This is a genomic window from Silvibacterium dinghuense, assembly GCF_004123295.1.
In the GTDB taxonomy this organism is placed as follows: domain Bacteria; phylum Acidobacteriota; class Terriglobia; order Terriglobales; family Acidobacteriaceae; genus Silvibacterium; species Silvibacterium dinghuense.
Map to the genome: position 1 here is coordinate 57,672 of NZ_SDMK01000006.1, position 57,671 is coordinate 115,342.

The following is a 57,671-nucleotide window of genomic DNA, read 5'->3' on the forward strand; positions in this document are numbered from 1 at the left end:
TGATGATGCCGCCTGTGGAGTGGCCGAATTCCGCGTTGTAATCGCCGTTTTGCATCTTGAACTCCTGCACGGCATCAGGCGGAGGGGTGATTGTGGCGTCAGTGCCGACGCTGCTGCCGCCGAAGAACTCGATGTTATTGTTCACGCCATCGAGGCGGAAGTCATTCTGATAGAGCTGCACGCCATCGACAGAGTAGAAGGCGTTTTCCGGGGTGCCACCATTCTGTCCGATAGGAGCCGTGGCGACGCCGGCGGCGAGCTGCCCAAGAGAGCCCCAGTTGCGAGACTCGAGTGGGAGGTCATTGATGGTTTTCCCGCCGATGGTCTGACCTACGGCAGCGTCTTCGGTCTGCAGCAGCGGAGCTGCCGCGGTGACGCTGACCTCCTGCTGCACCTTGCCTGGATCGAGGATGAGGTCAATGGCCGTGGTCTGTTGCACGTGAACATCCACCCCATGGGTGACCCGGGTCGCGAAGCCGGCAGATTCCACGGTAAGGGTGTAGGTGCCTGGAGCCACCGCGTTGAAGGCATATTCTCCGGAGGCAGAGGAATGGGAGGTGACGGCAATACCGGTCAGATCACCTTTGAGTGTGAGGGTGGCTGCCGGGATGAGCGCTCCGGTGGGATCCTTTACGGTGCCGGCGACGGTGCCGGCATCAATCTGCGCTGTGGCCTCTGCAACGCCGATCAGTGCGAGTGCTGCCGCACACATCAGCGAAAGTAGGAATTTTTTTAAACGTAGCTGTGCCATGAAGTCCTTTTTCCACGACTGGGCTTGCATATTCGTTGGAAGGCGGCCAGCGTGCGGCGGGAGGGAGCCGCGGAAGGTGGCAACCTTCCTTTGGAGACTCGCAAGCCGCAAAGGAGCTTTCAAGGGTAAGAGGCGGGAATACACACAGGTGAGCAGCGTGGGCACGAAGGCTTCCGCTTGAAAGAAAGCCGTTTCCGCAGAGATAAAAATCCGGTAAATAGCGAGGTGTATACCCCTCGTAAATGCTATGTTGAAACAGGAATGAAGGGCTTTCTGGTCAGGCGACGCTGACGAACTCCTGGCGCTCGCTACGCTGATGATGCATGGTGATTGCGGCTGTCCTCTATGGAGCAGGGAATCGCTCCTCAAGGATGTATGCGGAAGCAGAAGTAGAGGCAATTGTGTCCGTCGAAGTGCAACGTGAGACTACACCTCAAGAGGCACTGATCGGGCGCATTCTTGCCAGCCGACATTTCATAAAGGCGCCGCTGCTTTCGGCCTTTCTCTCCTATGTCTGCCAGCGCTCGTTGCGTGAAGGCGCGAGTCGAATCTCAGAGCAGGAGATCGGTACTACGGTCTTCGGTCGGGAACACGGCTACGACTCACGCGAAGATAATATTGTCCGAAATTACGCGCGGCAGCTTCGTCGCCGGCTGGACGATTATTACGCTACCGATGGACACGAAGAACTGCTCCGGATACAGATTCCCAAAGGCGGCTATGTTCCGCTCTTCTTGAGCAATCATGGCGCGGATAAGGAGTCAGCCGATAGCCTCTCTGAAAACGAGCCCTACGAGAACGCCCAGGAGCCTGTTGCGAGGGCTTTCAGCGAACCAGAAGGGTTTCAGGACCGCTACGCAGATGCTCAATCCAAACTGGCGTCCCGATGGCCCTGGATTCTGGCGACTGCCTGTCTTACATGCGCGCTTGGCGCCAGCCTTACCGCACTCCTCTGGGTATGGATGCATGCCCCCAAGGGCCTTTCTGCGGGGAAAGATCCTAATCAGAAGCTATGGGCGCAGCTCTTCACTCCAAATCGGGACACCCTGGTTGTCCCTGCCGACACTGCCCTGGTGACAGTCGAGGACATGAACCAACGTGAGTATTCGCTTACGGAATATCTCAGCTGGTCTTCGGTGGAACATCCCGGGCTTGGCTTCGATACAGGATTGAGGATACGAAAGTACACCGACATCGAAGCCCTTGAAGTGGTTGACGAGCTCGTTCGGTTACCGGAGTGGAAGCCGGATCGTGCTTTTGTTCGGACCGCAAGCAAACTGCATGTGGAGGACCTGAAGGATGACAATCTCATCTTCGTTGGGTCGGTCTATAGCATTCCGTGGATTCAGCTTCTCGACAACGAACTGAATTTCCGGCTTGTTTACGAACCAAAGCTTGGGCGTGCTCACATCGAGAACCGCCATCCCACCAAGGGCGAAGCTGCAACCTATGCCAACCAATGGAACGGCGTAAACGAGACAGACTATGCTGTGCTTGCGCTCATCCCCAATCTCAATCACACCGGGAGCATTCTTTTATTAGAAGGACTGGACAGCGCTGGTGTGTATGCAGCGAGGGATATGCTTTTCGGCAACGAAGGGCTGCAGGATATTTTGAAGCAGTGCACTCGTCCTGATGGAAGCCTGCGCGGCTTTGAGGCTTTGCTTGAATCGCAGAGCGTAGATTCGCATTCTACCGGTATCCGCGTCATCTCCATTCATCGAGCCGACTGAAGCGGTCCGGCTGGCAGCAACGGCAGGTACGGCGCCGCTGCCACCAGCCATCTCGGTGGTTTTAGAAGGTGAATCGGCCGGCTAACTGGACAGTACGTCCGCCGCGATCCGATGTCAGGTCTCCGAAATCGGAGTTGCCCAGCGAAAAGCCGGAAGGGCTGGTTGTTCCTGAGCCAGTCAGGAAGTTTGTTGTGTTGGTCATGTTATAGGCCTCCATCCGGATCTGAAACGACCGTTGTTCCCCGAAAGGGAAGAACTTCGAAAGCGAAGCATCGTAGTTCCTGTACCCCGGTCCCAGCACGGTATTGCGGCGCAGATCCCCGACCGTACCATTCGCGGCCTGGGTAAAGGCGTTCACATTGAACCAGTGAACCGCGCTGTTGTTCGGATCGACCTTATGCGGACCCTGATTTGCGCTCTGGCCAGGAACGACATCCGGCCGCTGACGGCAGTTTCCGCAAATGAAGCCGTTGTGGGCACTGTCGTAGTTCTGGTTGACGGTGTACCACGGTCCGCTTTCGAGGGTAAGGATTCCACCCGTCTGCCAGCCGCCAAAGAACGCGTCCGCGACGCGGTTCAGATTGCTGCCGAATTTTCTGCCGCGGCCGAACGGAATGTCATATTCGAAGCCGCTCACAAACCGGTTCGTAATGTTCCAGTCGGAATTGCCGCGCTGCAGCGTCAATTGCTGATACGGATAACTTGCGCGTCCATTGTTTCCGACACTCAACCCGGAGTTGGTGATGTCGTCGATATCGTGCGCCCAGGTATAAGCCGTGATCATCGTCAATCCGCTGTTCAGGTGGCTCTGGAGTTTCACTCCGAGTGCGTTGTAGGTGCCCATGCCCTGATTCGAAGGACCCTGAATGGCACTGCCGGCAATCAGATTGTCGTTGGAGTCGACGCTCGGAAAGGGTTGCCGATCCGCGTATGGAACCGATCCATCGACAGACGGAGAAGGGAGGTTCCAGTCCTGGTTCGTATACATGGAGGTCGTTTTCGAGCCGAGATAGGAGATATCCAGCACCGTCTGCGCGCCGATCTGCTGTTGCACGGTCACGTTCCACTGCTCGAAATAAGGCGTGCGCATGGGAAGCGCCATGGCAAACAGTGTTGGATCGCCGGGATTCGTCAGCGCATACGAGGGAAAGCCGGTAGACATGGTGACGGTGTTTATCGTCGTTGGATTCGAGTTGGCGACCTGGAAGCTGTCCTGGAGCAGGAACGGTGTCGAGAAGCCAGGGCTTGGCTCGCCATAAGGGCCGAGTTGCTCCGGGCCGTAGTACAAGCCATATCCCGCGCGGAAGACCGTAGTTGGCGTGACCAGGTAGCTCAAGCCAATGCGCGGCCCGAAATCATGATGATCCGGCTGTACGCCGAAGTAGCGATTCGAGTGCTCGTCGAGGATCAGGATACCTTTATCGATCTGCGCCTGCGTCGCGGTGGGAAAGGAGCCGCTGTAACCAGGGATGTGCAGGATGTGCGTCGAGGGATCGAGCACCGCGCCATGATTGTGTGCTTCGAAAACCGGCGTCACAAAGTCCCACCGCACTCCTACGTTGAGGGTGAGTCTTCTCGAGACATTCCATGCATCCTGAGCGAACAGTGAAAACGCGCGCCGCTGATAGTCGTTGGTGTGAATCGCAGAGATTTCTGCCAGTTCCGGCAGGTCCAGCAGAAAGTCTGCAAAGGGGCTGCCGGTTCCTGCATCGGCCACGCCATTTGTGTAATGCGCCGTGTAGTGGCCGTCGAAATCGAACTGCCCGTTCGGCGCAAGCGAACTGGCCGAGCTCAGGAACCAGACCCAGCGATACATTCCGCCAAGCTTGAGGGTGTGCTGTCCTTTCGTCCAAGTGAGCGTGTCGGCTCCCTGATACGTACCGTTCAGGTCCTGCTCGGAATAGGCACCGCCAAAGCCGCTGAGGGCGCTGTTGATGAAGCTGATGGTCGCCAGGCCGCCGGCGAGACCACCTTGTACGGGCACACCGGCAATTCCGACCTCCTGGTTCACGTTCTCATTTCCGTTCACCGGAGCCGTGATCCAGTTCAAGCGCGTCCAGCCGAAGCGCGCATCGTTGATCATGTGCGGATTAAAGACGTGTGTCCAGCCAGCAACCACTCCCTGGGCATTTGCAGTATTGCTGATGTCCCCGGTCAGGATCGTTCCAGAAAAGAGGGTCACCTGGGGCAGGCTCTGGTATTGATACTGATAGCGTCCGAAGATGGAATCATTCGCATCCAGCTTTTCGTCGATGCGCACGGCGACGCGGTTATCGTCATCATTCACCGGACTGCTGTGAACGTAGTTGTCCGCTCCCGACCCAAGCAGGTTGGGCGCGGGAATGGCGGCTGCGATCTTCTGCGCGACGGCGTTGATCGAAGGAATCGTATTGTTGGGGTACTGCTGGTTGGTCGTAGGGTCGTAAATGGGAGCATCGCCCTGAAAGTTGCCGGATGCTTCCGCGACCGTGGGAATCAGTCCGCGGTTCGGCGTTCCGGGCGAGCGATAGGGCTGGCGCTCGAAATCCGCAAAGAAGAAGCTCTTGTCGTGGCCGTTATATAGCTTGCCCAGCCATACCGGGCCGCCCACCGAGCCACCAAAGATATTCTTGGTGTAATCGGTCTTGGCAACTCCTTGCGCATTGTTAAAGTAGTCATTGGTATTGAAGTCGCTGGTCTGGAAGTACTCGTAACCTGATCCGTGGAAGGCGTTGCTGCCGGACTTGGTAATGACGTTGATGACTGCACCGCCGTCCCGTCCGAACTCTGCGGAATAGGCATTCGTCTCTACCTTGAATTCCGCAATCGCATCAAGCGATGGTTCGATCGCGAAGGTACGCCCCTCGTTGACGTTTTGGTCATAGCTGTTATTGTCGGTGCCATCCAGGATGTAATTGTTCTGATATTGCGAGATGCCGTTGGCGGCAAAGGCTCCGCTGGCAGTGTCGCGCGGGCCTGAAGGTGTGGAGTAGTTTACTCCCGTCGTGAGTACGGCGAGGCGATTGAAATTGCGGTCGCTGACCGGCAGGTTCTCCTTCAGAACACCGCTGATGGTCTGTCCTGCTGACACGTCTTCGGTCTGGAGTAATGGCGCCTGCGCCGTGACCACAACATTCTGCTGCACATCGCCGACCTGGAGGGTCACCGCCACCCGGCTGTTCTGCTGAATTTCCACCACAACGCGGTCTACCACATCCGTCTGGAAGCCAGTTTTGACCACCGCCACGCGATAGTTGCCCGGCGCCAGCGGCGTTGCCGACCACGTCCCAATTTCATTGGTCCTTCCATGCAGCTGGATCTGGGTGCCGACATTGGTCGCCGTCACCGCCGCATCCCGAACCGCTGCTCCCGATGCGTCTGTGACAACGACAAAAATTCCACCTGCGTCCTGCTGCGCGAATGCGCCGCAAACGGACAACAACAGGAGGTACAGGATGGAGATAGAGCGAAGAAATCTTGCTGGTCGAACCGACACGTTGAATCTCCTTCTTTTTCTACGCATGCGAGGTCTCGTTCATTGAGCGGGCATTCACCGTGCATTCACAGAAGCCTCACCTGCTTCCGAATGCAAGAGAACGCGCTCGAAGAGTTCGGGGGAATGCGCCCATCATGGAAGGGGGCTCGCGTAGGCCGGAAGGTGTTTTCACGGTGGAGCACGACGGAGACGAAGGAGCCTAACTCGCCGACCCGCTCGAAGCGGTGCTGAGTCAGCTGGTCTGTGAAAACGGGCAAGTACGCCGCAAGGGGCTTCTTTTAACGGTGTATAAACCGTGGAACCACATAATAGAGGTGTTTAAAGACGACCGTCTGCGCGTACATCGGCCGCTGCGTTGATTCGCAACAGGGCCGAAGGTGATCCATGAGAGTTGCCGTGAATGGCATGGAAGTGCTGTCGCCGGCTGATGCCGGAGACGTGGGATTGTCCCGTGACACGCGCTGGCAACTTGCGCAACGCATCGCAGCCAGCGACATCTTTGCGAAATCCGAGCTCCTGCAGAAGTTCCTCCTGCACATTTGCGAGCTTCACCTGCGCGATCGAGACAGCGAGATCCGAGAGCAGAATATCGGCGTGCGCGTCTTCGGCCGCCCGGCCGGGTACAACCCTGGTGATGACAACATTGTTCGTAACTATGCCGTGCAACTGCGCAAACGGCTGAGTCTCTATTTCGAGGGCGAAGGAGATCACGAGGAGCTTCGCGTCGAAATCCCGCGTGGGGGCTACATCCCGGTATTTCGCCGCAGGTCCGAACCACTGGCGCCTGTTCCGCATCCCGTGGCTGTCCCCGAGGATATTTCCCAAATACAACCGGCACCTTTTTCAGCTCTTGCCGCGATTCCGCCTCGTCGGGACTGGCGCATGTTCATGCTGGGTCTCGTCGTCGGACTGCTGCTGTGCGGTGCGAGCGCATATAAGTGGAAGGCGCAAGCGGTGGCAGCCACTTCGCACTTCGTCCCTAGCCCGCTGTGGGCTGCCATGTTTCCCCGCAATCACGACACGCTGATCGTTCCTGCCGACAGCGGGCTCGGCATTCTCCAGAACCTGACCCGGCAGCCGGTCGATCTCAGCAGTTACACAGATGGGCAATATCTGTCTGGCCTGAATTTGAAAGGGCTCGATCAGGGCAGCATCGATGATCTGCGCACGCAGCGCTATACGAGCATGATCGATCTGGATATTACATCGCGCCTCTCGCACCTGCCCGAAGTCGTTCCGGAGCATTTGGTGATTCGCTATGCGCGCGACCTGCGAATGGACGATCTGAGAGAAAACAATGCCATTCTGCTGGGTGCGATTCATACCGATCCCTGGATCAATCTCCTGCAGACGAATCTAAATTTTCAGTTTGCCTGCGCCAGGCGTGTGGATGATTGCTATATCCTCAACTCTCATCCGGCTCGAGGCGAACCGGCCTCATACCGGAGCGATCTTCGCAGCCCCTATCGCGAGACTTATTCCGTCCTCGCACTGCTGCCAAATCTGGATCACTCAGGATGGATATTGCTGATTGAGGGACTGGATATGGCAGGAACCGAGGCAGCAGCCGATCTGCTGCTGGATGACGCGACCATGCGCCCCGTCATTCAGAAATCCTTTACAAGGACCGGCGATCCTCGCGGATTTGAACTCCTGATCAAGACAGGCAGTCTCGGAGCGCAGGCGCTTCCTGCACAGATCGTCGCCGAGCGGCTTCCGAGCTAGAACAATAGCTGAGCGCCCTGGTTGAATGTCTGAAGGAGCGAATCAGGGGTGCATGCGCTTGAATCGCTGTGTGTATTCACCCGCTGTGATCCCCATCACGCGCTGGAATGTACGGCGCATGGAATCGGCAGATCCGAAACCGCATGCATCCGCGATCTCTTTCAATCCCAGGGAAGAGCTGTCGATCATCTGCTGCGCGGCTTCTACCCGCAGGCGGTCGACAAACTGTCCCGGATTCATCTTCATCTCGCGCAGACACACACGCGAAAAATGCCTTGGACTCATCCCCAGCCTCTCGGCCAGAGTTTCGACAGAAAGGTCTGCCCGCAGGTTTTCCAGCATGTACACCTGCAACTCGCGTAGAGGTTCAAACGTTGTTGCCTGGCGAGAAAGCATGTGACTGTACTGCGCCTGGCCGCCTGGCCGAACAAGGAACATGACCAGTTGTCGCGCCACCGCGAGGGCGGCCTGATGCCCGTGGTCTTCTTCCACTAACGCGAGAGAGAGATCGATTCCAGCCGTAATGCCTGCCGAGGTATAGATCGCTCCATCGCGAAGAAAAATAGGATTAGGCAGAACCTTCACATCAGGAAACTCGCGCGCAAGCCTGTCGCAGAAGTTCCAGTGTGTCACCGCCCGCTTTCCATCAAGGAGGCCCGCGGCTGCAAGAATGAAAGCACCGGTACAGATCGAGGCAATACGCCGGGATCTGCCTGCAGCATCCGCAATCCAGCGAAGATACGCATCATCATATTTGCCGCTCTCTGCGCCAGGTCCACCTGCGACGATCAGTGTGTCGATTGGACCAGAGATACTGGTGCACGGAACTGCGCCCGCCAGATGAATACCTCGATTGGTCTGGAGCTGGTCCGACCCCTCGACGGCAACAAGCGTGATCTGGTAGTCCGGAATGTTCGAAAAGACCTCGAGCGGACCGGTCACGTCGAGAATCTGCACTGGCGGCGGACCACTGATGACAACCCTTCGCATATCCCCATTTTATGAGTACAGCGATATCAGGACATATCTGGAGCGGCATCGAGAAAGACTGGATGATGACCCATGCAAGGAAAACCCCATTCCTGAGAATGGGGTTTGATCGATATTGCCATGCGGAGGAGTTCAGCCAATCCAGCTGGAACCGCGAATGATACTGCAGAAGTTTCCGCGCACAAACTTCGGGTCTTTGTCCGCGAGCACATCTGCTTTGACATTGCCAAAGGTGGTCTCAGGCTTCTTCTGGATGCCGTCGTAGAAGGCTTGAAGGATGTCTTCTTTAAAGTGCGGAGTCCGTGGGTATGCAGCAACAACCGCATTGCGGACCTGGTCAGAATACTCGGAGTACCTGATGCCCAGAACGTCCATTTCCACTCCTGCAGTTACGAGTGCGATAACCGGATGCATGTGTTCAGGAATGCCCGGAGTCGTGTGGAGAGCAATCGCTGCCCAAACGGTATCGAGATCGTGTTGCGGAATGCCGCGCGACTTAAGAAAGGTACGAGCAGCATTGGCTCCATCGACTTCGAAGCGCTCTGCAGGGCTGCTGTAGCCTGGCATCAGGCCGATGTCATGAAACATTGCGCCGGCATAAAGTAATTCGGCGTCAAAGTTGAAACCACGGTTCTTCCCGGCGATCGCCCCAAAGTAATAAACACGACTGGAGTGGTGGAAGAGCAGCTCCGTCTCCGTGTCCCGAATGAACTCTGTGATCTCCCGCGCCAGCTTTGTGTCGGGGATGCTGATACCGGAAACGGACTTCACTGAAGCAAATTCAGAACCTGAAGTAGTCATCTCATCTCTCCTGTGAGCCTGCTCACAGGAGTTACAGTATCTCCGCGTAGAGAGAATCTCCATGACACGGATACAGCATTTTCGGACATGGAGAAGACGCATCGGGCACTGCGTCTTCGCGCATGCAGTCCGGCACTTTAATGGGCTTGCGCAACCATCGCATGCGATGCGGGGTGGATCTGCTGCCCGGCCTGAGAGTAGAAGTGCTTGTTGTGCCAGGGATGAAGGCGCTTCAGACAGGCAACTACTCCCTCTGCATTCATCCTGCCGCCTTCGGGACTGTTATGTGTATGGTCCTTGGGGAAGAGCGGCATAACTTCTTTCTGCCCCAACTGTTCAAAGCGATCGGCCATGAGATCGGTCAGATCAAGGAATGGGATATGCTCCTCTTTCGCTAACTGCCGATCCCATTCGTTGAACTGGCCCATCACGCGCTCAATGTGATTCGCGGTCCAGATATCTCTTACCGTCACGCCGACGAGTACCGGGTGCGCACCCTTGCTCCTGGCATCTGTGATCATGCGGCGCACATACCAGCCGTAGGTATGAACTGTTTCACTGCTGTGATCCGCAAGCTCAACCGTCTGCTCCTCGTCTGAGAGGCCGGGAAGTGATCCGCGGTATTTGGGACTGCCAACCGGGCCGCCATCATTGTGGCCAAAGGCAATGAGCACCCAATCTCCCGCCTGAAGGCTGCTGAACACGGATTGCCAGCGTTGCTCGTGGTAGAAAGTGCGGCTACTGCTCCCGGCCTTGGCGCGGTTTTCTACCTGTACCTGGTCGGGGTTCAGGAGCGCGGCAATGGATTGCCCCCAGCCGCCATTCCATTCGTTGTTTGCCGTGGAGTCGCCAACAATCCATAGTGTTCGCTGGGCATGATGACCGCTTGTAGCGGTTGGATCGGAAGCACTTTGTGTCTGACAGCGTGCTGAATTGGAGGCAGGAAGAAAGAGAAGGTAGAGGGCAAAGAAACAAACGATAAGGGAGCGATTGCGAAACATAGACATCGATGAGGCATCACCTTGAGAGCATCGATTACAGATCACTTTTGATTAAAGTCGATGACGCGCATTTTTACCAAGCGGGTTAGGGGATGAATTGGTACGAAAGAGCATGCCGATGGAGATGGCCTGAGCTACTCGGCATAGCCTGGTTGGCACCAGATGGGCGAGGTATTGAAAATGCAGCATTTGGGCGATGCGTTTTCTGGGTCTCGAGGAGCTCCGGCTTAAGCTCGTATGTGCTGATTTCAGCTCCATGCAGAAGACTGATTTGGGAACATGCTGCCCCTGTCGGCAAGGAAGCAGTCAAATACCAAAGTTTTCTGAGTAAAGCATTTTACTGTTGACATTTTTGCGGTTTGATCTCTACTCTTCGCGTCCAGCGAATGGCTCTTTGCTTTCGATGCGCGCTATATTTCGGTCGCGGATTCGAAGTGACGAGCTGTAATGCAGCATGGCTGCGATCGCCGCTCTGTGTCCATACAAGGGGCGGAAATAGCTGCTTACAGGTTCAAAATCGCAGCCTGTGGCGTAACAAAAGAAAAGGTTTACGCAGCGAGATCTCTGTTGAGCGAGAGAGCCCCGCTGCAATTTGAACGATGTTGAGGGAGGTACTATGCAACGCAGGTTGTTCATGTTGCTTGGCATGATCATGTTTGCGATCCTCGCCTTGCCAGCGCATGCCCAGGACAACGCAACAATGACTGGAACAGTGCTCGATTCCTCCGGGGCTGTGGTCGCCAACGCAAATATCACACTGACAAATCCTTCGACGGGACAAACAAGAAATACAGTTTCGAATTCCGTCGGTATCTATGTGTTCGCAAACGTGGGGGTAGGAAGTTACACGCTCAGCGCCACAGCACCGGGCTTTCAGAAATACAACGCGACGAACATCATCGTGAACGTCGGTCAGACACTTAAAGTCGATGTGGGCCTACAGGTCGGGAGCGCCGGACAGACTGTGACCGTTCAGGCGAATGCGCTGCAGGTGCAATCGGAGACCAGCGAGTTAAGCACGCTGATCAGCGGCGAGCAGGTGGCGCAGCTGGCTACCAATGGACGAAATGTGACCGCGCTGGCTGCACTTGGCATGGGCGTTTCGAATAATCTCCCGTCTTTCAGCGGTGTCAATGCTCTAACGTCGGCGAATGGCATCAGCTTCAACGGTACCCGCACAAGCCATAACATCTACATGCTCGATGGAGGCGAACTGAATGACCGCGGTTGCGGTGGATGCTTCAGCTCTCTGCCTTCGATCGATGCGCTCTCGGAGTTTCAGACCCTGGACAGCAATTACGGTCCTGACTACGGCATCGGCTCCGGCGGTACCATCCTGATGGTGATTAAGTCGGGCACCAGTAAGTTCCATGGAGGGGCGTGGTACTTCAACCGCAACGAAGATTACGACGCGAATAACTACTTCACGAATCTTGCCGGGCAGGGGAGGCCGGAGTTCCGGTTGAATGAGCCGGGCTTTAATATCGGCGGGCCACTCTTCATTCCGCATGTGTACAACGAATCGAAAAACAGGACGTTTTTCTTTGTGAACGAAGAGTGGCGGCGCCTGATTCAGGGAAGTTCGCCCTCGATCGTGAACACCATCATGGCGGATAATTTCCCGGTGTCAGGGCAGTCTCTGGCCTACACCGTTCCTTCCGGTGGCAGCACGCCGATCGTTCCGGCGACTCAGGATCCGGCCAAGCTCGCGCTTTACACGCAGGATGGCCTGACGGCCGGCAGTGCGTTCCCGAACAACGTGATTCCGGCAAACCTGATCGATCAGAATGCAGTTCTGGAGATCAATGCTGGTACCTTTCCTAAGCCCAACCTGGGAACCGATCAGTACATCTCCTCGATTCCACAGCCGACGAATGTGCGCGAGGACGTCGTGCGCATCGATCATGCGATTACCAGCAAGGTGCAGCTGATGGGGCACTTCCTGCACGATGGGGTGTCGACATCGTTCTTCCCGCCGTTATGGCAAGGCGCCACGTATCCGACAGTGGGTACCGCGATGACGAATCCTTCCTACTCTTCGGTCATCAAGGTGACGGAGACGATCTCGTCGAACATGCTCAACGAGACCGGCTTCTACTACAGCGGCAACAAGATCACGCTGACGCCTGTCGATGGACCGGGAGGCTCCTTCGTTCAGCCCAGCGGATGGACTGCCACGACATTCTTTCCCGCGGCGGACAATGATCTGTCGCGTATGCCGCAGATCAACCTGGATGGCACTCCTCTGAACGTGCAGTGGAGTTCCGCATACTTCCCCTGGAAGAACGGGTATGAGGGCTTTGAGCCGCGCGATGATTTCTCGTGGACCAAGGGCGCGCACCAGATGAAGATGGGCTTCAGCTGGCTGCACGATTACAAAAATCAGCAGTTGCAGGCGAATACGCAGGGAACCGCGACCTTCAACTCGAGTAATTTCTCCGGCGACTCTTACATCAACTTCCTCTTGGGTGATGCATCGAGCTTCCAGCAATTGCAGTATCTGGCTGGCAAGCACTGGGTCAATAACAACTACGGCTTCTACTTCAACGACAACTGGCACGTAGTTCCGCGGTTGACGCTGAATCTCGGCCTGCGCTTCGATGGCATGCCGCACGCCTTCGAGCGTTATAACCAGTTCGCAAACTTCGTCCCTGCGGATTACAACACGTCTCTTGGTTATCCGCTGAACTCGGACGGCACACTGAACTCCAGCTACCTGACGACACAGGACGGCGAGTCGTTCTACCTCAACGGCATCCGCGAGGCCGGCGTAAATGGCTTCCCGCGTGGTGCTGTGGAGAACAAGTACTACACCTGGCAGCCACGTGTCGGTTTTGCACTGGATGTCTTCGGCAATGGCAAGACGGTATGGCGCGGCGGATTCGGTGCGTTCTATGAACGCGTTCAGGGCAACGATGTCTACAACGCAGCTCTGAATCCTCCCTTTGCTTATCAGCCGCAGGCGACGAACGTCTATTTCTCTGACCCCAACACCAGCGCGCTTACCGGAGAGACAACGTCGCAGACATTTCCTTCTACGTTGAATAGCATTCAGTATGATTATCGGCCGCCTGGAACGCTGATGTTCAGCATGGGCATCCAGCAGCAGCTGGCTCCTTCCGTGATTGCCGTGCTGCAATATGCGGGATCAATCGGCTGGGATCAGGACGACGATCGCTCCATCAACACGCTGCCTCTCAATGATCTTACGGACAGAGAAGGTGTGGCCAATGGCACGCTGAATGCGAACCTATACCGTATCTATCCCGGGTACAGCACCATCACGCAGGAAGAGAACCAGTCCAACTTCAGTTACCACTCCCTGCAGGCGGGTCTGCGCATGGAGAATAAGCATGGCCTGACCCTGCAGCTCGCCTACACGTACTCGCATGAGATCGACGAGGTGAGCAGCGATCTGAGCGGGCTCTCTAACCCCTTCAACACGGCCTATGATCGTGGCTCCGGTTCGCTCGATCGCAGGCACATCTTTAACGCAAACTACATCTACAGTCTCCCGTTCTTCCCTGCGGGGAGCAACAGGGCCGCTCACGCGGTTCTCGGCGGATGGCAGGTGTCCGGTGTCACGGTGGTCGAATCCGGCTCTCCGCAGCCGTTAACCTATACGGGTTCAGACACCCTGGGCCTCGGAGGTGGCACTACGAACCGTCCTGACCTGGTAGCCGCAGTGAACTACCCGAAGAAGCGCCTGGAGTGGTTCTCAACCAGTTCCTTCGCGAATCCGGTAGCGCCATGGAATGGCGGTGGCAATCAGGGATTCGGCAACGCAGGAAAGGATGCGGTGGTGTTGCCGGGCCTGTTCAACACAAATCTCTCGCTATTCAAGAGCTTTGCACTGGCACCAAACGAAAGAGCTATGCTGGAGCTTCGCTTCGAATCCTTTAATACCTTCAACCATACGGAGTTCAACGCGATCGATGCGAACACCGCCGATTCTAATTTCGGTCAGGTGACGGGCTCCTATGACGCACGTACCTTGCAGATGGGAGCCAAGATCAAATTCTGATTTGACTCCTGGCAAGCCTGATCAGGCGCTCCGGCTGCTTCAGCCTGGGCGCCTGATTTCTACAGACGCAAAGTTTTTCTGTCAGGGAGTGTACGGGAATCACAGCGGAGAAGTGATCTGGATCAGGGCTGTGCAGGGCCAGATGGATTCGCCAGTGCTGCCTTGCCGGATACCTTTTCAATCAGCGACTCATCGTCTTTCGCGTGGAGCGTGCGGGTCTTCGCAAATTCGGCCGCGGCTTTCTGTTGCTCGCCAAGAGCCTTGTATACGCGTGCGAGACGATAGTGCGCGTCTGGCTGGGATGGTTCCATTTGCTCGGCCTGAAGGAATGCGGTTAAAGCCTGTTGGTTCTTCTGCTGGTCTGCATAGACGCAGCCAAGATCGAAGTAGACCAGGCGCTGGTGCGGATCGTAACTCATGGCCTTGTTGAGATAGTCTTCAGCCGTTGCGTCGTCGTTGTTGTGGAGGGCGATATCTCCGAGATAGGTATACGCAAGTGCAGACTGAGGATTGATACGGAGCTCGCTGTTGAGTTCATCCGTTGCCTTGGCGTAATCGTGAGCGGTGTAATACAGGTAGCCGAGCTCGAAGTGGAGCAGAGGCTCGTCCGGCGCCGTGCGCTCCGCGGTCTGCAATTCAGTGATGGCTTCCGGCTTCTTATCCATGGCATCGTAAGCTTCGGCCAGCATCATGTGGGCCTGGACAGCATCTGGATTGATGTGCAGAATCTGCTGGAACTCGGTCAGCGCGCATGCATACTGCTTGCTCCACAGACAGCTTTTGGCAAGTACGCCGTGCAGCTCAAGATTATTGGGATCGGCCGCTGCCGCGCTGCGGAGAAAAGGAATGGCTTCTGGATAACGATGCAATCCGAAATAGGACATGCCCATAAGTACGGGGATGCGGTTGTCGTTCTGATGCTCGCTGCCGATGGATCGAAAGGCGGCAATCGCTTTATCGAAGTTGCCGAGCTTGAATTCTGCGAGACCAAGGTCGAGGTTCACGACGGGTTGATGCGCATGCAGTGCAAGCGAGCGCTGATATTCCACGATGGCCTCAGGAAGCCTGCCTTCGCGGGCCAGCGCAAGGCCAAGGCTCGCGTGTGCCGCGGCATTGCGTGGTTCCTGTGCGGTAAGCTGTCTCCACAGCGCCTCGGCCTCAACAAACCGGCCGGCCTGCATCATCGCCGTGGCATTCTGCGCAAGGTTCGTATCCTCGGCGCGAGTCTGCGGTGTTCCAGCATAGGCCGGCAGGATGGCGCAACTGAGCGCCAGAGCCCAGCCCCATGGGCGAATTGCATACGAGCTGACAGGTGTCGAGAGGTTCTGCTTCGACATGCGGGCCCTGGGCAACAGTTTCATCATCGTGAGTCTACTTGCCGGCGATGCTTCTGTCGCGCAGAAATTCGCAGCGTGAAAATCAAGTGCGCCAGATGTCATTTCCTGGAGCTATACTGCTCGTCGCGGTACGGACGGCTGACACCTCCGACGACTAGATCAACGTAAAACGAATTGCTTTGCCGCCAACCCACTTGTTGGAGAATGGAGAGTTTGCGTGCCTTACAAAATCGATTTAACCTGTATCGCTTCCTGGAAGACGATCTGCCTTCGCAGAGAGCGGAGCGGGAAGAGGATAGGCTTTCGATGCCACCTTGCTCCTGCCTTGCTGATCGTTGCAGGAGCATGTCTTGTTGCGCATGGGCAGAAAGCTGCTTATCTCGATACGAGCCTTCCTGCGGCTGAGCGCGCCGCAGATCTTGTGCATCGCATGACGCTGGGAGAAAAAGCTTCCCAGCTGGTCAATCAGGCGCGTGCCATTCCGCGGCTCAATGTCCCGTCCTACGACTGGTGGAGTGAGGCGTTGCATGGCGTGGCGGTGAAGGACGTCACCGAATTTCCGGAGCCGGTTGGGCTGGCTGCTACCTTCGACACGGATGCGATTCATCGCATGGCCGTCGTCATCAGTACGGAAGGCCGGATTAAATACGAGCAGGCAGTAAAGAAGAACGGCGGTCACAGCGATATCTTCCAGGGGCTGGATTTCTGGGCTCCGAATATCAACATCTTTCGTGATCCACGCTGGGGGCGCGGGCAGGAAACCTACGGGGAAGATCCTTTTCTAACTGCGGGCATGGGTGTGGCCTTCGTCACAGGAATGCAGGGAGACGACCCGCGGTATTACCGTGTTATTTCGACGCCGAAGCATTACGCCGTGCATTCCGGGCCGGAATCGACGCGCCACATCGCAGATGTGACGGTGAGCAAGCACGATGAGATCGATACCTATCTGCCGGCTTTCCGCGCCACGGTCACCGAAGCGAAGGCTGGGTCGGTGATGTGTGCGTATAACAGCATCAACGGCGAACCGGCATGTGCGAATCAGTTTTTGCTTGACGACCAGTTACGCGGAAAGTGGGCTTTTAACGGCTATGTTGTTTCTGACTGCGGCGCGGTTGTCGATATCTATCGCAATCATCACTTCAAGCCGTCGCAGCCCGAGTCTTCGGCGATCAGCCTGAAGCGGGGTATGGACAACGAGTGCGTAGACTTCACCTTCAAGGTGAAGGACGATCACGACTACAAGCCTTATCTCGATGCGGTGAAACAGGGATATCTCAAGGAAAGCGATATCGATACCGCGCTCGTCCGTCTCTTTACTGCTCGCATCAGACTCGGGATGTTCGATCCGCCGTCAATGGTGCCATATACGAAGATCGATGAGAGCGAACTCAACAGCGCTGCGCATCGCGAGCTTGCGCGCAAAATTGCGGATGAGTCGATGGTGCTGCTCAAGAACGATGGAACGCTGCCCCTGAAGACGAGCGGCATCAGGCTTGCGGTGATTGGCCCCATCGCGGAGCAGACGAAAGTCCTGCTGGGCAATTACAACGGCACTCCGACGCATACGGTCTCCATTCTCGAGGGGCTACGCAAGGAGTTTGCCGGCGCCACGATTCAGTATGAGGCGGGAACGCAGTTCTTGAGTCACGATGCGGACCCGGTTCCTGCCTCCGCGCTGACGCATGATGGCAAGCCTGGTGTGGAGGTTAGCTATTCGAAGCTCGACATGAGCGACATCAACAGCCTTGCAGCAACGAAGCCTCTGGCCACGAGCACAGTTCCATCGATCGATGCAGCTTCGGAACCTCTCCCCGCTGCAGTTGCCGACGTGCATCCGCTCTCCATCCGCTGGGACGGCATGATTACCGCACCCGAGACCGGAGATTACAACCTCGGACTGAAGGCTGCCGGGTTCTTCCGCATCCGCGTGGACGGCAAAGATGTGACCTCTTCCTACGAAGGCGATCCGCATGAGGCCAAGCTTGGCCGTGTGCATCTCGAAGCCAATAAACCTTCCGCGCTTCACGTGGAATACACACCGCCGGAAAGCGGGAATGCCGCGGCCCAGCTGGTCTGGGGCAGGGTCGATCTCCGTCCACAGCCGGCAGCGATCGAAGCAGCGAAGCATGCCGATGTTGTAGTCGCTGTGCTGGGCATTAGCAGTGAGCTTGAGGGAGAAGAGATGCAGGTGAGCGAGCCGGGCTTCAAGGGTGGCGACCGTACCAGCATCAATTTGCCAAAGCCGGAGGAGGATCTGCTCGAAGCGCTTGTGGCTACGGGCAAGCCTGTGGTGCTGGTGCTTACAAACGGCAGCGCGCTTGCTGTGAACTGGGCCAATCAGCACGCAAATGCCATCCTCGATGCGTGGTATCCGGGCGAAGAGGGTGGAACCGCAGTGGCTGAAACCTTGTCGGGCAGGAACAACCCTGCGGGACGGCTGCCTGTCACCTTCTACACAGGGATCGATCAACTCCCACCCTTCGAGAACTATGCGATGAAGGGACGTACATATCGCTACTTTGAAGGTAAGCCGCTTTATCCCTTTGGCTATGGTCTGAGTTACACCACGTTTGCTTATCGAGACCTGAAGCTGCCATCGAGTGCGGTAGATGCAGGACAGCCGATGACCGCTGAAGTCACGGTGAGCAATACAGGACAAGTACCGGGGGATGAGGTGGCACAACTCTATCTCTCGTTCCCGGATGTGAAGGGAGCTCCGATTCGCGCGCTACGCGGCTTCGAGCGGGTGCATCTGGATGCGGGGGAATCAAAGATCGTGCAGTTTCATCTTCGGCCCCGTGACCTGAGCATGGTGACCGAAGCCGGGGAGCCCATCATTGCCGAGGGGAAATACACGGTCTCGGTTGGAGGAGGTCAGCCGGACACAACTGCACCGACAGTCAGTGGAGCCTTTGAGGTGAAGGGAAGCGTCACGCTGCCGGAATAGCATCCATGTTGCTTCGTATCACGACCCTGCTTCTCTTCAAAAGGAGCAGGGCCGTAGTTATGATGCGGTCATTCTGTTGGAGCGGAGTGCTACTGGTTGCGCAGTGCAATCATCGGCTCTACTCCGGCTGCTCGGCGTGCCGGTACAACCGAGGCGACGAGCGCAGCCAGCGCGAGCAGAATGGTTGCGCTGACCAGCATCAGGGGATCCCAGGGGCTGACGCCGAACAACTGGTCGGTCATGAGCTTGCCGGCAAGGATCGCCAGGGGGATGCCGAGCCCCAGCCCGATGCCGACCTGCCAGGAAGCACTGCGCAGTACCATGCCGACGACGTCGCGCCGATTCGCTCCCAGCGCCATGCGAAGCCCGATCTCGCTGGTGCGTTGTTCGACGGTATAGGCCATGACGCCGTACAGGCCGACAGCGGCGAGAATCAGGCCAAGCACGCCGAAGAGTGTAGTCAGGGTTGCGATCATATTCTGCTGCTGGAAGTCGGCGCTTACGATCTTGTCGTAAGAGTCAACGTCGTAGAGCACGAGATTCGGATCGACGTCGGCGAGCGCCTTGCGCACCTTTTCGGCAAAGCCAGGAGGATCGCCAGGCGCCCAGAGAACGATGTTATAGAGGAAATGTGACCACCGCTCGCCATCAGTGAAGACTGGATCGTCGTATTGCGCGGTCTGCGTCTCCGCGGGCCAGAACATCGGCCCAACAGCGCTCTTATAGTCCCAGGTCATGTAGCGTATGTCCCGTACTACGCCGACAATCTCGTAGGTGTTGGCGTATTTCAGCCGATCGATGCCGAAATGCTGACCGATAGGATTCTGGTTCTTGAAGAACTTCTTGGCAAAGGCCTGGTTGATCACGGCGACATTGCGCGTAGCGGTGGTGTCCTGCTCGCTGAGGGAACGGCCGAGCAGGATCTTCGCGCCGATGGTTTCAAAGAAGCCGGGCTCCACGCGAGCCCACCCGGCGCTGGTATCCTCCTTGGCATTCGGCTCCGGCCTGCCTTCGATACGGATGCCTTCATTCCAGCTGTCACCGGTCATGGGTGCATAGAGTGCCGGAGCGACCATGCGTACTCCGGGAATCTGTTTCATCCGGTCGTCGATACGGCGGAAGAGCGGTTCCATCTGCTCCGGCGTGTATGTGCTCAGGCTGGGATTGATCGAGGCGATGTAGCGGCCCCGGGTGTCGAAGCCGAAATCCTGGTGTTCAAGATTGCGGAGGCTCTGTGCGAGCAGGGCCGCAGCAGAGAGCAATACCAGGGACATCGCCGCCTGAACAATGACCAACGACTTTTGCACCCAGGTGCGGCCTCCGCCAACCGAGCGGTTCGCTCCACGCAGGGCTTCGACGGGGTCCGCATGTGAGGTCATCCACGCGGGCGCGGTGCCAAAGAGGATGCCGGTAAGGATAGAGATGCCGAGCGCAAAGAGCAGCACGGGCCAGGAAGGCGCTGCGCTGACTGGTACGTAGTTATCCGGACCGCCGACTTCAAAGGCCAGATAGAGGATGAGCCGCGTTCCCCCATAGGCCACAACAATGCCGAAGATTCCGCCGATGAGTGCCAGCAGGACACTCTCGACCAGCGCCTTGCGCACCAGGCGCATGCGAGATGCACCCAGGGCGACCCGCACCGAGATCTGGGCGCGCTCTTTGAGGCCGCGTGCAAGCATCAGATTGGCGAGGTTGCTGCAGGCTACCAGCAGCACGCATGCGGCCGCGATCAGCAGCAGCTTGAGTCCGTCCTGGTATGCATCCCGCATGTCCGCTACCCCAGCTCCGCCCGGCGTCAGGTGCAGGGTCTGCTGCTGCCAGAGCTGTTTCTCGCCGGGCTCCATGTCGGAGACATGGCTGGCGAGCCAATCATGTAACTCGACTTTCAACTTGGCGTCGAGTCGTTGCGTATTCGTCCCGGGGCGCACCCGGCCGAGAAGATCGAGATAGTTGGAGTTCGCCCGTTTCAGGTGCGAGACCGCTCCGTTGAGCGTGTTTTCCGAGGTCAGCGGAAGCCAGAAATCGGGCATGCCGTAGCCGGAGAGCTTACCTCCATAGAAGCCTGGAGGAGTGATCCCGATGACAGTGAAGGGGTGACCGTTGATCTGATAAATGGAGCCGACGACGGCAGGATTGGAGCCATATTTCTGCTGCCAGATGCGATAGCTCATTACCGTGACGAGAGGCGCGCCGTCCTGATCGTCGGCATCGGTCATCAGGCGACCGATCCAGGGCTGAATGCCGAAGGTGCGGAAGAAATTACCGGAGACGTATTCTCCATTGCGCGTATCGGCCTGCGATTTCGAGCCGGCGGGCCTGACTCCGAGCGGCGCGTTGCCAGCCTGCAGCGCGGCCAGATCGGTGAACTCCGGGGTGTGCTGGCGGAAGGTATGGTAGGCCTCCCAGGAAAAGAGCGCGAAGTCGCCATCGCCGCCCTGTGTATAGCCGCCCCAGTTACAGCAGCGGTTCTTGTCCCCGATGCGCCAGAGCTCTTCCGGCTTGGTCACAGGCAGCGATTTGAGCATGACCTGCTGCACCAGGGTGAAGATAGCGGTGGTGGCTCCGATACCCAAAGCCAGGGTGATGACTGCCGTGGCTGTAAAGCCAGGGGCTTTTCGCAATTGCCGCAGCGCGTCGCGCAGATCCGCCAGCATACACACTCTCCCGGAGTGACCTTAGAGCCTGTTATGAACTTTCCCGCGGCGGACGCTGGGAGCCAATTTTTACGAGATCGAGGAGCGAGTTGCGACGGATATCGGGCCATATCCTAGCAGCGAGCGACGAAGAGGTCGGGAAAATTTGCCCCAGCCCCCTGAAAATGGATATTGGGGGTTGCGGGGAAAATCGGCCCATACTTCGTTGTCGTCCTCGCCTAGAAATAGCCTATGTCTTCGTCCTCCGCCTCGTCTCGGCCGATTTTCCCGCGCAACGCCGCTTGCGCGAAAGTTCATAACAGGCTCTAGCGGCCGGTTCCCGAAAGTACGCAGGCTGGAGGTGCTCTGTTCCGTGAAAAAGATGTCCCTTAAAGTTTTCTTGACTGAGAGGAGGCAGAAGTCACGCTGATCGCGTCCAGTTTTACTGAAACGATGCGAGAATATCGTCTATTCCGCACGCAATGATTCTGTAGGGTGAATCGATGCGGCCCGACGCGCAGGGATGAAACTGGCAAGGAGAGTTGCTGCGAAGAGCGCCGATATAACCCAGAACCAGGTGCCGGGGTCCCATGGGCGCACCTCGAAAAGCATGCTCTTAAGGAACATCCCTGCGGCAATGGATCCCAACAGGCCGCCGGTCAGACCCAGGCAGGCAAGCCAGAATGCTTCATGGAGTACAAGCTTGTAAATCGAGGATCGCTGTGCTCCAAGAGCAATCCGCAGGCCGATTTCGCGTGTGCGTCTACCGACGGAATAGGCGACCACGCCATACAGTCCGACCGTCCCAAGCAGAAGCGCCAGCAGGGCGAAGCCGGTAACCAGCGAAGCCGCAGAACGGTGCAGATAGGCGGACTGTGAATTGTCGATCCTGTCCTGCATCGTGTCTTCGCCGTCTGTGATCAGGCCAGGATCAATCTGGTGCACCGCTGTTTCGATGGCATGCAGAGCCGTCCTCGGAGCGTAAGTGGTGCGCACGGTGATGTAAAAGTCATTGATCGGAATCTGCCGGAATGGGCTATACACAGCAGCCACGCGGGTCATGTCCAGGGGCCCGTCCTTGAGATCATCGATCACGCCGACAATCTCATAGGGGTGCTCGGGGTCGTATTGATCGATCAGGCGCTGTCCGATGGGGTTCTGTCCCGGGAACTCGAGCGCCGCCATCGTCTGATTAATGATGACGACACGGGGCCTCGAAGCGTCGTCGGCTTCGATAAAGTAGCGTCCATGCAGCAATCGCGCCTGCAGCGTCTCAAAATATCCGGTGCCCGCTATAAGGCTGAGAGCTTCGTCCCCCAGGCCGTTATAGGCGCGTCCGAAGACACGAAAGTGTCCAAAGGCAGCTTTAAAGGACTCATCGCCTCCCACTGCGAGTAACCCGGAAGAACCAATCGATGTGATGCCGGGCAAGTGCGTGACCTGATCGATCACTTTATGCTCGAGCGAAATCTGTTGGGCGTCGGTTGGATTCCCCGGCCGCGCGATATGCAATACCGCCAGATGATCAGGGCGAAGACCGAGGTCGCTGTGGAGCAGTCGATAGAAACTCTTGGCCAGAAGGCCGGCGCTGGTGAGCATGATGACCGTAATCATGAGCTCGACCACAACAAGACTCGTCCCGACTCTCCGCCAGCTTCTATCCGCAGCTCCGCGGCCTCCCTCTGAGAGCCCTTGACGCATGCTTGTAAATCTCAGTTGTGCGATCGGAGCCAGGGTGAAGAGCAGAGCACCGAGCGCCATCGCCAGCAATGCAACGCCAAACACGTGCCAGCCGAGATTGAGATGTTCCAGATACGGCATCGAGCTGAGCATCGGACGGGGAATCAGGCCTAGCATGAGACGGATCAATACCACGTCCAAGGACAGGCCGAGCAGACCTCCCGCGATTGCCAATACGGATCCTTCGACTGCGAATTGCCGCAGGAGACGGATATGAGACGCGCCAAGCGCGCCGCGTACTGCGATCTCTCTTTTTCGGGCCTCAGCCCGAACAATCAGCAGGCTGAAGATGTTCACGTATCCGATGAGGGCCAGTAGCAGCGCCCCGCTCAGTAGTGCAAGAAAGGTCGGCCGGATGTCGCCAAGAATGAGATGCGTGAGAGGCAGGACCGTAGCACCTCGATCACGATTGGAGGTGGGGAAGGCGAGCGCGATTTGCTTTGCCAGTATGTCGATATCGGCAGCGGCTGTCGGCAGTGAAATGCCAGGCTTCAGACGCGCAATGCCGTAGTACGGATAACAGAACCGGTTATCGGCGCAAAGCCCATGAATGGTCTTCCAGAACTCTGCGGATCCAACCGGGGCGAAGTGAAAGTCGGGAGGAAGCACTCCAATGATCTGATAGGCGGCGCCGTCCATCTCGACAGTGCTACCTATCACGGCCTTATCTGCTCCAAAGCGATGCTGCCATGTTTGATAACTCAGGATTGCAGTCTGTGGCGCGCTTGCCAGGTCTTCTCCCGTCCTGAAGTCGCGGCCGAGGAATGGCGATACACCAAGCGTCTTAAAAAAGCCGTCGCTGACAGATGCGACCGATATCTCTTCCATCCCGGTCTGATTCTTCAACGTAACGCGTTCGGGGCGATACACGTTGAGCGAGCTGAAAACATGATTGTGTGCCTTCCATGCCTGATAGTCGGGGAACGATAAGTGAAATCGATCGCCAACGGAGGGGCGCTCAAAAAGAGCTACCAGCCGAGACGGCTGGTGATAAGGCAGCGGTTTGATGAAGGCTGCATCGACAAAGGCAAAAATGGTCGTGCTTGCCGCGACGCCAAAGGCAAAGACGACGATGGCAGTCATTGTGAAGCTGGGGCTGCGGCGCAGCTGGCGCAAGGCAAAGCGAAGATCGTGGAACAGGTCCTCGAGCAGGCGCGTCCCGCGGGCATCGCGGCACTCCTGGCGTACCTGTTCCATGCCGCCGATTGCAATCTGGGCACGACGTTTCGCTTCTGCGGGGCTCGCGCCACGGGCCATATGCTTCTTGATCTCATGCTCGAGGTGAAATTGCAGCTCTTCATCCAACTCGTTCTCGACGCGCTGGCGGCTGATAAGGGAGCGGAGGCGATAGATCAGGTCAGTCAGCATCGGTATCTCTATGCAAGGGTTAGGATGTGCTCGACAGCGGTCGTCAGTTTGCGCCAGGCAGCAGTTTCATTCGCAAGCTGCTTCCGTCCTGTTGCACTCAATTCGTAATACTTGGCGCGGCGATTGTTTTCGCTGGTTGCCCAGTTCGCTTTGATCCATCCGCGACGTTCCAGGCGGTGCAGTGCAGGGTACAACGAGCCCTGCTGCACCTGTATTACGTCGTGGGACAGCTGCTGTAGCCGCTCTGAAATAGCCCATCCGTGCATCGGTTCGAGAGCGATCGCCTTGAGGATCAAAAAATCGAGGGTGCCTTGCGGAAGCTCGATACGTTTTTCTGTCACCATTTCTTACCCTTTTACTTCGACAGGAATAGGGTATCGAATCTGTTGTCGAAGTGCAAGGGGAGAAGTCGTCCCCGCATGCGCCAAGGCTCTCGTTGATTTCAGCCTGTTAAAAAAAATACGGCCCCGATCTTGGATCGAGGCCGCGTCGCTTTCTGCAAAAGCTGTTTACAGGAACAGTTTTTCCTCTGTGCTGCGTGTGTTACTTCGCCTGGCGCCCCTTTGCGGTGGGTGGAGGCGGAGGTGTGTGCGGACGCGCGCGGCCGGTTGCGATCTCGAGAAAGGCATGCGCGGCGCGGGTCAGTGTCTTATCCTTGCGGAAGACGAGTGCCAGTTCACGGCTGAGACGAACCCCCTCGAGACGGATGATCTGAACAAGGCCGGCTTTTTCGTCTACGGTGACATTGGTGCGGGGGAGAAAGCCCATGCCGAGGCCGGCAATGATCAGGCGCTTGAGCAGCTCGCTGGACTCGACCTCCATGGCCACGCGAGGATTCACATCATAGCTGCGGAAAAGGTCTTCGATGAGCTCGCGCTGGCGTCCCTGCTTGGGCAGCAGAAGCTGGTGCTGGAGAATCTCGGGAAACTTTACGGAATCGCGCGCGGCCAGGGAGTGATTCTTGGGCGCGACGAGAACCAGCTCGTCGCGATGAATCGGATCGACTGTGAGGCGAGGGTCTTTCAGCGGCAGCGAAACGATGCCGAAATCGACTTCGCGGTTGAGAACGGATTCAAGGGTACGCGCACGGTCGGCGCGGACAATACTGAGGCCCACGCGCGAATACTGGCGCTTGAACTGGGCAAAGACGCTGGGCAGCACGTAAAGGCTGGTGGCTTCATTCGCGGAGACGGAGATCTCGCCGCGGGGCGAGCGGTGCAACTCGCCGATGGTCACCATGATGTGGTTGTGAATCTGCAGGCAGTGCTCGGCGAAGGGCTCGAAGACCTTGCCAGCGGCCGTGAAGGTGACCTTGCCGCCGTCGCGATCGAACAGACGCGCTCCTACCTCGTTCTCAAGGGTGCGAATCTGCGCCGAGATGGCCGGCTGAGTGACCATCAGCTTCTCTGCAGCGCGGGAGAAGCTGCGCAGGCGGCAGACTTCCAGAAACGTACGCAGTTGCTCAAAATCCATGCCTGGGTCGCATCCTCTTCCGCGAGGAAATCCGGTCCAGCGACACTTCAGGGACGGACAACAGGTGCGTTGCCAGGGGGAGTCGTGGGCAGATCTCTCGCTTGCAAAAGTTAGTGCAAGCATAAAGAAAAGTTTTACAGATGGAAAGGGACGGGCCATCCAGGCGGTGCGCTTCTTACCCGTGTTTGCTGGATGGTCGCTTCCTATGATCGTGGGTGGAATGTGGGTGCGAAGGGAAAATAACACGCCCCACGCTTGCGCATGGGGCGTATGTGGCTTCCGTTTGCGGCCGATTAAGCCTTGGCCGCTTCCAGGTCGATGGTGGACTGGAAATAATCGAGGCTGAGGCGAAGGCCGGTCTCGAGGTCGATCTTCGGCTCCCAGCCGAAAAGGCGCTGCGCCTTGGAGATATCCGGTTTGCGCTGCATGGGGTCGTCCTGCGGCAGCGGACGATAGACGATCTTGCTCTTCGATCCGGTTACCTTGAGCACGGCATGAGCGCACTCGAGGATGGTCCACTCGTGCGGGTTGCCGATGTTGACCGGGGTGTGCTCATCGGAGCGTGAGAGGCCGAGAATGCCGGCGATCTCATCTGCGACGTAGCAGAAGCTGCGTGTCTGGTCGCCTTCGCCATAGACCGTCAGGTCTTCACCTTTGAGAGCCTGGACGACGAAGTTAGAGATCACGCGGCCATCGTTCTTCTGCAGGCGCGGCCCATAGGTATTGAAGATGCGGACCAGGCGTGTATCGACATTGTAGTAGCGGTGATAAGCCATGGTCAGGGCTTCAGAGAAGCGCTTGGCCTCGTCATAGACCGAGCGTGGACCGATGGGGTTCACATTGCCCCAGTAGTCCTCGGTCTGCGGATGAACCGCCGGATCGCCGTAGCACTCGGAGGTAGAGGCGTGAAGGAACTTTGCGCCGTACTTCTTCGCTACCTCGAGGGCGTTGCGGGTTCCGTCGGAGCCGACCGCAAGCGTCTCCACGCCGAGGCGGGAGTAGTCGACCGGACTGGCCGGCGATGCGAAGTTGAAGACGTATTCGACGGCGCCGGGATCGAAAGCCCGGCAAATATCGAGTTCGCGGAACTCGAAGCGGGACTCATTCTCGAGATGACGAAGATTCGCGAGTGAGCCGGTGCAAAGATTGTCTACGCCGATGATGCTGTTGCCATCGGCAAGCAGGGCATCGGCAAGGTGAGATCCTAGAAAACCGGCGACTCCGGTGATGAGTATGCGCATGGGCTCTTTTGTGAAACCTGATCGAAAATATGGTGTACGTTGGCACGGCGGCGAGGGCGCTCGTGGAAGGGGGAGCGAAAGATCAGGGGTGTTTCTTCTATTGAGTGTAAGAAACGGGCGGAGAAAGAGCAATCACGGAACATCCTGCTGGGCGGCATGACAAGCAGGACTATGGCAGGCTGAAGACATGCGGTTGCGTCAGGAAGATGTTCGAAGGCTGGCCGAAGAGGCTGGTTTTACGCTCGGCGGGGTGGCCGCTGTGCCGGCTGCGGACTCTGCGCAATCCGCGGAGGAGCGGCAGCGATTCGAACAGTGGATTGCAGCCGGATCGGCCGGCGAGATGGAGTATCTGAAACGCCGCAACGAGTCGGGCGACCTGTTGCGTAGCTCCGTACGAGCGGTGTTCCCATGGGCGAAGTCGGTGATCGTGTGTGCGGCGAACTACAACGGTGCGGCCGTGCGTTCTCTCGACCCCACGTCCTCAGACCGGGGCTGGATCGCGCGGTATGCATGGTCTGGCCAGCCAGGCAGCGAAGACGGGCAGTTGCGGCCATCGGATTATCACAAGGTGTTGCTAAAGCGCCTGAACGGGATGGAAGCGCGATTGAGGGAAGAGTGCGGCGCGGAGTTTGAATCGCGCGCCTTTGTCGATACAGGCCCAATCGTCGAACGCGTCTATGCGCGCTATGCAGGGCTGGGCTGGACAGGGAAGAATACCTGTCTCATCAGCCAGGGAAAGGGCTCCTGGCACTTTCTATGCGTGCTGCTGACCTCGCTTGAGGTCGAAGAGGAGCAGCTTGCGGTGATGGCTCCGGATCGTTGCGGCAGCTGCACGCGCTGCATCGACGCCTGCCCGACGGACGCATTGACGCCGTACCGGATGGATGCCTCTCGCTGCATCGCATATCTCACCATTGAGAAGCGTGGAGTCATCGAAGCGGGTGACGGCGCGGTGGATTTGCGCGAGGGAATCGGGCGAAATGTCTTTGGCTGCGATATCTGCCAGGAGGTGTGCCCATGGAATCGCAAAGCACTGCCAGCTGATGACACAGAGCTGACGACGCGGCAGGAGCTGGTGAATCCGGCGCTGGACTGGCTGGCTGCGATGACCGAAGCGGACTTTGGTGCGTGGTTCTATGGTTCGCCGGTGAAGCGTGCAAAGTACGAAGGTTTCCGTCGCAACCTGGCGATCGCAATGGGCAATAGCCGAAGACAGGAATACGCGATGATCCTGCGCGTTTGGGCGCAGGAAGAAGATGCCGGGTTGCGCAGCGCGGCGGAATGGGCCTTGCAGAAACTCCAGGCCGAGATACATACGGCCTCCTGAAAATCAGGAGGCCGCAAAAGGATTAGGACGGGTTTCAAACCCGATAAAAGATAAATTCGGGTGTTGGGGGAAGAAACCTGGACGAAACTGACATTCCCTCCGCTTTCGCGGCCTGGATCAGTTGCCGCGGACGACGTTGGCAGCGTTCAGTCCCTTGGGACCCTGCTGACACTCGAACTCGACGGCTTCGCCCTCGTTCAGGGTCTTATAGCCAGTGTCCTGGATGGCGGAGAAATGAACGAAAACATCCTCCCCCGTGGACCGCTGGATAAACCCATAGCCTTTTGCGCCGTTGAACCACTTCACTACGCCATGTTCCTTCACATCGACTCCTTCGGTTGTGCAGAACAGTCATGCGTGGGCAACAAAGCCCGGGAGACACGGGTGGGATGATCGCCATAGGTTGCTGGCAATGCAGCCGCGTATCTCAGGTGGGCGGTGTTGAACGCCGGAACCAACTCCTGCAGAGAAGACTGGCCTCTCAGGAACCTATAACTCTGAAGAATGAATTATGGGTCCTCCTGTTATGGCAGGAAACGAACGGCGAAGCAAGAAAAATTTACAGGGTTAAGACCGCCTGCGCAGCCGGTTACGGAAGGCCATTGTACGTTCGTACTTATACAGAAAGAAGGCGCAGAGAGCAGTCGTGCGGCGAGCTACCACTGCGACCAGTCATGGCGTAACAGGACCCAGAGTGTGAGCAGCAGGTTGCTGGTCGCGTGAGCGACAACGGCATCGCCGATGCGGCCGCGCCAGCGTGCTGCACCGGCGAAGGCAAGGCCAGCCAGGATGCCGGCCAGCCAGTGGCTGCCATGAAGAATGCCGAAGATCGCTGACGAGAGCAGGATGGCAAGCGGGGTGAGTTTGGAGAAGGAAATCTGTTCGAACTCCCGGCGCATCAGGCGTCGCGCAAGATAACCCCGAAAGGCCAGCTCTTCGGCGATGGGCACGGTAACAATAGCTGCCGCGGCGCGAAATGCGATCCAGGTAGAGCGGGCGCTGGGGGATAACGCGGCCAGATCCGATCCGAGACGGCCGACATCCGGATGAGACCAGAACTCCGGAGCGATCCAGAGGAGGAAGATGCCTGTGCCGGCGAGCGGTGCAAGCCATCCGAAGCTCCAGCGCAGCTTCCGATACTCAGTGCGGAAGAGCCATAGGGCGATGATTGCGGCAAGAAAGCGCAATGGATAGAGCCATTCGAAATAACCCGAGGCCGAGCGGGAGAGAAACGACGCGGCAAGAATTGCGAGAAAGGGAACAAGGTATGCGGCGGTCGCGGCCGATTCTCTGCTCGCATGGATCTCGTTCTGCGTAGAAAGCGAGCCGGACAACATCGAAACAGGCGCGGCCGGAGCAGCCGCAGCCACGGGTGATTTCTGAAACCAGGCAATGCGGCTGGTGGCCATCGAAAAGGCGAGAGAGACGAGGGTAAAGGCAATCCAGCCTGCCTGAGAGTGAAAGCCGACCATGGCAATGGATGGGGCTCCCGCATTGCCGATGAGGATGATCACGGCGATGCGCACGATATTGAGAAGCCAGACGGCAACAAGTGCGAGCGGGATAAGGAGCAGTGCCTGGGGAAAGCGTGTCTCGCGGCGCAGATACCAGAGCCATATGCAGGTAAAGATGAGGACCAGTCCCAGGCCCTCGATGCCCGAGCACTGTTCGGCGATGGTGACGGCGAAGCGAGGAGTGCCGATCACGAAGGTCGCCGGATTGACGATGACGCCGGGCAACAGGGCATGCAGCAGCAGGTGAACGCAGTGGAAGGCCGTGATCTGCAGGATGCGGCCGTGTGCCAGGGCGGAAGTATCCCATAGCTGCTGCGTGGGTCGGCGGATCAGCGCCGCGGCGAGGCCGGCAACGATTGAGACGAACCAGAGCGGGCTGGTCTCTCGAAGGGCTCGTATGGACGCGCGCAGGGGGATACAGGCAAAGAGCAGCAGCACCATGGAGCAGGAGACGACAATCGTCGCGACGACATGCGCAGGCAGCGCATACGGGCGGTACTTCGGACCGCGTGGAGCTATCCAGTACATCAGATAGATGGAAAGGATTCCCGCAAGGTGCCAGAAGAACCAGGCGCGGCGAAAGGGAAGCGGCTCGCGGAGGAGCTTCAGCCGACGGCGTCCGAGTCCTGCGAAAACGGCAAAGGCCACGATGGCGAACGGCGCGATCACCCCGAAGATGGGAGCGCGGCGAGGGACGCTCGCCAGCAGAAGGCAATCCGCAGCGAGCAATGACGCCAACAGATAGAGCCGGCCAAGGAAATATCGTGGCGGAGAGAATCGCGGCCTTGACGGAGAGTGATGAGGAGAGGAAGAGATCTCTGTCAAGGCACGCATCGAGAGCAAAAGCAGAAGAAACCCAGCGGCTTACTTACGCCGCCGGGCGCGAAAAACAGTAAGGGTGCCAGCAAGCAGGGTAATGCCGCTGACAGCAAGGCCAGGATCGATCTCTGGAGCGGTTGGAGTGGGAGGCTGAGGATTCTGCCACCACGGTGGGTCGGCATGAGCGGCCGTGCTGGCGCCGAGCATGAGGCCCAGGGCTAGGAGCGATGGTTTGAGAAATCTTTTCATGCACGCTCGCAAAAGTTATCAGCATGCAACGGGTCCGTGGATATCCAGGTCGCGACGTCTGCGCATGCGGATCTGGTATGAATCTTGCGGTAAGCCACGGCGCAGGAAACAGTCCTGCGGCTCCATGCTGGTTAGGTCAATCCAGAGAGCCGTCTCTGGACATCCGGTAGTGCTCGTGAATGACGCACAGGGGAGGTGTGCAGCAGACAACACGTACCAAGCATGGGAGCGCTGCGCCCATGCCACAACAAGATTATGCCCCAGCTCGCAACAAACGGCGTTCCCCATTAGGAACGGAAGTGAGAGGTTCAATAGTAATGAAAGGTAACAATTTCCAAATTTTGGGACAGCGTGCTCCTACGCCTGTCGAGTGCGAGAGCTGGGTGCCGGAAACTGCTTCATTCCATGCATACTGAAGCTGTAACGAATGATTCTTTAAAGGTATAGACGTGACTTCGCAAGTAACCCCTGAGATCACCCGCGGTGAAAGGCCGGCGCCTTCGACCCTGGGAGGGCAGCTCAAAGCCCTGCTTTTTTATCTGGCCCAGAGCGAGGTGCACACCTATGCCTTCAGCGTGGCGGCGAACACGATCCTGTCTCTCTTCCCATTCATCGTGATGACCTGGACGATCGAGCGCCGGCTCTTCCATTCTCCAGGCATGGATTCGGTCCTGGGAGACCTGTTGCGATACTTCCTGCCCGCGCACCAGGATTTCGTGGTCCGCAACATGGGATTGCTGGCACAGGCACGGGGACAGGTCCAGATCATTTCCATTGTGACGCTGCTGATTTCTTCGACCGGAGTTTTTCTGCCGCTGGAGGTTGCCCTGAACCGGGTATGGGGGGTGACGAAGAACCGTTCCTATCTGGTAAATCAGGCCGTGTCACTGGGGCTGGCCTTTGCCGTGGGTCTGCTTGCGCTTTTCTCTGTCGCTTTTACCGCCGGCCAGACGCATCTGGTCGGCCTGATCTTCCGCAATCACACGGAATGGCTGATCGTGCGGCTGATGGGAGGGGCGGTGCTGCGGGTTTCGGCGGCGATCTTCAGCATTAGCATTTTCTTCCTGATTTACTGGGTGCTTCCCAACCGCAAGCTGCCGGTACGGGCCGTATTGCCCACGGCGATCCTGATGGGATTGCTCTGGGAGGGAGCGAAAACGCTTTATGTGCTGGTGCTTCCGCACATGGACCTGGAGTCGGCGTATGGGCCGTTCTCCGTATCGGTGAGTCTGATGCTGTGGGCCTTTCTGACTGGATTGCTATTGCTCGGAGGGGCACATCTCTCGGCGACCCGGTACACGCTGCGGCTGGCGCACGAGGCAGATGCGGAGCGCGCGCGGGAGCAGGCTATAGAAAAGCAGAAACTCTAATGGTTCGCGGGCTTCTGCAGGGGAGGGCTCTCCGCTACACTCAACACACGGATGGGACACTTACGCAATTTTGAGGTTGCGGTCTTTCGACGCGTGCGGCGCGATCCTCCGCAGGGGAAGGTCCACCGGATCGCCTTCTGGCTGTTCGTGGCCTACCTGGTGCTGGGCTTTGGCCGTGCGTTGCCGGGGCAGGTGCGTGAGGTCTTTGAAGCGCTTAGCTTCCTCACCTTATTGCTGCTGATCTGCTTCTGTATTCCCTTGCTCTGGCGCTGGCTCTTCGGACGGCTCCTCTGGCAGGTGCGCAGCCGCCTGGTGGTGACCTATCTTCTGATGGGATTGGCCCCGGTGGTGCTGTTCGTCACGCTGGCCTCTCTGATGCTGTACGTCTTCTCCGGACAGTTTGCCATTTTTGCCGCAACGACCGAGATCACGGCGGAACTGGGCGACCTGACTGCGGCGAACCATGGTTTCACCATGCGCACGCTGCATGAGATCGCCATGGACCCGAAGCGTACAAGTATTCCGGCTCTCGAACCGGAGGAGGCAACCGGCGAATCGACGTTGAAGGGCACGGTGGTGAGCGTCTTCGAGGATGGCCGGCCATTGCAGATGACACCCGGTGGCCCCGAGACAGAGGCCACCCAGCAGTATCCCGCCTGGGTGAAAAAGCCGTTCAGCGGGGTCGTGCTGGAAAACGGGGCTCTCTTCCTGCGCGCGGTGGATGTCCAGGAGCTGGGAAATCGCCAGATCATCACGGTGACCAGCCGTCCGCTGCACCGGGAAAATGTGGACCAGATCGCCCATGGCCTGGGGACTATGTCGATCATCCCGGGTGTGCGGGTGGATGATGACCAGGATGATGGCTCCGCAGCGAAAAGCCGCACGGTGATCAACTTCGCGCCGAAGAATGCGGCTGCGAAGCAGGATGCCGAAGATATGCAGGTCCTCGAGGCGCGCCGCTCGTCGGTGACAGGAGGAAGCCTGCCGGCGGCACAGCATTTTTACGACATTCCTGTGACCTTCTATGCGCCGCTCGATACCCTGGACTGGGCAACCGGACGGCCGCATTCGACCTTTGCCAAGGTCACCTCGCGGCCATCGCTGCTCTACCAGCGCCTGTTCATTACCTCTCTGAAGATCGCCGCGATCATGCAGGATCTGCTGATTGGCGTCGCCATCGCTTTCGGCGTGATTGAACTGTTTGCTTTCTACATGGCGGTGCGGCTGAACCGGACAATCACTGCATCGGTGGATCATCTGTATGCAGCGACCACGGCAATCGACCGGGGCAATCTCTCGCACCGGATCGAGGTCAAGCGAAACGATCAGCTTGCTGCGCTGAGCCGATCGTTCAACTCCATGGCGGCTTCGCTCGAGCGGCTGCTCGACGAGCAGCGCGAAAAGCAGCGCCTGCAGAACGAGCTGGCCATTGCGCAGGAGGTGCAGGCGAACCTCTTTCCGCAGGGCAATGTGAATGTTCCGTCGTTGGAGCTGCACGGAGCCTGCTATCCGGCACGGACCGTCAGCGGCGATTATTACGATTTCCTCGTTTTCGGGGGCAGGAACGTCGGCCTTGCGATCGGCGACATCAGCGGGAAAGGCATCTCCGCGGCGCTGCTGATGGCAACGCTGCACTCGGCGGTACGCGCATACCGGTTTGCCGGTGAAGAACTGGTGACTTCAGGTACGCCTGTGATGTCGGAGGTGAAGACACGGCATGAAGACGAGGATGAAGTCGAGTGCGGAGAGCTGTTCGAGGACCCGGCGAAGATCCTGGCGCTGCTGAACCGCCATCTTTACCGCAGTACACAGCCGGAAAAGTACGCGACGCTGTGGCTTGGGCACTACGACGGAGCGACGCAGCGGCTGATCTACTCGAACGGCGGGCAGTTGCCGCCGCTGCTGCTGCGCGGCGATGACACGGTGACGCGGCTGGATTGCGGTGGTACGGTCGTGGGTCTGCTGAACAACATGACCTATGAGCAGGCGACCGAGCAGATGCACCCCGGGGACATCCTGATTGCCTACAGCGATGGCGTGACCGAGCCGGAGAATGAGTTCGGCGAGTTCGGAGAAGAGCGGCTGCTGGAGGTCGTGCGGCGGCACCGGCACCTTTCCCTGGCGGCGATCTCCGAGCAGGTGATGGTTGCGCTGCGGACCTGGATTGGCGGGCAGGAGCAGCCGGACGACATTACGCTGGTGCTGGCGCGGCAGCAATAGCGCATGCCCATGCGACTGCAGGCTCTCTGCCGGCGTCTATCCAAAAAAGACGTGGAGAAAAACGGCCGGTGATGAGGATGGTGGCTTGAAGCAAAGCATAGGGTGGATGGCGCGTTGGGCCTGTGGACTGACGTTGGCGGCTGCAGTTGCGACAGGGCATGCGGATACCGTGGATACAAGTCCCCTGAATCGTGCGCCTGAGGTGCGTGCGGCCTTCGACCGCTTCTATCTGATGGATTACGACGGAGCGATTACGCGCTTCGAAGCCATCGCCGCGGCTCATCCTCAAGACCCGATTGCGACCGATTATGTGCTGGATGCGGTGCTCTTCCGCGAGCTCTTCCGGCTGGATCTTCTGGATACGACCTTTTATGCCAATGACGGTTTCCTGACCGGCAAGCACACGGTGATGGAAGACCCGAAGGTGCGCGATCAGGTCAAGACGTTATCGGATAAGGCGATCGAGCAGGCGAATAACGCGCTGAAGACGAATCCGAACGATGTGAATGCGCTTTTTGCGCGCGGGTGGGCGCGGAGTCTGGAGGCAACCTACCTCGCCATGGTGGAGCGCGGCTTCGGTGCAGGCATGAAGCTGGCTTTGGGCGCGAAGAACGATCACGAGCAGGCGCTTAAGCTGGACCCCAACTATGTAGATGCCAAGATGGTCGTGGGTATCTACCAGTATGTAGTCGGAGCGCTGCCCTTCGCCTTCAAGATTCTGGTCGGCTTTGCCGGAATTCACGGATCGAAGACAACGGGTATGACCATGCTGCATGATTCCGGCTCCCGCGGAGTGATTACCAGCGTGGAGTCGCGCACCGCGATGACGCTCTTCCTGCGCCGCGAAGCGAAGTACGGCGAGGCCTATGGGATGGTCAAAGGGCTGGCGGATGAGTATCCGCGGGACTTTCTGTTCTGCCTCGAAGAAGCAAATCTGCTCAAGGATGCGGGAGATGGACAGAAGGCAATCGCCCAGTACCGGGTGGTGATCGCCGACGCGAAGCGGCCCGGATACTTTCCGGAGTCACACCTGGAACTGGCCTACTTCGGACTGGGAGATACGCTGCGCGGGCAGAAGATGTATCCCGATGCAGTGCAGGCCTACCAGGAGGCAGCAGGCATGCCGACGACCAGTCTCGAGCTGAAGCGCCGCTCGCTGCTCGAGGCGGGGATGATCTACGACCTGATGAACCAGCATGACCGCGCAAAGCAGGAGTACCAGGCCGTGATCGATGCCGGCAGCGAGAGCGTGCAGGCCGACCAGGCGCGGAAGTACGAGCGCTCGGCGTATACCGGTCATTAAGCAGTCGGGAACATTGCGGGGTGGGATTGCGTAGTTCTGCATGGAAGGCTTTCCGGCTGTTTCGGTAGAGGAGCCGGGTGTAAGCTTCTGGAACGAGAGGGAACTGCGATGGCGGTCTTTTGTCAGAACTGCGGAACCGGTATGAATGATGGCGCACGCTTCTGTTCGTCCTGCGGCGCTCAGCTGCATGCGGCGGCGCCCTATGCTCCCAGTGCATGGACAGGACAGAGCCGGTTGATCCGTCCACGCGCCGGGCGGATGGTCGCCGGCGTATGCCAGGGGTTGGCAAACAATTACGGATGGGACGTTGTCCTGGTTCGGGTGATTACGGTGCTGCTGGCGGTCTTTGGCGGCGGAATTGGCCTGGTGGCCTACGTGATTTTCTGGATCGTGATGCCGGAAGAACCACTGCTGCTGCCGTCGGGTACTTCCTATGTCCCGCCAAGCCAGGGGTAGGTTCCATTCCGGGAGCCGCCCTGCGCAGCATCGCAGGAACCTCCTGCGTGCTTCGCGCGAAACGCTACACTGCACTTGTGTTCTATACCTCTGACGACGCGAAGCTCTTTTACACGGTAGAAGGCAATGGGCCGGCTCTGGTGCTGCTGCACCCGATGCCGGCCAATCATCGTTTCTGGCTGGAGACAGCCGCGGCCCTGTCGCAGCGCTACCGGGTGATCCTGCCGGACCTGCGCGGGCATGGGCAGTCGGAAGCGGGTGAAGGACCGATTACCATGGCCCGGCTGGGCGCGGACATCGAGCGCCTGCTCGACCAGGCAGCTGTCTCGAAGGCCATGTTTGCCGGCTGCTCGATCGGCGGCTACGCGCTCTATGAAGTCTGGAGAAGGATGCCGGCCCGCGTCGAGGCCTTGGCCTTCTGCTGCGCACGGCCGCAGGCGGACAGCGATGCCGTCCGGGCAAAACGCGAGGAGTGGATCGCGAAGATCGCCGAACGTGGCACGGGGGAATGGATCGAGTCGATGCTTGAGCAGCTCATCGGGTCGACGGCGCGGCGGCGGAATCCGGAGAAGCTGGGCGAAGCCCGGGAAATGATGCAGATGGTGACGCCGGGTGCTGCGATTGCTTTGCAGCAGGGACTGGCGGCGCGGCCGGATTCGACCGAGACGGCGAAATCGATGCGGATACCGACGTTTGTCCTGGCGGCGGGCGAAGATCAGTCCTCAACGACCGCGGACATGAAGCTGCTGGCGGACCTGATTCGCAGCGGCGGCTTTGGGCCGGAGTTCACCGAGATCAAGGACGCGGGGCATTATGCGCCCTGGGAGCAGCCGCAGATGGTAGGCAGGCTGTTGCGCCGCTTTTTCGATTCCGTGCTCTGAAATATTGCTTCGAGCCGGTCTCGCAAGTCATCGAGCTTTCAACAGGGTAGCTGGCCATGGGCATTAGAATGAAAGAAAACGTCGGCGTTGCCGCCGGCTGTCCGAGGTTTTCTGCCGCATGTCCGTCATTCTCGAATCGCTTCCCACTGGCCAGAAGGTTGGCATCGCATTTTCCGGGGGGCTTGATACCAGCGCCGCGCTGCACTGGATGAAGACCAAGGGCGCCGTGCCCTACGCTTACACTGCCAACCTGGGCCAGCCGGATGAGACCGATTACAAGGCGATTCCGCGCAAGGCGCTGGAGTATGGCGCCGAGATCGCGCGCCTCATCGATTGCCGTGTACAGCTGGTGCAGGAAGGCATCGCCGCGCTGCAGTCGGGCGCGTTCCATATCTCGACGGCCGGCGTGACCTACTTCAACACCACACCCATTGGCCGCGCCGTGACCGGCACCATGCTGGTGACGGCGATGAAGGAAGACGATGTCAACATCTGGGGCGACGGCTCGACCTTCAAGGGCAACGACATCGAGCGCTTCTATCGCTACGGCCTGCTGGTGAATCCCGACCTGAAGGTCTACAAGCCCTGGCTCGACGCGACGTTTATCGACGAGCTGGGCGGCCGCGCCGAGATGTCGGAGTTTCTGCAGAAGAGCGGCTTCGACTACAAAATGTCGGCCGAGAAGGCCTATTCGACGGACTCGAACATCCTGGGCGCGACGCATGAAGCCAAGGACCTCGAGCTGCTCAGCTCCTCGATCCGCATTGTGCAACCCATCATGGGTGTGGCTTCCTGGCGCGACGATGTGGCCGTCAAGGCGGAAGAGGTCACGGTCCGTTTCGAAGAGGGCTACCCGGTTGCTCTAAACGGCACCGAATACGCCGATCCGGTCGAACTGATGCTCGAGGCCAACCGCATCGGCGGCCGCCACGGTTTGGGGATGAGTGACCAGATCGAGAACCGCATCATCGAGGCCAAGAGCCGCGGCATTTACGAGGCTCCGGGCCTGGCGCTGCTGTTTGCCGCCTACGAGCGCCTCATCACCGGCATCCATAACGAGGACACCATCGAGCAGTACCGCGAGAACGGCCGCAAGCTGGGTCGCCTGCTCTACCAGGGCCGCTGGTTCGATTCGCAGGCGATCATGCTGCGCGAGTCGGCACAGCGCTGGGTAGCGCGTCCGATCACCGGCTCGGTGACGCTCGAACTGCGCCGCGGCAATGACTATTCGATTCTGAACACGGAATCGGACAACCTGACCTTCAAGCCCGAGCGCCTCACGATGGAGAAGGGTGAGAGCGTCTTCTCACCGCGCGACCGCATCGGCCAGCTGACCATGCGCAACCTCGACATCACCGACACCCGCGACAAGCTGCTGACCTACGCGAAGTCGGGCCTGCTGACGCTGAGCACCGCGACCGAGATGCCGCGGCTGAGCGGTGCACCGGACGACAACAAGGCATAGACGATAACCAGGCCGGGTGCCCCACGTCTCGCATTTGTGACGTGGGATCCTTCCCACCCAAAACAAGCCCGGGGTTGCCCATGCAAGCCCGGTGTTGTCTGGGTGGACTATTGGTACGCCCCGTCCAAGCTTTGCTTGGGCGGGAGACAAGGCTCCGGCCCGTGTGCATGGATGAAGCAACGCGAAAACCCTCAAGCATCGCTTGAGGGTTTTCGCGTTGCGAGCCGTTCACAACCGATGGTAGGCTGCGGTGTTTCCTTTGAGTCCTATTCCAATCGATCATGCGGGAGAGTTCTGACACATGCAGACGAGCTACAACGGCCTGACCCTGCCGGCAGACGGCGAAGCGATCACATACGCAGATGGCAAGTTCACCATCCCCGATCATCCGATCATTCCATTTATCGAAGGTGACGGCACAGGAAGAGACATCTGGCGGGCATCGCGGAGAGTCTTCGATGCGGCTGTGGAGAAGGCTTACGGTGGGAAGCGTTCCGTGAAATGGTTCGAGATCTACGCCGGAGAAAAGGCTTTTAAGGAATTCAAGACCTGGCTGCCGGATGACACGGTAGCCGCGGCGCGCGACCTGCGCATCTCGATCAAGGGACCGCTGACGACGCCGGTGGGTGGCGGCATCCGTTCGCTGAACGTGGCGCTGCGGCAGATCATGGATCTTTATAGCTGCGTGCGTCCGGTGCGCTATTACGCAGGCGTACCCAGCCCGGTGAAGTATCCCGAGAAGCTGGATGTTGTCATTTTCCGTGAGAACACCGAAGACGTGTATGCGGGTATCGAGTTCCGCGAGGGCACGGCGGAAGTTAAGAAGCTGATCGCGTTTCTCAATGACGAGATGCTGAAGGGCGGCAAGAAGAAGGTTCGCGAGGATTCGGGCGTGGGCATCAAGCCGATCTCGATCACCGGCACCAAGCGGCTCGTCCGGCGCGCCATCGAGCACGCCATCGAAAACAAGCGCAAGAGCGTGACTCTGGTGCACAAAGGCAATATCCAGAAGTTCACCGAGGGCGCATTTCGCGAATGGGGCTACGAGGTTGCGGTCGAAGAGTTTCGCCCGCATGTCGTCACCGAGCGCGAGAGCTGGATTCTCGGCAATGTGGAAGCGAATCCCGGATTGAGTGTCGAGCAGAACGCGGCGCTGATTGAGCCGGGCCTGGAATTCGGTTCGGATGAATTTCGCCGCGAGTTGTATGCCGAGGTCAGCGGCGTGCTGGCGTCGATCGGCAAGACCCACGGCAACGGGGTGTGGAAGCAGAAGGTGCTCATCAACGACCGCATCGCCGACTCGATCTTCCAGCAGGTCATCATCCGGCCGGAGGAATACGCGGTGCTGGCTTGCCCGAACCTCAATGGCGACTACATTTCGGACGCGTGCGCGGCGCAGGTCGGCGGTCTCGGAATCGCTCCGGGTGCGAATATCGGCGACGGATACGCGGTCTTCGAGGCCACGCACGGCACCGCGCCGAAATATGCCGATAAGGATGTCATCAACCCGGGCTCTGTGATGCTTTCCGGCGTCATGCTCTTCGAATTCATCGGCTGGAAAGAGGCCGCGGCGCTGATCGAGTCGTCCATGGAGAAGACGATTCAGCAGAAGTTTGTGACCTATGACTTCGAGCGGCAGATGCAGGGTGCAACCAAGGTGAAGACCAGCGAGTTCGCCACCCACATGATTGCGAATATGGCGTGACAGTAAGAGCCTGTTCACGATCTTCCCGCGGCGGCGCTGGGCGCCAATTTTTCTTAGATCGAGGAGCAAAGCCGTGACGGATATCGGGAATATCCGAGCGGCGAGCGACGAAGAGATTGGGAAAATTGGCCCCAGCCCGGAGGGTTGCGGGGAAAATCGGCCCATACTTCGTTGTTGTCCTCGGCTTGGAATCGCCAAGCCTTCGTCCTCCGCCTCGTCTGAGCCGATTTTCCCTCGCAACGCCGCTCGCGCGAAGATCGTGAACAGGCTCTCAGCGGCGGGACTCGAAACCAGGGCCCGCCGGCTGGTACGATTTAGGAAGAGAAGGAGAAGCATGCGAAAGAAAGTTTCGATTGTCGGCGCTGGCAATGTCGGCGCCACGGCGGCTCATTGGATTGCATCGAAGGAACTGGCGGACGTGGTTCTGCTGGATGTGGTGGAAGGCATTCCCCAGGGCAAGGCGCTGGACCTGCTCGAGGCCATGCCGATTGAAAAGCGTGACTCGCATGTGATCGGCACCAACGACTACGCCGACACGGCGAACTCGGACATCGTGGTGATCACCGCCGGCATTCCCCGCAAGCCCGGCATGAGCCGCGACGATCTGCTGAACACCAACTTCAAGATCATGTCGGACGTGGTGGCCAAGGTCGTTGCCAACTCGCCGGACTCGATCATCATCGTGGTTTCGAACCCGCTGGACGCGATGGCGCAGGCCGCCTTCCGCCAGGCCGGTTTCAACCGCGAGCGCGTCATCGGCATGGCCGGAGTGCTCGACTCGGCCCGCTTCCGCACCTTCATCGCCGAAGAGCTCAAGGTTTCGGTCGAGAACGTGACCGCCTTCGTGCTCGGCGGCCACGGCGACACCATGGTGCCTCTGCCCCGCTTCTCGACGGTGGCCGGCATCCCCATCACCGAGCTGATCGAGCCCTCGCGCCTCGAAGCGATCGTGCAGCGCACCCGCGACGGCGGCGCCGAGATCGTCAAGCACCTCAAGACCGGCTCTGCCTACTACGCGCCTTCGGCCGCGGCAGTGGAAATGGTCGAGGCCATTCTCAAGGACAAGAAGAAGATCCTGCCTTGCGCCGTATATCTCCAGGGCGAGTACGGGATCGAGGGCTACTACGTTGGCGTGCCTTGCAAGCTGGGTGCCCGCGGTCTTGAGCAGATTATCGAGATCAAGCTCACCCCCGAAGAAGATGCCGCTCTCAAGAAGAGCGCGGAAGCCGTCAAGGAGCTCTGCGCCGTCATCGGTGTGTAGCTTCCGTCTTCAAGACAAAGAAAAATGCCCGCTTCTCGCGGGCATTTTTCTTTGTTTATCTCCAACCTAAACCTGTTTGCCGTCGAGGTGATTGAGGATACGGGCTAGCTGTGTGTCGTTGTCGTAGCCGCTGCGGACAGCGCGCTCGCGTGCATGAGCTCCGATGGCCTCACGCAGATCCGGTCGGTCCAGGTAAAAGCGGGCTTTGTCGGCACATTCCTCGACTGAAGAGAAGAAAACCGCCTCCCGGTTTTCTTCAAGTAACGCTTCATGTCCTGGAGTGCGCAGGGCAAGTAGAAAGGCTCCGCAGGCGGCGATTTCGACGGACTTATGGCCGATATCGTCCTCGTTGCTGGTGGTGACAAAGCCGAGATTGATGCGTGAGCGCCAGATCGCTTCCCGATAGTGCGGACCAGGCAGGTGACCGCCCAGGGTGCAGTGGGACAGAGCCGATGTGCCGAGGACCTTCTGCCAGAGGTTGCCGTTGATGGAGAGCGGCAGCTCCCACTCCGTGGCGAGACGGGTTAAAAAAGCCGGCCGATTTTCATAGGGATGGCCGATGTAAGAGAGCAGGCGCACGCGCTCGGCGTCTGTCCAGCCGGGAGGCGCAGGGAAATGCATCTCCGGTGCGAAGCTGAACATGGTTTGGATGTACGGCAGGTGCCGCTCGCGATAGCGGACAACATCGGCTTGGCGCACCAGGCAATGGAGGTCGGCGAGGCGATAGCTCGCGAGAAACTGCTTCCAGATGCCGTCCTGCCGCCCTCCGAAGGGGCTGTCCTGTACATAGAAGACGACGCGCGTGCCATTGCGTTTCAGCGTTTCGAGTGTTTTCGGTGTAAAGAGGATGGGTTTATCCATCCAGACAACATCTGGCTGAAAGCGCTTTGCCGCTTCAAGCAGCGCCCGGTTGATGGAAAAGATAAATGGTCCCGAGGGGTAACGGGATTGCAGGGCGCGCAGATAATAGTTGCCGGGGATTTGCTCCCGGATGTCAAAAACCTCCACCTGCTGTTGGAGCCGGCGCAGGGCATCGCAACGATAGACCGTTGTCGAATACGGATCCATGGATGCGACGTATAAGATGCGGCGCGGCGCAGGCTGTAGAGCGGTCATGCGGGAAATCCAGGTACGCAGTAAGCGATGGCCTGGCGCAGTCCTGCCACGTCTTCTTCGAAGCTGAAGCGTGAGATCGTTTCCAGTGCACGCTGCCCCAGGCGTATGGCAAGGTCCGGATCGTCGAGGATGGAGGCAAGCGCGGCTCGCAGGGCATCGATATTCTGCGCCGGGAAGACGAGGCCATTTTCACCATTGCGGATAAGGTCAGGCTGGCATCCGACCTGGTCGGTGACGATGACCGTGCGGCCGGCGTTCATCACTTCATTCACGATGAGCCCCCAGGGTTCGTGGATCGATGGCAGGATGAACGCATTGCAGAGGTCGAAGTAGCGCGGCAGCTCGCCCTGGTTCTTGAAGCCCAGCATGCGGATGCTGGAAAGGCCGGATGCCTGGATGCGGCCTTCGATGGCGGATCGCTCTTCCCCATCGCCGATGATCAACAGGTAGGCATGTGGATCGACGCCTGGAGCAGGCGCGAGGCGAAGATAGGCTTCGACAAGATCGATACAGCGCTTGCGCTTCTGCAGCTTCGAGGCGAAGAGAAAGATCGGCCGGCCGGGCTCAAGACCAAGCTCCTTGCGCAGCGCTTCGCGTGCTGGAGCGGCTTGTTGCGATCGGCCTTGGAAGAAGTCATTGTCGACGGCATAGGGAACACGGAACATGGGGAACTGCTCACCCAGGTAGTACTGCCAGTAGGCCGCGTTGGCTGTGCCGATGGGCAATACGCAGCGGACAGCGGAGCGTAATCCAGCGAAGAAGGCGCGCTTGGCGGCGAGAGTCTTTCCGGTTCGCGGCCGGTCGTAGAGCATGGATTCCGCGCGCAGCATCACGGGCAGATCGTGGGCTTTGGCTAGAGCCAGTACCTGCAGACTGTTCAGGGTGTGATAGCCATGCAGCCACACAGCGTCAAAGGATCCAGAGTTGAGGGCGGTATGGATGCCGTAATTAACGGGCCGCGTGAAGGCAAAACTATTTCCTTTGCGGATACCGGGCAGGAAACTGGATTTGTAACCGTCAAGGAGCGGGACATCCCACTTGACCTGCACATTGCCAAAGCCCTTGTCGGCATAGCCGCGGACAGAGATGTCGCTGAAGAAGAACGCGTGCAGATCGATATCCGGCTCGCGGGCAATCCGCCGCAGCAAGGGAGCCTGATATTGGATCGGATGCGAGACGAAATAAGCAATACGGACGCGTCTGCCGGAGGCCATGGGATTTTGTGGTGGCATGGGGGCAGAAGATGCGCGCATAGCAGGCAGGGAAATGTGCACCCTGAAACGGCCCGGCAGGGTGCGTCACTCTCTTGTATCGGATCGTACCATTCGCGCCTGGATTTTTCGGTTTATCGGAGGGAAGAAGGGCGATCGGAGGGCAGGTAACAGACACGAGTTCACAAGGATGAAAGAGAGCCTCTGGTACAATTGGCCATAAGTTGTCGCCTTTTCTGCATCACAGTGACCAGCTCCATATGGCGGCCGAGAGCAATACCAACTCACCCCTATCAGCAGCTTCCTCCATGGTTCCGCAGAAAGTAACCTATACATGTGTAAGGTTTCGGGACCGTTGCGTGTGGCCAGTCAGACGTTGTTATTCAAGGTTCGATCCTAAGATCTCAGGAGAATTGTGATGAGTCAGCCCGTTTCCATTGCGGTTGTCGGTTCCGGTTATGTGGGCCTGGTAGCAGCAGCATGTTTCGCCGAAATCGGTCACAAGGTTATCTGCGTCGACAATGATGAATCCAAGGTAAAGATGCTGCGTGAAGGCGGCGTGCCGATTCACGAGGAGTATCTCCCCGAACTGCTCGCCCGTCATCGCGGCACCAATATCGAGTTCACCTCGGATCTGCGTTCTGCAACCAAGCGCGCTCAGGCGATCTTCATCGCCGTGGGAACGCCGCAGAGCAAGACCGGCAGCGCCGATCTCTCCTACGTCGATGCGGTGGCCAGCGAGATTGCGCGTTCGATCGATGACTACAAGGTGATCGTCGAGAAAAGCACGGTGCCGGTGTACACCAATGAGTGGATCCGTCGCGTAGTGGAGCGCAATGGTGTAGCCCGTGAGCTCTTCGATGTGGCATCGAACCCCGAGTTCCTGCGTGAAGGCACGGCCGTGGTGGACTTCATCCATGCTGACCGCATTGTCATCGGTGTCGAAAACGACAAGGCCGGCCAGGTGCTGCGTGATATCTACGCTCCGCTGACTTCGGGCGAATACTTCAAGCTCGACCATGCGGTTCCGGGCGATCTCACGGCGGACACCCCTCCGGCGCTTCTACAGACCTCAACCAAGGCCGCGGAGTTGATCAAGCATGCCTCGAATGCCTTCCTGGCAATGAAGATCTCCTTCATCAACGTGGTCTCGAATGTCTGCGAGGCGGTGGGTGCGGACGTGGAGCAGGTCTCGAAGGGCATGGGCATGGACAGCCGTATCGGGCCCAAGTTCCTCAAGGCCGGCATCGGTTATGGCGGCTCCTGCTTCCCCAAGGACGTTGCGGCATTCCGCTATGTTGCTGAGCAGCTTGGCGTAGACTTCGACCTGCTGAAGGAAGTGGAAGAGATCAACGAAGAGCAGAAGAGCCGCTTCTTCCAGAAGGTGCGTTCGGCGTTGTGGACCTTCCGCAGCAAGAAGGTCGGCGTGCTCGGCCTGGCCTTCAAGGGTGGCACGGATGACATCCGCGAGAGCCCGGCGCTCGACATCGTGCATAGCCTGCTCAAGGAAGGTTGCTCGGTCGTAGCGTTTGACCCTGCGGCTATTGACCGGACGAAGGAAGTGATTCCGCCCTCCGAGAAGATGCAGTATGTCAATGACGCTTATGCTGCGGCACAGGATGCGGATGCGCTGCTGATCCTGACCGATTGGCATGAGTTTGCAGAGCTCGACCTCGCGAAGCTGCACTATACGCTGCGCTACCCCATCATCATCGACGGCCGTAATCTCTACGATCCGGCTCAGATGATCGAAGCGGGCTTCACTTATCTGAGCGTGGGCCGCCCGGCGGCGCAGCAGACGCGGGATACCGCGGTCTGGCATCGCCTGCCGTAACTCCTTTCTGCCGGGCGCAGGTTCCCGGATATCTCCGGGATCTGCGCCTAAGGCATGATCCACGCTGAGCGTATATTCGGTGCAGCCTTCTACTGCCCCCTCATCATATGCAGAAGCAGTGCCGATGCCGGGATCTGAGAGCATCCGGTTTTCCTTATGGATATGTCTGGTATTGCCACGCGTAGTGTGAAGCGAGTTCTGATCTACCGACTCGGAAGTCTGGGTGACACCGTAGTGGCTTTGCCTGCTTTGCGCCTGGTGGCGCGCACCTTTGCGCATGCGCAAAAGATGATGCTGACAAATCTTCCGGTACATGCCAAGGCTCCGGCAGCCTCAGCTATCCTTGGCAGCTCGGGGCTCGTGGATGGCTATTTCAGCTATCCGGTCGGCACACGCAGCCCGATCAAGCTCCTTCGACTATGGTGGTCCATCCGCCGCTTCCGTCCTGACATCTTGATCTATCTGGCGAAGCCTCGCGGCGAGCAGGCAGTCCTGCGTGATGAGCGCTTTTTCCGGAGTTGTGGTGTAAAAACGATCGTCGGTCTTCCTCTCGGAGACCGCGCGATCAACCTACAATACTCTTCCGGCCTATGGGAGAGCGAGGCTGGCCGGCTTGCGCGCAGCATAAAAGATCTGGGCGAGATCGATTTGGACGCGCCGGAGAGCTGGGACCTCGGTTTGTCGGAGGCAGAAGAGAGAAAGGCCAGCAACGTTCTCTCTGAAACCGAAGGCCGGCCGCTGATCGCATGTGGGCCGGGCACCAAAATGCAGGCCAAGGATTGGGGGACAGAGAACTGGTGCGCGCTGATGACGGTGCTCTCCGGGAAGCTAGATCGGCATGTCCTGGTCCTGGTAGGCGCAAAGGAAGACAGAGATGTGAGCGCAAAGCTCGCTGTCGCGTGGGGTGGCATGGCGGTGAACCTTTGCGGCGATCTTTCTCCTCGTGAGACGGCAGCGGTACTGCGCAGGACTGAGCTGTTTCTTGGCCCGGATAGCGGCCCTATGCACTTTGCGGCGGGTGCCGGCGTGCCTTGTGTCATCGCATTTGCAGCGCGGACCAGGCCGGGCATCTGGTTTCCTCAGGGCAACGGACATCGGGTACTGTATCGGCAGATGGACTGTGCGGGATGCAATCTCGAAACCTGTACCGAACATGAGAGGAAGTGTCTGACCGCCATTTCCGTCGAGGACATGTTCCACGCGGCGATGGAGGTTCTGGAGCGCCGGCGAAGCGAGTCAGGTGCAGCTTGCGAGTAGAAGACAAGGAAAAGAGAAAATGCACATTGTTACGGGCGGTGCGGGATTTATTGGCAGTAACCTTGTCCACGAACTAAACCGGCAGGGTATTATCGACATTCTTGTTGTCGATAACTTTGCTGACTCACGAAAGCTTTTCAATCTGCATGGCGCGCGCTTTGTCGACTATATGGACAAGAGGGAGTTTCGGCGTGCACTTGAGGAGAAGGCACTTCGGCTGTCCAAGGTAAGCGCGATCTATCACCAGGGAGCGTGCTCCAACACGCTGGTCGATGATGGCGTGTACATGATGGACAATAACTTCACCACGTCCAAGGTGCTTCTGCATTACGCACTGGAGCAGGGGGCGCCGTTTGTCTATGCCTCGACGGCAGCGGTGTATGGTCTGAGCGGGCCAGGGCATTTCACGCCGACTCTCAAAAATGAAAAGCCGTTGAATATCTATGGCTTCTCAAAGTTGGCATTCGATCATTACGTGCGGAGCTTGCTCGGAAAAGAAACGATAAAGAGCACGGTGGTGGGCCTGCGCTACTTCAATGTGTATGGTCCGCGAGAGCAGCACAAGGGACGCATGGCTTCAGTGATCCACCATTTCACCAAGCAGATTCTGGAAACAGGTCGAGTGCGTCTCTTTGAGGGGTCAGGGGGATATGGGAATGGCGAGCAACGCCGGGACTTTGTCTATGTGCGCGATCTCGCCCGCCTCAATCTTTTTTTTGCACAGACATCTGCGCTTGAGCGTGGTACGGCAGGGGAAGAACGGATCTATCAGGGGGTGGTGAATGCAGGCTCCGGACAAGCCCGAACCTTCAATGAAGTAGCGCGGGCGCTGATGTCTGTCCATGGGCCGGCTCAGATCGAATACATCCCGTTCCCGGCTGATTTGGATACCCGCTATCAGCACTTCACGGAGGCCGATCTGACCGGACTGCGTGCTCTCGGGTATGACCAGCCGATGACGCAGCTCAAGGACGGCATCCAGGAAACATTCGCGGCCATGGCGGAGATGGCCGTTTAGGGCGATTCTTCACCGAGAATCCGGGCAACTCCTTCTGCCAGGCTGTGGATCACGCATACGGCGAGCTCCGCTGCTTTCTGTACGCCGGGCTTGCGCGTCGCTGGATCGCCAAGAAGGAAGAAACTCGGAGCTCCGAAGTTCCGCGCCGCTTCGATATCCGAGAGGGAGTCGCCGATGACGAGGCTGTTTGCTGTGGAGAGCTCCGGAAAATCTCTGCGTGCCTGCGTGAAGAGGCCGGTCTTCGGTTTGCGGCAGTCACACGCATTCCGGTCGTGCGGACAGAGGTAAAAGCCATCGATGTGCGCGTTGCTGGCCGCAAGCTGCATCTGTAACTGCTGATGGATGAATTCCACGTCTGCGGCGCTGTAGAGCCCGAGTGCGATACCCCGCTGATTTGTGATTACAATAACGGTACGTCCGGAGCTGTTGAGGGCGGCAATGGCGGGAGCGACTCCTGGAAGCAGGTGAAATTGATCACAGTGGCCAATGTATGTTCCTTCTTCCGGCTTGTGGTTGATGACGCCGTCGCGGTCAAGCAGAATATAGCGAATATGATCAAAGCCGGTTGCGTGATGAATGACCATGGAAAGTTCTCGATCTTGAGGTGATAGCCTCATTTTTCAATAAAGCTTAAGCTCATGGCAATCCGATCGGTTTGGAGTATCGATGCCAGTTATTGCAAAGCAGTCGACGCTATTCACGCAGGCAATCGCAGATCATCAGAAAGTCATCGAGGCATTAGCATCCCAGCAGCAGGTCCTCGAGCGGATTGCCGATGCGATGACGCAGGCCATCCTTTCAGGGAAGAAAGTTTTATGGTGCGGCAACGGCGGAAGCGCTGCTGATTCGCAACACCTCGCCGCTGAATTCGTGGGGCGCTTCCGGCGCGAGAGACGCGGGCTGCCTTCGATGGCGCTGACTACGGATACCTCGGTGCTGACCTCGGTTGCAAACGACTATGGCTTTGAGGAGATCTTCCGCCGGCAGGTACAGGCGCATTGTATGCCGGGCGATGTGGTGGTTGGAATCACCACATCAGGCAACAGCAGAAATGTATGCGCAGCTCTCCGCGAAGCGCGGGTGATGGGAGCCTTTACGGTCGGGTTTACCGGCACTGGTGGCGGAACATTGGGAACCATCGCCGATGTGATGTTGTGCGTTCCCTCCGATGATACGGCGCGCATCCAGGAAGCGCATATTCTTTGTGGGCATGTCCTGTGCGATTGGGTGGAGGTCGCCGTGTGCGAGCGCGCAGATGCCGAAAGAGAAGGGCTCACGCAATGATGAAGGATCTGCACCGCATCTTGCAGCTGATCGAAGACAACTGGCGGAAGATTCACGTGCTGGTAGTAGGTGATGTCATGCTCGATCGATTTGTCTGGGGCGATGTGGAGCGCATCTCTCCGGAGGCACCGGTGCCGATCGTTCGCGTGGTGCATCGCAGCGAACAGCCGGGTGGCGCAGCCAACGTTGCCATGAATATTGTCGGATTGGGTGCGAAGGCTAGTCTCTTCGGCTTTTGCGGTAAGGATGCAGATGGAGAATCGTTGCATACCTGCTTGGCAAAAGCCGGTGTCGATGCCCATATGCTGCGGGTGGAGAGCCATCCCACGACGACCAAACAGCGTGTGATGAGCGGTAGGCAGCAGATGCTGCGCCTGGATATGGAAAGACCGGACGGCTATTCAGGAGAAGAGTATGAGGAGTTGATTGCCAGCGTGGAAGAGACCATGCCGTCTGCCGATGCGATCGTGCTCTCCGACTATGCCAAAGGAGTTCTTTCCGAAGAGGCGTGCCAGAGGATTATTCAGCGCGCGCGGGAGCATGGCCTTCCCGTGCTGGTCGATCCGAAGCAGAGAAGCTTTACGCGGTACCGCGGCGCTACGACGATCTGTCCGAACCTGAGTGAGCTTTCCGTTGCAACAGGAGTGGCCGCAAAAGAGCTGAGCTCGATTCTCGAGGCCGGCAGAGGAATGATTCCAAAACTTGCGCTCGATTTTCTCACCGTAACGCTTAGCGAGAAGGGAATTGCGGTGTTGCGCGAGGATACACAGAGAACATTCCCTGCTGTTGCGCAGCAGGTATTCGATGTCTCTGGTGCTGGTGACACTGTGATTGCGACACTGGCGCTCTCCCTGGCCAGCGGACTGGAGATCGAGACAGCGGTTCCGTTGGCAAATATTGCTGCTGGGGTGGTGGTAAGCAAGGTGGGAACCGTCCCTATCACGCGCGAGGAACTGGCCACACGGCTTATGCCCGAAATCGAGTTGCAGGCCGAAGAGAAGGTCCTGACGCTGAATCGGCTTCGCACCCGGGTCTCCGCGTGGCGCGCGAATGGGCAGAGCGTGGTCTTCACGAATGGGTGCTTCGATCTTTTACATATCGGCCACATCACGCTGCTGGAAGACGCGCGGCGGCAGGGGGACCGGTTGATTGTAGGTATCAACAGTGACCAATCGGTACGCGAACTGAAGGGGCCGACACGCCCCATGGTCGGCGAGCGCGAACGAGCATACGTCCTTGCTGCATTGGCAGCGGTAGACGCGGTGGTGATCTTCGCGGAGGCGACCCCTCTGGCCCTGATGGAAGCTCTGCGGCCAGACGTAATCGTCAAGGGTGGCGATTACAGTGAAGAGACCGTTGTGGGAGCAAAAGAGGTACGCTCTTGGGGTGGGAGAGTCAAGATCATTCCCACTGTCGAAGGCTTCAGTACCACCCGGCTGATCGCCAAGGCCGCTGCTCCTGTGCTGCCATAAACGGCACGGAGAAAAGCTCCGGAGGCGCATTTGCTTGTCTCTTCAACTTCGCCGATGTCCTCCGGTTTGGTGATCGGCTATGCGCCAGTCTGGGTTACCGGTTGTGCTTGTGCAACCAATTCCACACCATCGCGATGGAACATCTGGCGGATGCCGCGCAGCGCCTGGCGCGTGCGTTCTTCATTCTCGATAAGCGAAAAGCGCACGTAGCCGTCCCCGTATTCGCCGAACCCGATACCGGGGCTCACCGCGACCTTCGCTTCTTTCAGCAGCAGTGTTGAGAACTCAAGCGAGCCAAGGTGGCGATAGTGTTCCGGAATCGGCGCCCAGACAAACATCGTGGCCTTGGGGAGCGACACCTGCCAGCCGAGCTTGTTCAGACCCTGTACCAGGACGTCGCGGCGCGAGCGATAAATGTCGCAAATTTCCGTGACGCACTCCTGCGGGCCTTCCAGTGCGAGGATCGACGCAACCTGGATCGGGGTAAAGGTGCCGTAATCGAAGTAGCTCTTGAGGCGTGCCAGCGCAGCGACCAGCTTGGGATTGCCGACCATGAAGCCGACGCGCCAGCCGGGCATGTTGTAGCTCTTCGAGAGTGTGAAGAACTCGACGGCAATATCCTTGGCGCCGGGGACTTCAAGGATCGAGGGCGCGCGGTAGCCGTCGAAGACGATGTCCGCATAGGCCAGGTCGTGTACGAGGTAAATGCCGTGCTGGCGGCAAAGATCGACGACGCGCTCGAAGAAGCTCAACTCCACGCACTGGGTTGTGGGATTGGCAGGGAAGTTGAGGATCAGCATCTTCGGCTTGGGATACATGAGCGGAATGGTCTGCTCAAGCTCGGCAAGGAAGCTGTCCGTGTCATGGATGGCAATGCTGCGGATGTTCGCTCCGGCGATCACCGGGCCGTAGATGTGAATGGGGTAGCTCGGATTGGGCACCAGCACCACGTCGCCCTGGTCAAGCGTGGCCAGGCAGAGATGCGCAATGCCCTCCTTCGAGCCGATGGTAACGATTGCTTCCGTATCAGGATCGATGGCGACGTTGTAGCGGCGCTCATACCAGTTGGAGATGGCACGGCGCAGGCGGGGAATGCCCTTCGAGAGCGAGTAGCGGTGGGTGTCGGGCTTGCGCGCGGCCTCGATCATCTTGTCGACGATGTGCTGCGGCGTGGCCCCATCGGGATTGCCCATGCCGAAGTCGATGATGTCTTCTCCGCGGCGTCGTGCGGAGGCCTTGAGCTCGCCGGTGATGTTAAAGACGTAGGCGGGCAGGCGCTTGATTCTCGAAAACTCTTCCACTGGATTCCCCGTGCTGAATTGATCTGCTTATTGTCTCAGAACTATGGAGGTTCTAATGGTATCCAGCATGGTGCGGGCGGGTGAAAGCGCTTTAGTAGAGCAGATTGCCGGCTTCAGCCTCCACGGCTGCGAGAAATGCGGTGAGAAGCTCGATGCGAGGCTTGGCCAGAGCTTGAGTCGCGTCGAGTTGAATCTTGCCTGGAAGCGTCTCTAGTGAACGGCGCAGCACGGGGAGAATCTCCGAGAAGCGTGCATAGCGGGTATCGCGGCCGACCTTGGAAACATTGCGCAGGATACCGATGGCGCCAAGCTGTTCGAGGATATCGGCATCGCGCAGAATCGTTGCTTCGAGGGACTGCGGTGTGTCCTGTGGCTGATGGTTGCGGATGGCTTCGAGTACGGCGGGAATCTTTTCCGCTGGGAAATCCGTTGACGCGAGAATCTCCGGCGCGCGGGCGCAGGCATAAGCGACGTGATCCCATGTCTTCAATGCTGTAGCGCCCTCAGGGCGATGGCCGATGAAGACGCCGAGATCGTGCAGCCAGGCTGCGGCAAAGACAACATCGTCGTCATAGGCGAGACCTTTGCCGATTTCCCGGGTTAAGCGATAAAGGCGAGGTTGGTGACCGAACTTGTCGACAGGTAAGGCTTCACGCTCAAGGATTTGCGGGATTGCGAGGCGAAAGGAAGGCCGCATGCCACTATCGTACTGGCAGCGCTGTCCGCTGGTAACCAAATTTCCGTTCAATCCAGGCTATCGGGTATCCAATAAAACGAAATTGTGACGGAATCAGTGACAAATTCTTTTGCGATGGGCAGCATGTGGCACCAGCATCGCTTCCAACTGTAAGAACGATCCGCATTGTTAGAGAAATTTCATAAAGAACAGAGCAGAACGCTATCCCGGGACCGGGACTGATACGGAAGATTGACACAAAATCCAGGATGCGATTCCAGCAGGAGATGGTATAGTGTTTCTTAAACCGGGCTTGCACGAAACTCCGCTTCGCAGAAAGTCCTTTTCTCGGCATGTGCAACCTGTAACGCCGACGGTCGAGAAATATAGCAAAAACTGCCTCAGAGTAGACACTAGATGAGAGGCAGCGCAGAGCATATTCTTCCTCAGTTCGCGGTCTCTTCTGTTCTCAAACCTACTCTATCGTTTGGGCCTCCCATGAGACGTTCTGGCGGCTTACACAAAGGCTATCGATTGTTCTAGAGACAGATATGGCGACTTCGGAATACATAAGAAAATCTCCACGAAACGAGCCTCGTGTGGCAGGATGGCCGGGTAAGGCTCCTCGTCGGAGCCGCATCTTCAGCCAGTCGATTGTGACCTCGATGCTGATGATGTTGAATGACACGCTGGTCATTCTTCTCGCTTTTGCCGTGTCCCTGTTGTTGCGGGCGATGGTCTTCGACAAGGTCGATCAGGTGGCCGGTGTGCCCCCGCACGCACTTATCGGCGCTCCGCTCCATATCGTTTATCTGGGGTGGTTTGTGCTCTCGTACCTTCTGGTAGCGAACCGCTATGGCCTGTACTCCGCGATCCCGCTGGCCAGCGGCTGGCATGAGGTGCGCCTGACGGTACAGGCCAGCCTGAATGCTGGACTGCTGCTGTGTGGCGCGCTTTATCTCGCCGGTAACCTCAGCGTTTCCCGTGTCCTGGTGTTGCTGCTGATTGCCAGCACGATCGCGCTGCTGTGCACGCGCCGTATCGTGTGGCGCAAGTCCCGGTTCCGCCAGTTTGAGCGCGGTCTTGAAACCCGCAATGTGGTCATTCTGGGAACCCATCATCTGAGCAATGCTCTTGGCCAGCACATCGAGAAGGATTACCGGCTCGGCTACAAGCTGCGTGGCTACGTGGTTGCGCCCGAGTGCGCGAACGGCCTGGAAGTTCCGAGATCGCAGGTGCTGGGCGGCGTGGAGGGTCTCCGCCAGCTTATCCGCCAGCACTTCATCGATGAAATTGTGATCGCTGAACCGTGCCCGACGGAAAGTGTGATCCAGTTGCTCGAAGAGGCGCGCGAGCTCGAAGTCGATATCCGTGCAATCTCCGGCTACTACGGCGAACTGACGGCCGATACTCCCATCGAGTACCTGGGAATCTTTCCTGTGGTCTCGCTGCATCGCCGCGATCCGCGCACTGTAGCCCTGGTGCTCAAGCGCGGCCTGGATATGCTGCTTTCGCTCATGGCACTGGCGGCGGTCTTTCCCATCATGCTGGCGATTGCCATTGCCGTGCGGCTGGACAGTGAAGGTCCGATCTTCTATGTCTCTGAGCGTATCGGCAAACGTGGCCGCGTCTTCCCCTGCTTCAAGTTCCGAACCATGGTGAAGAACGCCGAGCAGCTGAAGAAGGATCTGGCCGCGCAGAACGAGCGCGATGGCATCCTCTTCAAGATGACCAACGACCCGCGTATTACCCGCGTGGGCCGCATCCTGCGCAAGTACAGCCTGGATGAGCTGCCGCAGTTCTTCAATGTGCTGCGCGGCGAGATGAGCATGGTCGGGCCGCGTCCGCCGATCGCCAGTGAAGTGGCCAAGTATGAACTTGAGCACTTCCGGCGTCTTGAAGTCCTGCCGGGCCTTACCGGCCTCTGGCAGGTGCAGGCACGCGGCGATTCCTCCTTTGCGAAATACATCGCGCTCGATACCGCGTATGTCGAGAACTGGAGCTTCTGGATGGATCTGAAGATTCTGGTTCGCACGGCGGAGGTCGTCTTCCGGGGTACGGGAAGCTAACGCTCCAGCAGAAATGCAGCAAAAGGCCGGCTCAAAAGAGCCGGCCTTTTGCTTTTTCGGAAGAAAGATCGATTGAGATGAATGTGCTGTAACAATTTCTGTAGGCAGATGGAAGCGCTCATGGGAGACTGGTGCAACCCACAAATCTCAAATTGCATTTTTGTTGGAGGACAGTGTTGAGACAGGTGAAGCTGAAGCTTCTGGCCCTTACGTTGACTGCTTCTCTCGCCGGCATTCCTGCAATGGCACAGGATGCGCCGCGGCATGACGATCAACCGAAACATGACACGGATAAGACTCCACCTGCTCCGCAGGAAAAGAGCTCGGTTACACATCACGACCTGACTCTCGGCAGCCGCACGATTCACTACACGGCAACAGCAGGCACTCTGCTGATCCGCAACGAGCAGGATGAGCCCTACGGCACGATCTTCTATGTTGCCTATACGGAAGATGGCGTGGATGCGAAGAACCGCCCGGTGACCTTCCTCTACAATGGCGGCCCGGGATCGGCATCCTTGTGGCTGCACATGGGTTCGGTAGGCCCGGTGCGGGTGGTGACTGCGAGCCCGGAGGCGACAGGGCCGGCGCCCTACCAGACCGTTCCCAACCAGTACAGCCTGCTGGACAAGACGGACCTCGTCTTTATCGATGCGCCGCTGACCGGCTTCTCGAAAGCTGTAGGCAAGGGGACGGACAAGGATTTCCGCGGTGTGGATCAGGATCTCCAGGCCTTCGATAAGTTCATCCAGCGTTACATTACAGTGAATCAGCGGTGGAATTCTCCCAAGTATCTGTTCGGTGAGTCCTACGGCACCACACGCTCGGCCGGCCTTGCCGGGTTGCTGCAGGAAGACGGAGTCTCGCTCAATGGCGTCATCCTGCTCTCCTCGATTTTGAATTACAACGTACGCGGGCCGGGTTTCGATGCCGTGTATGTCGGCAATCTCCCCAGCTACGCGGCCATCGCCTGGTATCACAACAAACTGGCGCACAAGCCCGCGGACATGACCGCCTACCTCGACGAGGTTCGTGCGTTCGCGCGCGGGGAATACTCCGAGGCGCTTTCCGAGGGTGATCTGCTGCCGCAGGAGAAGTTCGATGCCATTGCGGCGAAGGTTGCAGCTTACACGGGACTCAGTGTGGAGTACGTGAAAAACTCGAAGCTGCGCATTGAGCCTACCCGCTTCCGTAAAGAGCTGCTGCGTGGCGAGGGCGAAATCCTGGGCCGCTATGACGCCCGTTTTGAGGGCACGGATGTGGACGACGCAGGCGAAAATCCTGGGTACGATCCTTCGGACACAGGGATTTCAGGCGTGTTCATCGGTGCCTTCCATGACTACCTGAGCCGCGAGCTCAAGTACGACACAACCGATGCCTATGCGGTGCATTCCGAGTCGAATGTCCCGTGGGACCAGACGCATCATCCGGTCGGCGGTGGAGGCGGCATGGGCCGGATGTTCGGGCAGCGCATGCCGGACGTGGCAATGGATCTGGCCGATGCCATGCGCAAGAACCCCAAGCTGAAGGTTTATTCGGCGAACGGGCTCTTCGATCTGGCAACCCCGTTCTTCCTCACCGAGTACGATCTCTCGCACATGATGGTGACACCGGCATTGGCGAAGAATGTCGAATTCGGCTACTACCCGGCCGGCCACATGGTGTATCTCAATGTGGATGCGCTGAAGCAGCTCACGCATGACCTCGACGGCTTCTACGCCGAGACTTCGAAGTAAAACGGTAGGAGAAGAGAAAAGGCCCGCACCATGCGGGCCTTTTGCTTTGCTGCCAGATTGTCGGGTAAGAGGACCTGGCAAAGAACGCGGGTGCCCCATGTCTCGATTTTGAGACATGGGCTCTCCTCCCACTCAAATCAGCCTTAGCCGACGAAATCAACCTTGACGGGGTGGGGAATCACGCCACGCTCATGGCCCATTTCGAGGAGCTTCTTGATCGCCTCGCGGCCATCGTCGCCGTAGCTGAGGGTGCGCTCGTTCACATACATGCCGACGAACTTGTTGGCCAGATTCTCGTCGAGATCGCGGGCGAACTGCATGGCATAGGCCAGCGCTGCTTCGCGGTGATCGAGGCCATGCTGAATGCTCTCGCGCAGTGCTTGGGTGCAGATTTGCATGGTCTTCTCACCGAGCGAGCGGCGGATGGCATTGCCGCCCAGCGGCAGCGGCAGGCCGGTCAGGTCGCGCCACCAGATGCCGAGGTCGAGGATCTTCTTGAGGCCTTCCTGCGCGTAGGTGAGCTGACCCTCGTGGATGATGAGTCCAGCGGCATAGTTGCCGGCAAGCACCTCGGGGATGATGCGGTCGAAGGGCACGATCGCAGTCTCGATCTCAGGAGCGAAGAGCTTGAGCGCAAGGTTGGCGGTGGTCAGCGTGCCGGGGATGGCGATCTTCTCGCGCTTGATCTCGTCGAGCGTGTAGGCCTTCGGAGCCACGATCATCGGGCCGTAGCCTTCGCCGACCGATCCGCCGCAGGCCATCAGGGCGTAATTGTCCTGCAGGTAGGGATAGGCGTGGAAGGAGATGGCGGTCACGTCGTAGAACTGCTCGTGAATGGCCTTCTGGTTCAGCGTTTCGATGTCGGTGAGGGTGTGGGTGAACTTG

40 protein-coding genes (2 of these 40 cut by a window edge) are annotated in these 57,671 nt (G+C 58.3%); 20 read left to right on the forward strand and 20 right to left on the reverse strand.

Features of this window, described 5'->3' with window-relative positions; genetic code table 11:
• Nucleotides 1–751, reverse strand: partial view of a carboxypeptidase-like regulatory domain-containing protein gene (locus ESZ00_RS19470; protein ID WP_164981637.1) — the 5' end (the start) only. The gene continues 2,933 nt to the left of window position 1, outside the view; the window shows 751 of its 3,684 coding nt (coding positions 1–751); the start codon lies at nt 749–751; the stop codon falls past the left edge of the window.
• 323 nt (nt 752–1,074) lie between these two features.
• Here ESZ00_RS19470 and ESZ00_RS19475 point away from each other — a divergent pair, with 323 nt between their 5' ends.
• On the forward strand, nt 1,075–2,484 hold the full coding sequence (locus ESZ00_RS19475; RefSeq protein ID WP_129210085.1) for a hypothetical protein: 1,410 nt from the start codon (nt 1,075–1,077) through the stop codon (nt 2,482–2,484).
• A 61-nt stretch (nt 2,485–2,545) separates the two neighbouring features.
• Here ESZ00_RS19475 and ESZ00_RS19480 read toward each other — a convergent pair whose 3' ends face one another.
• Nucleotides 2,546–5,959 (reverse strand): TonB-dependent receptor, encoded by a 3,414-nt coding sequence (locus tag ESZ00_RS19480; RefSeq protein ID WP_164981638.1) that lies wholly within the window; start codon nt 5,957–5,959, stop codon nt 2,546–2,548.
• Nucleotides 5,960–6,343: 384 nt separating this feature from the next.
• On the opposite strand from ESZ00_RS19480, the gene ESZ00_RS19485 reads away from it, so the two are divergent.
• Nucleotides 6,344–7,684 carry a hypothetical protein gene (locus ESZ00_RS19485; RefSeq protein ID WP_129210087.1) on the forward strand — a complete coding sequence of 447 codons (1,341 nt, stop codon included), beginning with the start codon at nt 6,344–6,346 and terminating at the stop codon, nt 7,682–7,684.
• Nucleotides 7,685–7,726: 42 nt separating this feature from the next.
• On the opposite strand, the gene ESZ00_RS19490 is transcribed toward ESZ00_RS19485, so the two are convergent.
• The 3 genes from ESZ00_RS19490 to ESZ00_RS19500 form a co-directional block, all read right to left on the reverse strand.
• Nucleotides 7,727–8,674: a GlxA family transcriptional regulator gene (locus ESZ00_RS19490; protein WP_129210088.1), complete on the reverse strand. Its 948-nt coding sequence runs from the start codon at nt 8,672–8,674 to the stop codon at nt 7,727–7,729.
• A gap of 132 nt (nt 8,675–8,806) precedes the next feature.
• On the reverse strand, nt 8,807–9,475 hold the full coding sequence (locus ESZ00_RS19495; protein WP_129210089.1) for an HD domain-containing protein: 669 nt from the start codon (nt 9,473–9,475) through the stop codon (nt 8,807–8,809).
• Between the two features lie 137 nt (nt 9,476–9,612).
• Nucleotides 9,613–10,482, reverse strand: a complete 870-nt coding sequence (locus ESZ00_RS19500) for a rhamnogalacturonan acetylesterase (RefSeq protein WP_129210090.1) — start codon at nt 10,480–10,482, stop codon at nt 9,613–9,615.
• Nucleotides 10,483–11,092: 610 nt separating this feature from the next.
• On the opposite strand from ESZ00_RS19500, the gene ESZ00_RS19505 reads away from it, so the two are divergent.
• Nucleotides 11,093–14,500 carry a TonB-dependent receptor gene (locus ESZ00_RS19505; protein ID WP_129210091.1) on the forward strand — a complete coding sequence of 1,136 codons (3,408 nt, stop codon included), beginning with the start codon at nt 11,093–11,095 and terminating at the stop codon, nt 14,498–14,500.
• 122 nt (nt 14,501–14,622) lie between these two features.
• Here ESZ00_RS19505 and ESZ00_RS19510 read toward each other — a convergent pair whose 3' ends face one another.
• Nucleotides 14,623–15,864 (reverse strand): tetratricopeptide repeat protein, encoded by a 1,242-nt coding sequence (locus ESZ00_RS19510; RefSeq protein WP_229740841.1) that lies wholly within the window; start codon nt 15,862–15,864, stop codon nt 14,623–14,625.
• A gap of 298 nt (nt 15,865–16,162) precedes the next feature.
• On the opposite strand from ESZ00_RS19510, the gene ESZ00_RS19515 reads away from it, so the two are divergent.
• Nucleotides 16,163–18,787, forward strand: a complete 2,625-nt coding sequence (locus ESZ00_RS19515) for a glycoside hydrolase family 3 C-terminal domain-containing protein (protein ID WP_229740840.1) — start codon at nt 16,163–16,165, stop codon at nt 18,785–18,787.
• Nucleotides 18,788–18,876: 89 nt separating this feature from the next.
• Here ESZ00_RS19515 and ESZ00_RS19520 read toward each other — a convergent pair whose 3' ends face one another.
• The 5 genes from ESZ00_RS19520 to ESZ00_RS19540 form a co-directional block, all read right to left on the reverse strand.
• The gene (locus ESZ00_RS19520) at nt 18,877–21,441 is read right to left on the reverse strand and encodes an ABC transporter permease (protein WP_129210092.1); all 2,565 of its coding nucleotides are present in this window, start codon (nt 21,439–21,441) and stop codon (nt 18,877–18,879) included.
• A gap of 447 nt (nt 21,442–21,888) precedes the next feature.
• Nucleotides 21,889–24,528: an ABC transporter permease gene (locus ESZ00_RS19525; protein WP_129210093.1), complete on the reverse strand. Its 2,640-nt coding sequence runs from the start codon at nt 24,526–24,528 to the stop codon at nt 21,889–21,891.
• 8 nt (nt 24,529–24,536) lie between these two features.
• Nucleotides 24,537–24,872: a PadR family transcriptional regulator gene (locus ESZ00_RS19530; RefSeq protein WP_129210094.1), complete on the reverse strand. Its 336-nt coding sequence runs from the start codon at nt 24,870–24,872 to the stop codon at nt 24,537–24,539.
• A 199-nt stretch (nt 24,873–25,071) separates the two neighbouring features.
• Nucleotides 25,072–26,001 carry a LysR family transcriptional regulator gene (locus tag ESZ00_RS19535; RefSeq protein WP_129210095.1) on the reverse strand — a complete coding sequence of 310 codons (930 nt, stop codon included), beginning with the start codon at nt 25,999–26,001 and terminating at the stop codon, nt 25,072–25,074.
• Nucleotides 26,002–26,294: 293 nt separating this feature from the next.
• Nucleotides 26,295–27,242, reverse strand: coding sequence for a UDP-glucuronic acid decarboxylase family protein (locus ESZ00_RS19540; RefSeq protein WP_129210096.1), 948 nt, complete (start codon nt 27,240–27,242; stop codon nt 26,295–26,297).
• Between the two features lie 187 nt (nt 27,243–27,429).
• Here ESZ00_RS19540 and queG point away from each other — a divergent pair, with 187 nt between their 5' ends.
• Nucleotides 27,430–28,569: a tRNA epoxyqueuosine(34) reductase QueG gene (gene queG / locus ESZ00_RS19545; protein WP_129210097.1), complete on the forward strand. Its 1,140-nt coding sequence runs from the start codon at nt 27,430–27,432 to the stop codon at nt 28,567–28,569.
• Nucleotides 28,570–28,686: 117 nt separating this feature from the next.
• Here the strand turns inward: queG and ESZ00_RS19550 are convergent, their stop codons facing one another.
• The 3 genes from ESZ00_RS19550 to ESZ00_RS19560 all read right to left on the reverse strand — a co-directional run bounded on the left by ESZ00_RS19550 (nt 28,687) and on the right by ESZ00_RS19560 (nt 31,151).
• On the reverse strand, nt 28,687–28,893 hold the full coding sequence (locus ESZ00_RS19550; protein ID WP_129210098.1) for a cold-shock protein: 207 nt from the start codon (nt 28,891–28,893) through the stop codon (nt 28,687–28,689).
• A gap of 332 nt (nt 28,894–29,225) precedes the next feature.
• Complete coding sequence (xrtE, locus tag ESZ00_RS19555) at nt 29,226–30,821, reverse strand: exosortase E/protease, VPEID-CTERM system (RefSeq protein WP_164981639.1); 1,596 nt, start codon at nt 30,819–30,821, stop codon at nt 29,226–29,228.
• Nucleotides 30,822–30,947: 126 nt separating this feature from the next.
• Entirely contained in the window at nt 30,948–31,151 is a 204-nt protein-coding gene (locus ESZ00_RS19560; RefSeq protein WP_129210100.1) for a hypothetical protein, read from the reverse strand.
• 449 nt (nt 31,152–31,600) lie between these two features.
• On the opposite strand from ESZ00_RS19560, the gene ESZ00_RS19565 reads away from it, so the two are divergent.
• The 8 genes from ESZ00_RS19565 to mdh all read left to right on the forward strand — a co-directional run bounded on the left by ESZ00_RS19565 (nt 31,601) and on the right by mdh (nt 41,812).
• A complete protein-coding gene (locus tag ESZ00_RS19565; protein ID WP_229740839.1) occupies nt 31,601–32,521 on the forward strand; it encodes a YihY/virulence factor BrkB family protein in 921 nt (306 codons plus the stop codon).
• Nucleotides 32,522–32,572: 51 nt separating this feature from the next.
• Entirely contained in the window at nt 32,573–34,741 is a 2,169-nt protein-coding gene (locus ESZ00_RS19570; protein WP_129210102.1) for a PP2C family protein-serine/threonine phosphatase, read from the forward strand.
• 106 nt (nt 34,742–34,847) lie between these two features.
• On the forward strand, nt 34,848–36,044 hold the full coding sequence (locus ESZ00_RS19575) for a tetratricopeptide repeat protein (RefSeq protein ID WP_129210103.1): 1,197 nt from the start codon (nt 34,848–34,850) through the stop codon (nt 36,042–36,044).
• A gap of 108 nt (nt 36,045–36,152) precedes the next feature.
• Nucleotides 36,153–36,500 carry a PspC domain-containing protein gene (locus ESZ00_RS19580; RefSeq protein WP_129210104.1) on the forward strand — a complete coding sequence of 116 codons (348 nt, stop codon included), beginning with the start codon at nt 36,153–36,155 and terminating at the stop codon, nt 36,498–36,500.
• Nucleotides 36,501–36,547: 47 nt separating this feature from the next.
• Nucleotides 36,548–37,381 carry an alpha/beta fold hydrolase gene (locus ESZ00_RS19585; RefSeq protein ID WP_229740838.1) on the forward strand — a complete coding sequence of 278 codons (834 nt, stop codon included), beginning with the start codon at nt 36,548–36,550 and terminating at the stop codon, nt 37,379–37,381.
• Nucleotides 37,382–37,499: 118 nt separating this feature from the next.
• Nucleotides 37,500–38,846 (forward strand): argininosuccinate synthase, encoded by a 1,347-nt coding sequence (argG, locus tag ESZ00_RS19590; RefSeq protein ID WP_129210105.1) that lies wholly within the window; start codon nt 37,500–37,502, stop codon nt 38,844–38,846.
• A gap of 301 nt (nt 38,847–39,147) precedes the next feature.
• Nucleotides 39,148–40,551, forward strand: a complete 1,404-nt coding sequence (locus tag ESZ00_RS19595; RefSeq protein ID WP_129210106.1) for an NADP-dependent isocitrate dehydrogenase — start codon at nt 39,148–39,150, stop codon at nt 40,549–40,551.
• 334 nt (nt 40,552–40,885) lie between these two features.
• Nucleotides 40,886–41,812, forward strand: coding sequence for a malate dehydrogenase (gene mdh, locus ESZ00_RS19600; RefSeq protein ID WP_129210107.1), 927 nt, complete (start codon nt 40,886–40,888; stop codon nt 41,810–41,812).
• 66 nt (nt 41,813–41,878) lie between these two features.
• Here mdh and ESZ00_RS19605 read toward each other — a convergent pair whose 3' ends face one another.
• Both ESZ00_RS19605 and ESZ00_RS19610 read right to left on the reverse strand, forming a co-directional pair.
• A complete protein-coding gene (locus ESZ00_RS19605; protein WP_129210108.1) occupies nt 41,879–42,928 on the reverse strand; it encodes a CgeB family protein in 1,050 nt (349 codons plus the stop codon).
• On the reverse strand, nt 42,925–44,142 hold the full coding sequence (locus ESZ00_RS19610) for a glycosyltransferase family 4 protein (protein WP_129210109.1): 1,218 nt from the start codon (nt 44,140–44,142) through the stop codon (nt 42,925–42,927). Before ESZ00_RS19610 ends, ESZ00_RS19605 begins: the two co-directional genes overlap by 4 nt.
• A gap of 415 nt (nt 44,143–44,557) precedes the next feature.
• Between ESZ00_RS19610 and ESZ00_RS19615 the strand changes: the two genes are divergently transcribed.
• The 3 genes from ESZ00_RS19615 (at nt 44,558) to rfaD (ending at nt 48,248) form a co-directional block, all read left to right on the forward strand.
• A complete protein-coding gene (locus ESZ00_RS19615) occupies nt 44,558–45,973 on the forward strand; it encodes a UDP-glucose dehydrogenase family protein (protein ID WP_129210110.1) in 1,416 nt (471 codons plus the stop codon).
• A gap of 234 nt (nt 45,974–46,207) precedes the next feature.
• The gene (locus ESZ00_RS19620; RefSeq protein ID WP_229740837.1) at nt 46,208–47,230 is read left to right on the forward strand and encodes a glycosyltransferase family 9 protein; all 1,023 of its coding nucleotides are present in this window, start codon (nt 46,208–46,210) and stop codon (nt 47,228–47,230) included.
• A gap of 19 nt (nt 47,231–47,249) precedes the next feature.
• Nucleotides 47,250–48,248, forward strand: a complete 999-nt coding sequence (gene rfaD / locus ESZ00_RS19625) for an ADP-glyceromanno-heptose 6-epimerase (protein ID WP_129210111.1) — start codon at nt 47,250–47,252, stop codon at nt 48,246–48,248.
• On the opposite strand, the gene ESZ00_RS19630 is transcribed toward rfaD, so the two are convergent.
• Nucleotides 48,245–48,832, reverse strand: a complete 588-nt coding sequence (locus ESZ00_RS19630; RefSeq protein ID WP_129210112.1) for a D-glycero-alpha-D-manno-heptose-1,7-bisphosphate 7-phosphatase — start codon at nt 48,830–48,832, stop codon at nt 48,245–48,247. The genes rfaD and ESZ00_RS19630 overlap by 4 nt on opposite strands.
• 82 nt (nt 48,833–48,914) lie before the next feature.
• Here ESZ00_RS19630 and ESZ00_RS19635 point away from each other — a divergent pair, with 82 nt between their 5' ends.
• Both ESZ00_RS19635 and hldE read left to right on the forward strand, forming a co-directional pair.
• Nucleotides 48,915–49,532 (forward strand): SIS domain-containing protein, encoded by a 618-nt coding sequence (locus ESZ00_RS19635; RefSeq protein WP_129210113.1) that lies wholly within the window; start codon nt 48,915–48,917, stop codon nt 49,530–49,532.
• Nucleotides 49,529–51,004 (forward strand): bifunctional D-glycero-beta-D-manno-heptose-7-phosphate kinase/D-glycero-beta-D-manno-heptose 1-phosphate adenylyltransferase HldE, encoded by a 1,476-nt coding sequence (hldE, locus tag ESZ00_RS19640; protein ID WP_129210114.1) that lies wholly within the window; start codon nt 49,529–49,531, stop codon nt 51,002–51,004. The genes ESZ00_RS19635 and hldE overlap by 4 nt, the downstream gene beginning before the upstream one ends.
• 77 nt (nt 51,005–51,081) lie before the next feature.
• Here hldE and alaC read toward each other — a convergent pair whose 3' ends face one another.
• Entirely contained in the window at nt 51,082–52,305 is a 1,224-nt protein-coding gene (gene alaC / locus ESZ00_RS19645; protein WP_129210115.1) for an alanine transaminase, read from the reverse strand.
• A gap of 91 nt (nt 52,306–52,396) precedes the next feature.
• Entirely contained in the window at nt 52,397–53,002 is a 606-nt protein-coding gene (locus ESZ00_RS19650; protein ID WP_129210116.1) for an HD domain-containing protein, read from the reverse strand.
• Nucleotides 53,003–53,580: 578 nt separating this feature from the next.
• Between ESZ00_RS19650 and ESZ00_RS19655 the strand changes: the two genes are divergently transcribed.
• Nucleotides 53,581–55,050, forward strand: a complete 1,470-nt coding sequence (locus ESZ00_RS19655; RefSeq protein ID WP_164981640.1) for a sugar transferase — start codon at nt 53,581–53,583, stop codon at nt 55,048–55,050.
• 185 nt (nt 55,051–55,235) lie between these two features.
• Nucleotides 55,236–56,786, forward strand: a complete 1,551-nt coding sequence (locus ESZ00_RS19660) for a S10 family peptidase (RefSeq protein WP_229740836.1) — start codon at nt 55,236–55,238, stop codon at nt 56,784–56,786.
• A gap of 143 nt (nt 56,787–56,929) precedes the next feature.
• On the opposite strand, the gene ESZ00_RS19665 is transcribed toward ESZ00_RS19660, so the two are convergent.
• Nucleotides 56,930–57,671: the 3' portion of a menaquinone biosynthesis family protein gene (locus ESZ00_RS19665; RefSeq protein WP_229740835.1), read on the reverse strand. The gene runs 140 nt beyond the window's last position; only the last 742 of its 882 coding nucleotides appear in the window; its start codon lies beyond the right edge, outside the window — the gene reads right to left on this strand; the stop codon is at nt 56,930–56,932.

Coding starts and splice junctions, on each gene's coding strand:
- ESZ00_RS19475 (WP_129210085.1), top strand. CDS start 1,075: ATGGTGATTGCGGCTGTCCTCTATGGAGCAGGGAATCGCTCCTCAAGG.
- ESZ00_RS19485 (WP_129210087.1), top strand. CDS start 6,344: ATGAGAGTTGCCGTGAATGGCATGGAAGTGCTGTCGCCGGCTGATGCC.
- ESZ00_RS19490 (WP_129210088.1), bottom strand. CDS start 8,674: ATGCGAAGGGTTGTCATCAGTGGTCCGCCGCCAGTGCAGATTCTCGAC.
- ESZ00_RS19495 (WP_129210089.1), bottom strand. CDS start 9,475: ATGACTACTTCAGGTTCTGAATTTGCTTCAGTGAAGTCCGTTTCCGGT.
- ESZ00_RS19500 (WP_129210090.1), bottom strand. CDS start 10,482: ATGTCTATGTTTCGCAATCGCTCCCTTATCGTTTGTTTCTTTGCCCTC.
- ESZ00_RS19505 (WP_129210091.1), top strand. CDS start 11,093: ATGCAACGCAGGTTGTTCATGTTGCTTGGCATGATCATGTTTGCGATC.
- ESZ00_RS19510 (WP_229740841.1), bottom strand. CDS start 15,864: ATGATGAAACTGTTGCCCAGGGCCCGCATGTCGAAGCAGAACCTCTCG.
- ESZ00_RS19520 (WP_129210092.1), bottom strand. CDS start 21,441: ATGCTGGCGGATCTGCGCGACGCGCTGCGGCAATTGCGAAAAGCCCCT.
- ESZ00_RS19525 (WP_129210093.1), bottom strand. CDS start 24,528: ATGCTGACTGACCTGATCTATCGCCTCCGCTCCCTTATCAGCCGCCAG.
- ESZ00_RS19530 (WP_129210094.1), bottom strand. CDS start 24,872: ATGGTGACAGAAAAACGTATCGAGCTTCCGCAAGGCACCCTCGATTTT.
- ESZ00_RS19535 (WP_129210095.1), bottom strand. CDS start 26,001: ATGGATTTTGAGCAACTGCGTACGTTTCTGGAAGTCTGCCGCCTGCGC.
- ESZ00_RS19540 (WP_129210096.1), bottom strand. CDS start 27,242: ATGCGCATACTCATCACCGGAGTCGCCGGTTTTCTAGGATCTCACCTT.
- queG (WP_129210097.1), top strand. CDS start 27,430: ATGCGGTTGCGTCAGGAAGATGTTCGAAGGCTGGCCGAAGAGGCTGGT.
- ESZ00_RS19560 (WP_129210100.1), bottom strand. CDS start 31,151: ATGAAAAGATTTCTCAAACCATCGCTCCTAGCCCTGGGCCTCATGCTC.
- ESZ00_RS19570 (WP_129210102.1), top strand. CDS start 32,573: ATGGGACACTTACGCAATTTTGAGGTTGCGGTCTTTCGACGCGTGCGG.
- ESZ00_RS19575 (WP_129210103.1), top strand. CDS start 34,848: ATGGCGCGTTGGGCCTGTGGACTGACGTTGGCGGCTGCAGTTGCGACA.
- ESZ00_RS19580 (WP_129210104.1), top strand. CDS start 36,153: ATGGCGGTCTTTTGTCAGAACTGCGGAACCGGTATGAATGATGGCGCA.
- argG (WP_129210105.1), top strand. CDS start 37,500: ATGTCCGTCATTCTCGAATCGCTTCCCACTGGCCAGAAGGTTGGCATC.
- ESZ00_RS19595 (WP_129210106.1), top strand. CDS start 39,148: ATGCAGACGAGCTACAACGGCCTGACCCTGCCGGCAGACGGCGAAGCG.
- mdh (WP_129210107.1), top strand. CDS start 40,886: ATGCGAAAGAAAGTTTCGATTGTCGGCGCTGGCAATGTCGGCGCCACG.
- ESZ00_RS19605 (WP_129210108.1), bottom strand. CDS start 42,928: ATGACCGCTCTACAGCCTGCGCCGCGCCGCATCTTATACGTCGCATCC.
- ESZ00_RS19610 (WP_129210109.1), bottom strand. CDS start 44,142: ATGGCCTCCGGCAGACGCGTCCGTATTGCTTATTTCGTCTCGCATCCG.
- ESZ00_RS19615 (WP_129210110.1), top strand. CDS start 44,558: ATGAGTCAGCCCGTTTCCATTGCGGTTGTCGGTTCCGGTTATGTGGGC.
- rfaD (WP_129210111.1), top strand. CDS start 47,250: ATGCACATTGTTACGGGCGGTGCGGGATTTATTGGCAGTAACCTTGTC.
- ESZ00_RS19630 (WP_129210112.1), bottom strand. CDS start 48,832: ATGGTCATTCATCACGCAACCGGCTTTGATCATATTCGCTATATTCTG.
- ESZ00_RS19635 (WP_129210113.1), top strand. CDS start 48,915: ATGCCAGTTATTGCAAAGCAGTCGACGCTATTCACGCAGGCAATCGCA.
- hldE (WP_129210114.1), top strand. CDS start 49,529: ATGATGAAGGATCTGCACCGCATCTTGCAGCTGATCGAAGACAACTGG.
- ESZ00_RS19650 (WP_129210116.1), bottom strand. CDS start 53,002: ATGCGGCCTTCCTTTCGCCTCGCAATCCCGCAAATCCTTGAGCGTGAA.